This window comes from Sorangium sp. So ce1335, from assembly GCF_051521615.1.
GTDB lineage: Bacteria > Myxococcota_A > Polyangia > Polyangiales > Polyangiaceae > Sorangium.
Genome location: NZ_CP150363.1, coordinates 4,751,272 through 4,808,942, shown reverse-complemented (window position 1 = coordinate 4,808,942; position 57,671 = coordinate 4,751,272). Strand labels below are relative to the sequence as shown.

The following is a 57,671-nucleotide window of genomic DNA, read 5'->3' as shown; positions in this document are numbered from 1 at the left end:
TCGCCCGGGTCAGCCGCATCGTGTTCGGCTGCACGATGGCCGAGGTCACGGAGGCGACGGGCGGGGCGCAGCGCGAGCTTGCCGTCCCGGCGCAATGGATGAACGAGAAGTCCGGCGCGCCCCTCGAGCTCGTCGGCGGCGTCCTCGACGATCAGTGCCTCGCGCTGTTCGCGCGGGCGTAGAACAAGGATCACGTTGATCGAGCGAGAAATGAACCGCCAAGACGCCAAGAAGAAGAGAGCAAGACGATGTCTTGGCGTCTTGGCGGTTCGAAGTTCTGCTCGTTTCAGGCGGGTTCAACCCGTTTGTCGCTCTGGATGCCGCCGCCGCGCCGGCCGGCCCTCGCCCGGTGGCGCCGTCGCTGCCGGAGCCCTGACGCCGACGGACTGCTGCTGAGGAAGCAGCGGCGCTGCGGCGCTGCTCGGATCCGAGCAATGCGCGGCGGCGGGCGCTGAGCGGCGCCGGGCAGGGCGCCGAGCCAGAGCGCCGGAGGGGCGCTGAAATCGAGCGGCAGAGACGGAGCCGGGGGCCGCCGCGCCGGGGCACGCGCGTTGCAGCGTGCTGCGCGCCAGCACGGCCAACGATCTTGCGCCGGCGACATCGGCGCGCCCCTACCCTTTCCGGAGTCTTGCATGTCCGACCGTATCGCTCGTCTCAAGGCCTCGCCCTCCGTGGCGGTCAAGGAAAAGCTCGATTACCCCGTCATCGACACGGACATCCACACCAACGATTACACGCCGGCCCTCGAGGACTTCGTCGCCACGTACGGCGGCGCCAAGCTCGTCGACGATCTGCGCAAGGCGCTCAGCTCCCGGCGCCGCAACGCCGAGAACAGCAGCGGCAAGGACTGGTACACGCAGACGCCGGAGGAGCGGCAGCACCACCGCACGGTCAGGTCGCCGTGGTGGGCGCGGGTGACGCGCAACACGCTCGACGTCGCGACGTACCACATCCCCGCGCTGCTCGCCGAGCGCCTGGAGGAGCAGGGGTCCGATTACTCGGTGCTGTTCCCGAACAACACCCTCGCGCCGCTCGCCGTGAAGGACCCGGGCCAGCGGCAGGCGCTCCAGCGCGCGATCAACCACTACCACGCGGACCTGTTCCGCAAGTACAGCGACCGCCTCACCCCCGTCGCCGGCATCCCGCTGAACACGCCGCAGGAGGGCATCGAGGAGCTCGAGTTCGCCGTCAAGAAGCTCGGGCTCAAGGCGATCAACATCGCCGGCGGCGTGCGCCGCCCGATCAAGGCGATCGCGGAGAAGTACCCCGCGGACCAGCACCCGGAGATCGCCAGGTACGCGACGTACATCGACTTCTACGGCATCGACAGCGAGCACGACTACGATCCTTTCTGGGCGAAGGTGGTCGAGCTCGGCGTGCCGGTGCTCACCCATTACGGGAGCCAGGGCTGGACGGGGCGCTCGTCGATCAGCAACTACATGAACAACCACATCGGCCATTTCGCCGACGGCTCGGAGGCGTTCGCCAAGGCGCTGTTCTTCGGGGGCGTCACGCGCCGCTTCCCAGGGCTGCGCATCGGCATGCTCGAGGGCGGGGCGGACTGGGGCGCGCGGGTGTACATCCACCTCGTCGACAGGTTCCAGAAGCGCGGCCCCGAGGGCCTGAAGCACTATGATCCCGCGGCGACCGACCGCGCGCTGCTCACCGAGCTGTTCCGGCGCCACGGCGGGGATCTCGTGAAGGGCCGCTCGATCGAGGGCGAGCAGCTCATCGCGGACACGCTCGGCGCGAGCTACACGAGCGACGCGCGCCAGCCGGCGCCGGAATACCGCAACGATTTCGCGGCGGCGGGCATCGAGAAGATCGAGGACATCCGCGACCGCTGGGTGAACAACTTCTTCTTCGGGTCCGAGTCCGACGACCGCACCATCGCCTCCGCGTTCAACACGAAGGCGAACCCCCTCGGCGCGAAGATCAACGCCATCTACTCCTCCGATGTCGGCCACTGGGACGTCCCCGACCTCACCGAGGCGCTGGCGGAGAGCTGGAACCTCGTCGAGGAGGGCGTTCTCAGCGCCGAGGACTTCAAGGCCTACGTGTTCGAGAACCCGTACAGGCTCTACACCGAGGCCAACGCGAGCTTCTTCAAGGGCACGCGCGTCGAGGAGAAGCTGAAGCGGCAGGCGACGGCGCAGGGCGACGATCGGCGCGCCCCGCAGCCGCAGAAGGGCGACGGGTCACCCGCCAAGCCGCGCGAGATACGCGCGTAGCGCCGCCGCGTCGAGCCCGGCGCCCAGCGCGAACATCAGCGCGAGCCGCGCCTTGGGCCCCGAGAGCGCGCCCGCGGAGATCACCCCGAGATCCCGCAGCCGCCGCCCGCCGCCGGGCGCGCCGTACGTCGGCGTGACCCGGCCGCCGGGGCAGCGCGAGCTCAGCACGACCGGCGTGCCGGCCGCCACGAGCTCCCGGATCACGCCCTCCCAGCTCCCGCTGACGTTGCCGGCGCCCGAGCCCTCGATCACCACGCCGCGCACCTTCGCGTCGAGGAGCGCGCGGAGGAGGAGGTCGTCCATCCCGGCCGCCATCTTGACGAGGTAGACGCGCGGCTCGGGGTCGACGAGCGGCAAGGTCGGTGTCCTCGCGGGGCGCGCGTGGACGCGCACGCCCTCGCCGTCGACCGAGCCGAGCGGCCCCGCGCCCGGCGAGGCGAACGTGCCCATCGCCGTCGTGTGCGTCTTCATCACGCACCGGGCGGCGTGGATCTCGTCGTTCAGCGCGACGAGCACGCCGAGCCCGCGCGCCGCCGGATCGACGGCGATCCGCGCCGCGGACACGAGGTTGCGCGGGCCGTCGGTGCCCGCCGTGCTCGCGTCGCGCATCGCGCCGGTGAGCACCACCGGGGTGTCCCCGTCGAGCAGCAGGTCCAGCGCGAACGCCGTCTCCTCGAGGGTGTCGGTGCCGTGGGTGACGATGACGCCGGTCAGCGCGGGATCGGCCGTCAGCCCGCGCACGACGCGCGCGAGCGCCGCGACCCTGTCCGGGCCGAGGTTCCAGCTGCTCTCCAGGCAGAACTCGGTGACCGCGATATCGGCGATGCGGCCGAGCGCGGGGACGTCCGCGACGAGCTCCTCCGCGCGGACGGCGGGCACGGCGGCCCCGGTCTTCGGGTCGACGCGGCTCGCGATGGTGCCGCCGGTCGTGACGAGGTGAACGCGGGGCATGGGATCACCGCATGTGCGCGAGCGGGAGCCCCGCGACGGGCGCGCGGAACGAGAGGAGGTGCGGCATCGCCAGAGACCCCATGATACAGGTGCGGAGATCCGGGCCGCCGAACGCGATGCTCGTCGGGAGCTGCACGGTGTTCCCCGCGCAGGCGCCGAGATCGGCCGGCTCGAGCGTCCCGTTCCTCAGCTTCACGGTCATCGCCTCGAGGGTCGCGGGGCGCGGGTCCTCGAAGACGGTCTGATGGCTGCCGTCGGGGAAGATCACGACGAGCCCGTTGCGGCAGACGGCCGCCACCCAGATGTTGCCCTCGGCGTCGAAGGCGAATCCATCCATGAGCCCGCCGATACCGAGGCTGTCCGGCCCGAACTGCTCGCGCTCGCCGAGGCTGCCGTCGTCGCGCACGGGGAAGCGGATGAGGCGGCCGGGGACGGTCTCGACCGCGTAAAGGAACCGCTCGTCGGCGTCGAGGCGCACCTCGTTCGTCAAGCTGATGTTGTCGGCCACGATGCGGGGGCCCTTCTCGTCGACGAGCACGATGTACCCGTCGCGCACGTTGCCCACGACCGCGTTCCACCACGGGAGCTGCCGGGTCAGGACGGAGATCCAGAGGCGATCCCGCGAGTCGACGAAGCAGAAGTTCACGGCGCCGAGCGGCTTGCCGTCGATGGAGTCGAGGAGGACCTCGGACCGGCCGTCGCGGTGGAGCTTGTGGACCTTGCCGCCGGAGAGGGCGGCGACGATGAGGTTGCCCTGGCGATCCATCGCCATGCCGTTCGGCTCGCCCACCTCGGGGCCGAGCGTCGCCTGCCGCCCGTCGGGATCGATGCGCGTCGCGATGCCGCGGGCGTCCGAGGCCCAGAGCGTGCCGTCGGGCTCGGCGATCACGCACTCGGGCCGGACGAGCCCCTGCCCCACAACGTCGATTCGCGACAGATCGAGGGTGAACCCCCTGACGGATGACATCGAATGACCTCCCGGCCCGGCACCGCGCCGCGCCCGCTCGACGCGGGCGAGCCTAACACCCCCCTCGAGGCGGCGATATCGGGAGCCGCCGATACGTCCGGGACCGGCCCGACCCGAACTGCCCCTGCGCACGACGAGGTCCGCGCCAGCGCGGCGGGCAAAAATTTCGGTAACACCACAAAGTACCAACCATGGCGGAATCCGACACTCACGCCGTCGTGCTACACGCAGCGTCCGTCCGTTCTGACGGAGGCGATCGGCGCTCTCGTTCTCCACGCATGCTTCCAGCCTCGGCGGGGCGCGCCCTCAGGGCGCCGCCGCAGGCGGGACCCACGACGGATGGTGACGTCCTCCCGTTCGTCCACGGATCGTTCATCCACCTGGGCGAGACGGCGCAGGCGCTCCGCGCGGGCGGCGCCGCCAGAGCGGATCCTGGGTCCAACCTGATCCATGTCGAGGTGCGGCTGTAGTACCAAGCAAGGCTTTGCGTTCCTCGATCGGGACTCTGCCTTGTTGAGCAAACCTTTGCTCTCCTCCGCGGGGCCCGGCGAGCGAACGGGTCACTGCGGCGCCCGTCCCCTCCGCCCCGTACCGCTCATGCGACGTCGACCGGTAAGCTCAGCGATCCAGGCCGTTTCCGGCCGATTCAGCGCCACCGCCGCCCTGCGTGAGCCACCGAGCAGAGCGGCACCTTCGCGGCTCTGCTCGGTCGCCTGAGTCGCCGATCGCTGGAGCGGCACGGCGCTTGATTACACCCCTGGGCGAACGGAGAGGCGGTGGGGCCGAAGCGGCGGAACTCACTCCGCACGAGGCGCCTGCCGACCTGTCCCTGACCGAGGCAGACCAACCTGCCTCGGAGGAAAGAGGAGAAACAGATGAGCACTGACCAGAGCGGATTCGATGTCGAGATGATCACCCCCGAGGAGCACACCGAACTGGAGGTGAGGGAAGTCTCGAAACACTGCTGCGGCTGCGGCTGCGGCTACGTGAAGGACGAGTAACATGACCGGCAGGGGGGCGCGCGCCCCCCTGCCGCCGGCGCCCAGGCAGCACCCTCTGCGCTGCCTGGGCGCTCCTCTTACCCACGCCCAGGGAGCTGCTCATGTGTGTGAAGCCGAGATTTGATCTGCCGCGCATCGGCGTTGGAATCGCCCACCGGCCCTCGTTCGCCCGCGCCATCGAACAGCACCGCGAACGTATCGGCTGCATCGAGATCTGCGCGGATCATTACATTTCCCGGACGGAGGGGCGGCTCGCGCGCGCCGTCGAGCTGAGCGAGCGTCTGCCCATAACGCCCCATGGTCTCGAGCTATCCATAGGCACCGACGCGCCGCTCGACATGAAATACTGCCGTGATGTCGCGCGCGTCGCGAAGGCGGTCCGCGCCCCCTGGTACAGCGATCACCTCTGCTTCACGCAGATCTCCCAGATCGAGCTCGGCCAGCTCACTCCGATCGCGTTCACCGAAGCCGCCGCGACGCGCTGCGCGGCCAAAGCCCGGCAGTTCCAGGACATGCTGGAGATGCCGCTGCTCCTCGAGAACATCACCTATTACATGGCCATCCCCGGGGGCACCATGACAGAGGCGGAGTTCTTGAGCAAGGTCGTGAACGACGCTGACTGCGGCATCTTGCTCGATCTCACGAACCTGTACATCAACTCCCAGAACCTCCACTACGATCCGTATGAGTTCATCGACAACATCCCGCTCGAGCGCGTCGTGCAAGTCCACCTGGCCGGCGGGCTCTACGAAGACGAGGTGTGGATCGACACGCACAGCCAGCCGGTCGACACACATCCCGAGGTCTGGGACCTCCTCAACCATCTCTGTCGGCGAGCGCCCGTGCGCAGCGTCCTCATCGAGCGGGACGCGAACCTGCCGGACGACTTCGGAGAGATGCTGGCAGAGGTCGAGCACGCGAGCGCTGTCTGGGCGTAAGGCATCGCTCGCGCAGCCACAGGGTGGACGATGAAACGTGTCATGGATCGTGCAGCGGCAGTGGAGGGGCAAACCATGGATCGCATCGCGGGGCGTCCGACGACGGGCACGGATACGTCAGCGTTTCAGACGGCGTTCGCGCGGGTGCTCACCGATCCTCGGGCGCTCGTGTGTCTCCACGACGATCCGGCGCGCTTCGCTGAAGAGAACGCGCTGAGCGCCGCGCAGATGTACGCGCTCCAGTCCTTCGACGAGAAGCGGCTGCGCTGGCTCTCGGCCTCGATGGCCGTCAAGCGCTTCTACCTCGTCGGGACGTACTTCCCCGCCACGTTCGCGCTGCTGCGGCGGCACCGGGCGTTGTCGAAGGTGGAGCGGAGCCTCACCGCCACCTACCTCCCCATCAAGTCCGAAACCCTGATCCGCTCGTTTCGCGACGCCCTCTGGGTCGCCGAGCTCGTCGAGCGGCACGTCGCCCAGGGGGAGCTCGACATCCCTTGCCTCCTCGACGTGGTGCGCTGCGAGCGCGCGGAGTTCATCTTGTGGTCCGACGCCGGGTGCGTCGAGAGCGCGGAGGATTTCAAGCTGCGGAACGCGTCGAGGCCGAGCGTCACCGAGGAGGAGCTGCTCGACGGCGCCGTGCGCGCGGGCCGGCACGTCGCGCTGCACGAGTTCTCGTGCGACGTCCTGTCGTACGTCCAGGCGCTCACCGACGGCCAGGCGCCGCCCGAGCCGGAGCCCGCGCCGACGCTGCTCCTGTTCGGCAGGATCGCGGTGAGCGATCGCGTCCAGAAGGCCCGCGTGGGGCGGATGATGAGCTCGTTTCTCAGCCACGCTGACGGCCGGAAGCCTACCCGGGAGATCCTCGGGGAGATCCTCGGACCAGCGGCCGATCGCGCAGCGCGTGACGCCGCCGAGCGAAATTGCTGTCGCATGCTGCAGAAGCTCTACGCGCTGAACCTCGTGACGATCGAGCAGAGCGTCGGGCCGAGCGCGCGCGGCGGGGACGACGGCGCCGGGCCGCGGAGCGCGTCATGAGGGCGGCCGTGCGACGTTCCGATGACTCACCTGCGCCGGTCTCCCCTCCCTCGAGGGACCCGGTGAGCGGGGCATCTCCGTCCTCCGTCCGGATCCGCTCGGCCTACGAGCACCTCGCGGCGGTGCTGGGCGATGACGCCGTCCTCGGCCCGGGCTCGGATCTCTCGGCGTACGAGGACCCCTATGCGTCCGCCGGCGCCGCGGACTTCCGGTGCTCAGGAGCGGTGCTGCCGAGGTCGGTGGAGGAGGTGCAGGCTGTCCTGGCCGTCGCCAATCAGCACGGCATTCCGCTCTGGACCGTGTCCACCGGGCGGAACCTCGGGTACGGGGGCGCGGCGCCGCGGGTGAACGGGGCCATCGTGCTGGACATGCAGCGGATGAACCGGATCCTGGAGGTCGACGAGGAGCACGGGTACGCGCTGGTCGAGCCCGGGGTGAGGTTCGTGGACCTCTACGGGTATCTCCGCGAGCATCGGCTGAAGCTGTGGATGTCCGCGCCATCGCTGGGTTGGGGCAGCGTCCTCGGCAATGCCCTGGAGCGGGGCATCGGCTACACCCCTTACGGGGACCACGCCGCCCAGATCTGCGGGCTGGAGGTGGTCCTGGCGACCGGCGACGTCGTGCGCACCGGCATGGGCGCGCTGCCCGGCGCCAACACCTGGCAGATGTACAAGGGCGGGTATGGCCCGTCGCTGGACGGGCTCTTTCTGCAGTCCAACTTCGGGATCGTGACCAAGATGGGGCTCTGGTTGATGCCTCAACCGGCCGGGCTGATGTCATGCGTGGCGCGCTTTCAGAGGGAGTCCGACCTGGAGGCGGCCATCGACGTGCTCGCCTCGCTGCGCCGCCGGGAGATCATCCAGAGCAATGCGCAGATCGGCAACGTCGTGCGCGAGGTGGCGCACCGGCACCCGCGCTCGCGCTGGTACGACGGCCCCGACGCCATGCCCGACGAGGTGATCGAGAAGATGCGCCGGGATCTGGGGATCGGGTGGTGGTGGATGCTGCGCTTCGGCCTCTACGGCGACGAGGAGCTGCTGGATGCTCGGTTCAGGATCGTCCAGCGAGCCTTTTCGAGCATCCCCGGCGCCGAGATCACGGGCGACAAGCACCTCGCCTCGGGCCCGGACGGCCTCCATGCCTGCGAGGTCGAGGGGCCGTCCCGCCGCCTGGCGGGCGTCCCGGGATTCTTCGCGTTGAGTGCGCTCAAGTTCCGCGGCGACGACTGTGGGCACCTCGACTTTTCGCCCATCGTGGCGCCCAGCGGTCGCGAGGCGATGAGGGTCTACGAGCTCGTCAAGGCGCGGGCCCGCGAGCATGGGATCGACTATCTGGCCGGCTTCACCGCCAGCGAGCGCCACCTGACCCACGTCTTCCCGATCCTCTACGAGAAGCACGACGCGGAGCAGACGAGCCACGCAGCGGCGCTGCTCGACACCTTGATCAGGGAGCTCGGGGAGCAGGGGATCGGCGAGTACCGGGCGCACCTGGCCTTCATGGACCTGATCGGCGATCAGTACAGCTTCAACAAGCACGCGCTCCGCCGCTTGAACGAGACGCTGAAGGATGCGCTCGACCCGAACGGCATCCTGTCGCCGGGCAAGCAGGGCATCTGGCCCGCGGCGTCGCGGAGGCAGCGCGCAGGGACGCGGTGATCCTGGGCGGCCCAGCCCCCGCCCCCCTCGCTCCCCGAGGGCGTCGCTCCGGCCGGAGACGACCGGCCCGAGCCGTGAGGGGCCAGCGCCACGGCGGAGGACTGCCGTCAGAGCAACCACGCACGCTCCACGCATTGCGTTGAGCAACGCTGATTTTCCGAGGCCTGGCTCCGAGTCCGTCACACACCAGGGTTTCCCAAATTGACCGGCAAATCGACGGTTGGATTCGTAAAGGGCCACAGCGCGTTGCGCGAGCGGGTGCGCTCCTGTCCGGCCCATCGTTATTTTCTACATCACGACGAGCGAAGCCCCTTTTCCCCTCCGTCGGTTGTGCCATGAATGGATGCGCCGATGCCGCTCGTCTTTCTGCCCGACGATCTCCGGTTCTTCTTCTGGGGCGACACCGGCGCTGACCGGCTCGCGGCCCGGTCGCTCGGCGAGACCACCCCGGCGGAGGCGCCCGTGGTGACCGAGGCGGGCAGGGTCGAGCGGAAGGCGGGAGAGGCCGCCCCGCTGCTCGACGGCGTCGCCGCGCTCGCCAGCATGGCCCAGGACGATGTCGGTCGAGCGCCGCCGTCGGTGGCGGCGTGGAGCCTGGCGAGCAAGCTGGCGCTCGACCTCGTCGTGCGCGAGCGGGTCGTGCCCCGGGTCACGCCCGGCGACGGAGGCGGCGCGGAAGCGCGCTGGGCTGTGTCGCTCGCCGCCACCGAGGACGCCGCGCGCGTCGCGGCGCTCGCCCGCGCGATGCCCGCTGCCGCGCACGCGGTACCCGCGGCCGCCCACACCGAGCCGGCCGCCGCGAGGACCGGGCGCCGGCGCCGCCCGCCCTCCGCCCCGGAGGTCTGGTCCGCCGAGGCCCTGCTGCGCGCCTTCCTGGACGCCGTGGCCGACGCGCTCGCGCGCGGCAGCGCGACGAACCACCCGAAGCCGCCGTCGCGGCCGGCGCACGCGCCGTGGGAGCACCGGCTTGTGCTCGCCCTGACGGGCGAACGGCGCGCCTTCGCCACGGAGGGGCTCGCCGAGCGCGCGCTCGTGGCCGACCTGGACGCCTGGGTCCGGCCGGCGCTCGGCGCCTGCGACGCGCTGCGGGCCTGCTTCCGGCTGGAGCTGCCGGAGGGCGACCGCGGCTTCGCGCTCGGCTTCCTGCTGCAGGCGACCGACGATCCGAGCCTGATCGTGCCCGCCGCCGACGTGTGGAAGGCCCGGGGGCGCACGCTGAAGGCGCTCGGGCGCGCGTTCTCCGACCCGCAGGAGGCGCTCCTCGGCGCGCTCGGCGCCGCGGCGCGGCTGTTCTCGCCGATCGGGCGCGCCCTCGGCGAGGCGAGGCCCGAGCGCGTGGCCCTCGATCCCGCGGAGGCGTGGGTGTTCCTCGCGAAGGCCGCCCCGGCGCTTGGCGAGGCCGGCTTCGGCGTGATCGTTCCGGGCGAGCTCCTCGCCTCGGGGCAGCGCCGGCTTCGCCTCCGCATGCGCGTCGGCGCGACGAGCCGCACCGCGGGCGTCGTCGCGGGCAGCGCCGGGCTCGGCCTCGACGAGGCGCTCGACTTCAGGTGGGAGGCCGCGCTCGGCGACGAGGCGCTCTCGGCGCGCGAGCTCGCCGCGCTCGCGCGGCAGAAGTCGCCGCTCGTCCGGCACCGCGGGGCGTGGATCGTCGTGGTCCCCGAGGAGCTCGCCGAGATCCAGCGGCGCCTGGAGGCGGGCGGCGGGCGCGTCCCGGCGCGCGAGGCGCTGGAGGTCGCGCTCGCGGGCGAGGCCCACGTCGACGGCGTGGCGGTCTCCGTCGTCGCCGAGGGGGCGCTCGCCGAGGCGATCGCGCGGCTGCGATCGGGGGCGGAGCGCGCCGCCGCGCCGCCGGAGGGGTTCGCGGGGACGCTGCGGCCGTACCAGGCGCGCGGCGTCGCGTGGTTGCAGACGATGGCCGGCCTCGGCCTGGGCGCGTGCCTTGCCGACGACATGGGCCTCGGCAAGACCGTGCAGCTCCTCGCCTTTCTCGTCGGCCGGCGGGCGGCAGAGCCCGGCGACGCGCGCCCGACGCTGCTCGTCGCGCCGACGTCGGTGGTGGGCAACTGGGAGCGGGAAGCGGCGCGCTTCGCCCCTGCCCTGCCCCTCGTGCGCCACCACGGCGAGGGGCGCGCCCGCTCCGCCGAGGAGCTCGCGGCGCGCGCGGGCGGCGCGAACGGCGACGACGCGGTGAACCACGCGATGAACGACGGGGGCGATGACGGCGGCGAGATGCACGACGGCAGCGCCGCGAACGGCGACGGCACGACGAACGACGGCGGCGCCGCGAACGACAATGGTCGCCCGGACGACAATGGCCGCCCGAACGACGACGGCCGCCCGGACGGCGCAGGCCGCCCGGATGGCGCCCGCGCCGCGCACGGCGCAGGCCGCCCGGATGGCGCCCGCGCCGCGCACGGCGCGCTCGTCATCACCACGTACGGCCTCCTGCGCCGCGACGCCGCGATGCTCGCCGAGGTGGACTGGGCGGCTGTCGTGCTGGACGAGGCGCAGAACATGAAGAACGCCGCGTCGCGCACCGCCGCCGCCGCGCGCGCGCTCCGCGCACCGCACCGCTTCGCGCTCACCGGCACGCCCGTCGAGAACCGCCTCGCCGAGCTCTGGTCGATCCTCGAGTTCGCGAACCCCGGCCTGCTCGGCCCGCTCGAGGCGTTCCGGCGCGCCTACGCCGTGCCGATCGAGCGGTACGGCAACCGCGAGGCGGCCGAGCGGCTCCGGCGCGTCGTCGGGCCGTTCCTGCTGCGGCGCGTGAAGACCGACCCCGCCGTGGCCGGCGACCTGCCGCCGAAGAACGAGGCCCGCGTCTACTGCACGCTCACGCGCGAGCAGGTGACGCTCTACAAGGCGGCCCTCGACGAGGCGATGCGCCGCATCGAGGAGGCCGAGGGCATGTCCCGGCGCGGGCTCGTCCTCGCGCTGCTGACGCTGCTCAAGCAGATCTGCAACCACCCCGCGCAGTGCCTCGGGGAGGCGGGCCCGCTCGCGGGCCGGTCGGGCAAGCTCGCGCGCCTCACCGAGATGCTCGAGGAGGCGCTCGCGGCCGGCGATCGCGCGCTCGTGTTCACGCAGTTCCGTGAGATGGGCGACCGGCTCGTCCGGCACCTCTCCTCGGCGCTCGACACCGAGGTCCTCTTCCTCCACGGCGGCACGCCGCGGCTCGCGCGCGACGAGATGGTGCGGCGGTTCCAGGACGATCCGCGGGGGCCGCGCGTGTTCGTCCTCTCGGTCAAGGCCGGCGGCACGGGCCTCAACCTGACGGCGGCGAGCCACGTGTTCCACTTCGATCGCTGGTGGAACCCCGCTGTCGAGGACCAGGCGACCGACAGGGCGCACCGGATCGGGCAGCGGCGGGCGGTGCAGGTCCACAAGCTCGTGTCCGTGGGCACCGTGGAGGAGAAGGTCGACCGGATGCTGGAGCAGAAGCGCGACCTGGCGGCGCAGGTCGTCGGCCAGGGCGAGGCGTGGATCACCGAGCTCGACGACGCGGCGCTGCGCGAGCTGCTCTCGCTGTCGCGGGACGCCGTGGCCCTCGCGGGCGAGCTGGACGACCGCGACGAGCCGGAGGGCGAAGGCGAGCGCGATGGCGGCGCGGCGGAGGGCGAAGGCGAGCGCGGGGAGCCGCGCGACGGCGGCGCGGCGGAGGGCGCGCGGGGCGACGCCGACCGCGGGCGGAAGGCGCGGCACGCGGGGAGCCGGCGGGGCGCCGGGCGCGCGCGCGGGGAGGCGCGGACATGAGCTCGCCGGCGCGCTGGGCGCCGTTCCGCCGCGAGGCCGGGCCGAAGCCGCCGCCGCCGGCGCGGGGCATCCGGATGAAGCGGGCCGGCACGACGTGGTGGGGCAAGCGCTGGATCGAGGCGCTGGAGCGCATGGCGCCGGACGACGCGGGCCGCCTCGCGCGCGGGCGCACGTACGCGCGCGCCGGGCGGACGCACGACCTCACGGTGAAGCCGGGCCTCGTCGTCGCGCGCGTGACCGGCTCGCAGCCGAAGCCGTACAAGGTGATCCTCACGCTCGCGCGGCTCGACGACGCCACGTGGGCGCAGGCGATCGCCGCGATGGCGAAGCGGGCGAGGTTCGCGGCGGAGCTCCTCGCGGGCCGGATGCCCGAGGACATCGACGAGGCGTTCCGGAGCGCCGGGACGAGCCTGTTCCCGGCGAAGCCCGAGGACCTCACGACGGCGTGCTCGTGCCCCGACTGGGTGAACCCGTGCAAGCACGTCGCGGCGACCCATTACGTGCTCGGCGAGGCGCTCGACAAGGACCCATTCCTCCTGTTCGAGCTCCGCGGGCGCACCCGGGAGCAGGTGATCGAGGCGCTGCGCGCCGCGCGCAGCGGCACGGCGCCCGGCAGGCCTGCCAGGCGCGCAGGCGCCGGAAAGGCGGCCCCCTGCGACAAGGAGGCGCCGCCGATCGCGACCGTGACGCTCGGCAAGATGGCGGCGAGCGACTTCGACGCCTGGCGCGAGCCGCCGCCGGCGCTCGACGTGGCGCTGGCGCCGCCCGCGGCCCACGCGGCGCTCCTGACGCAGCTCGGCGAGCCGCCGGGCTGGAGCGAGGAGCGATCGCCCGCGGAGCTGCTCGGCCCGCTGATCCGGGCGGCCTCCGAGCGGGCGCGGGAGATCGCGATGGCGGAGGGTGCCGGCGCCCCGCAGCGCCCAGGCCGCGGCTAGTCGGCAGCGCGCACGGCCTTGTCCGAGCAGGCGGCGCGACGTATAGCCGCCCCTGGCCGCCTGCCCGAGCGACCCCATCGAACCGTGCCGCCGTCCCCGCAGAGCCCCGACCGCGAGCGCGTCCTCGAGTTGCTCCGGCGCCATGGCTGGAACGCGACCTCGTTTCAGACCCTCGAGTCGGACTTTCGCTACTGGTTCCACGGCGACGACGCTTGCGTGGCGTACGTGGACACCGGCGCCGCGTGGGTCGCCGCCGGCGCGCCGCTCGCGGCGCCCGAGCGCCTGGCGGACGTCGCGGGAGCGTTCGTGGAGGCCGCCTCGGCGAGCGGGCGGCGGGCGTGCTTCTTCGGCACGGAGACGCGGTTCTGCAGCCAGGTGCCGTGGGCTGCGATGCTGATCGGCGAGCAGCCGGTGTGGGACCCGTCGCGCTGGGCGGGCGTCCTGCGGTCCAGCCGGAGCCTGCGCGAGCAGCTCCGCCGCGCGCGCGCCAAGGGCGTGATCGCGCGCGCGGTGAGCCCCGCCGAGCTCGAGGACGCGTCGGGACCGCTGCGGCGCGGGGTGGAGCGCCTCGTCGCCCGCTGGGCCTCCACGCGGCCGATGGCGCTCATGGGCTTCCTCGTGCAGCTCGATCTGTTCTCGTTCGCCGGCGAGCGCCGCTATTTCGTGGCCGAGGCGGGAGGCGCCGTGGTCGGCTTCCTCTCGGCGGTGCCCGTGTATGCGCGGCGCGGCCTCTTCCTCGAGGACCTGCTGCGCGACCCGGCCGCGCCGAACGGCACCGCGGAGCTGCTCGTGGACCGGGCGATGCGCACGGCCGCGCCGGAGGGGTGCCTCTATGTCACCCTCGGCCTCGCGCCGCTCGCCGGTCCGGTCGGAGGCGGGCTGCGCGCGGCGCGCCGGCTGGGCGCTCGCCTGTACGATTTCCGAGGGCTCTACGCCTTCAAGGCGAAGCTGCGGCCCGATCGCTGGGAGCCCATTTACCTCGCGTGCCCGCCCGGCGGCCACGGCGTCATGGCCATCCACGACGTGCTCGCCGCGTTTGCGCGCGGGGGCCTCCTCCGCTTCGGTGTCGCGACGCTGCTCCGCGGGCCGGCCGTGGTCTTCGAGCTGCTCGGTTACCTGCTCATCCCATGGACCGCGCTGCTCGCGCTCGCGCCCTCGGCGCGGTGGTTTCCCTCGCCCGCCGTCAAATGGGCCTGGGTCGCGTTCGACGTGTGCCTCTCGCTCGCCATGCTGCGGCTGAGCCGGCGGCTGAGGCCGTCTCTGCTCCTCCTCCTGGCCGCGCTCGTCACCTGCGACGCGGCGCTGACGCTGATCGAGGCCGTGCTGTTCAACCTGCCGCGGGCGCGCGGCGCGCTCGACCTCGCGATCGTCGGCGTGGCGGTCGCGGCGCCCACGGTGGCGGCGATCCTGCTCTGGAGCGCCCGGATGCACGCGCCCGGGCGGCTCGCGCGGGCGGGCAAGCCGTGACGCGTGACGTGAGCCCGAGGGCGCGCGCGCCGCGCGATCGACCTGCGCGACGAGGCGACGACGACGGCATCGGGCGTGCTCTGCGCTCGCCGCTGCAACGCGCCAGAAAACGGCCAGCCGCCCCGGGACGGCCGCACCGCCATGATAATCACGGCGAAGACGGCAAACGGACGATGTCTCCCCTGCTGTCGGCGAGGCTCGTCCCGGCGTCGTGGCAGTCCACGGCGCGACAACCCGTTCCCTCTCGAGGAGGTCTCCCCATGCGCTCGATGGCCCCGATCCTGCTCAGCTCCGCGCTCCTTGCCTGCGGCGAGGTATCCGTCGCTCCGCCCGCCTCCTCCGCCGGCGAGGGCGGCTCCGGGGGCGGCGGCACCGGCGGCGCCGGCGGCGCGACGACATCGAGCTCGGCCAGCTCGGGCGCCGGCGGCGAAGGCGGCGCCGGCGGCTCGGACCCGGACGCCATCGTCCTGTCGTTCGGGACGCCGCAGGATTGCCGCGGCCAGCAGCGCGAGCTGGTCCCCATCGGTCCAGGCCCCACCGAGATCGACGTGATCGCCCTGGGCCGCATCGAGGCGCCGGAGCCGATGCGCGTCGAGGAGTTCCGCTACTGGGTGTGCTCGGGCGCGCCGCACGAGGTGGTCTTCTTCCGCTCCGCCTCCGCGGTGCCCGACGAGGACGCGGAGCTCCGGACCTTCCAGGTGCCCGAGCTCCCCAACCCCGCCGCGCACGACGTCGCCATTCCCATCGACCCGCCGCTCCTGCTCGACGCCGAGCACCCCTACGGCTACTTCGGCGTGCGGATGATGCGCGACGAGGCGGACGACGCCATGTGCGTCGTCTCCTGCAGCGACAGCGCGTATCCCGAGAGCAACTACTGGTCCGACAACGCCGAGGCGCCGTTCGGGTGGAAGCAGCTCTCGCAGTCCCCCACCCCGGACGCGGGCCTCGACGCGGATTACCTCTTCTCGGTGGCCGGACGGCCCGAGTAGCCGCGCGACCCCGCGCGGCCCGCCCCGATCAGCAGTTGCGCGCCGCCGCGCCCGCCCGGGCCGCCGCGGCGCGCACCGCCGCCCGCTCCGACTCGGACAGGACGACGTTCAGCTCCAGCACGTCGCAGTCGCCGCTCCGCTCGACGTTCACGCTCACCTGATCCAGGTCGATCCGCTCGTACTTCGAGATCACCTGGAGCAGCTCCTGCTTGAGGCGAGGCAGGTAGTCGGGCTCGCCCGTCTGGCGCACGCGCTCGCGCGCCACGATGATCTGCAGTCGCTCCTTCGCCACGGCCGCCGACTTCGGCTGCGACCTACGGAAATAATCCATGATCGACATGGCATACCCCCTACGCGGTCGCGGCCTGACCGCCAAAAATCCGGCTGAAGAACCCCTTCTTGGCCGGCTCCAGGAAGCGGTGCGGGAGCTCCTCGCCGAGGAAGCGCTGGACAACGTCGAGGTAGGCCTGCGCCGCGTCGCTCGTCGGATCGAGCACCACCGGCGTGCCGGCGTTCGACGACTGGAGCACCGCCGGCGACTCCGGGATCACCCCAAGCAGCGGGATGCCGAGCAGCTCCAGCACATCCTTGTGCGCCAGCATCTCGCCCTTGGCCACGCGCGCCGGCGCGTACCGCGTGAGCAGGAGGTGCGTCTTCACCGGCTCCTCGCCGCGCTCCGCCCGGCGCGTCTTCGCGTCGAGCAGGCCGAGCACGCGGTCCGAGTCGCGCACCGAGGAGACCTCGGGGTTCGTCACGACGATCGCCTCGTCCGCGAAGTACATCGCCATCTGCGCGCCCCACTCGATGCCCGCCGGCGAGTCGCAGAAGATGTAATCGAAGCCCGCCCCCCGCAGCTCGTCCAGGATGCGGCCCACGCCGTCGATCGTGAGCGCGTCCTTGTCCCGCGTCTGCGACGCGGGGAGCACATAGAGGGTCTCGATCCGCTTGTCCTTGATCACCGCCTGGCGGACCGTCGCCTCGCCGCGGATCGCATTGACGAGATCGTAGACCACGCGGCGCTCGCACCCCATCACGAGGTCGAGGTTGCGCAGCCCCACATCGAAATCGATGGCGATCGTCTTGTAGCCGAGCGCCGCGATGCCGGACGCGAGGTTTGCGGTCGTGGTTGTCTTGCCGACTCCGCCTTTGCCCGAGGTGACGACGACTACCTTTGACACCAGAAACCTCCTTGAATGGTTCGAAAGACGTGGCCTGTCCGACGGCCGAGCCCGCTCGGATGCCCGTCTGCCGGCGTTCAGTCGGCGCCGTCGACGCAATGGGAGCTCGGCGCCCACCCGCTCCCTCGAGGATTCCATCGAGGCCGGGGACGCGCTCGACTGGGTACGTCATCACGAACCGAACGAACAACTTTTTCGCGGCGAATCTTGCAGCGTACCTCGGACCAGGTTTCGGATCCAAGTTCCCTACATGTAGGCAAAGCTCCGCTCCCGCCGGGCTCCCGCGCGCCGCCGCGGGGTTCCTCGCGCGCTACCCCGCGCGCCGCCGCGGATCTCCGTCACGGCAGAGGCAGACCGGCCGCTGGATCGATGGCCCGATCGATGCGATCGCCCCGCGCGCTGGACCGGGGGGCGCGCCGGACCGGTGGCGCTCGCTCCGGTACGCTCGTGCGATACTGTTGCCGGAATGACACCGGGGCAGCGGATCGGACCGCACTACGAGGTGGAGCGGCGGGCGGGTGCAGGCTCGCTCGGGACCGTCTACCTCGCGCGGAACGTCGCGACCGGCGAGCCGGTGGCGGTCAAGCTCCTGCGGGATCCGAGCGACGAGGCGCTCAAGCGGTTTGCCCGCGAGGCGCGCGCGCTCGCCGCGCTGCATCACCCCCACATCGTCCGGTACGTCGACCACGGCGTGATGCCGGACGGCGAGCCCTACCTCGTCATGGAGTGGCTCGACGGGGAGGACCTCGCGGCGCGGCTCTCCCGCGGCCGGCTGGAGCCGACCGCCGCGCTCCGGCTCGCGGCCAGGGTGGCCGAGGGGCTCGCCGTCGCGCACGCGCGGGGCGTCATCCACCGCGACATCAAGCCCCAGAACCTCTTCCTGCCGCGGGGCGAGCTCGACCAGGTCAAGATCGTCGACTTCGGCCTCGTCCACCTCCACGACGCGACGTACGCGCTGACGCGCACCGGCCAGACGCTGGGCACGCCGTCGTTCATGCCGCCCGAGCAGGTCACGGGCGAGCAGGAGATCGACCCGCGCGCGGACCTGTACTCGCTCGGGTGCGTCCTGTTCGCGTGCCTCACCGGCCGGCCGCCGTTCGCCGCCGCGCAGCTCGTGGCCACGCTCGCCAAGGTGGTGTTCGACGAGGCGCCGCTGCCGAGCGCGCTCTGTCCCGGGCTGCCGCCGGCGCTCGACGCCTTCGTGGCGAGGCTGCTCGCCAAGAAGCCCGGCGCGCGGCCCGGCGACGCCGTCGCGGTCGCCGACGCGCTGCGGGCGCTCGAGGCGAAGCTCTCCGGGCCGGCCTCGTCGAGCGCGCCGGCCTCGTCGGCCGCCCTCACCGGCCGCGAGCGGCGCCTCGCCAGCGTGATCCTCGCCGCGGACATCGGCGACCTCGGCGGCGGCCTGCTCGCCGCCGGCCTCCTGCGCGACAGGACGATGCCGCTCGGCGAGGCGCGCGACGGGCGCGCGCTCGACACCGTGGGCCTCACGGCGCAGGCGCTCCGGCAGGTCGTGACGCGGCACGGCGCGCAGATCGAGCTGCTCGGCGACGGCTCGCTCGCGGCGGTGCTCTCGGGCGCCGGCTCGCCCACCGAGCTCGCCACGAGCGCCGCGCGGTGCGCCCTGACGCTGCGCGGGCTCTTGCCCGGCGCGCGCGTTGCCCTCGCGACCGGCTGGGACGAGATCGAGCGGGCGCAGCCCATGGAGCAGGTCATCGACCGCGCGAGCGCGCTGCTCGAGGGCCGCTCTGCCGCGCACATCGAGGGCCGCGCCGCCGCGCAGATCGACGGCCGCGCCGCCGACGCGGCCCATGGCGCCGACGCGGCCCATGGCGCCTACGGGGCCGACGGCGCGGCGCCGATCCTGCTCGACCCGATGACGGCGGCCCTGCTGAGCGACAGGTTCGAGGTCGCGCGGCACCACGACGGGCTCGTCCTCCGCGGCGAGATCGAGGCCGCCGACGAGGCCCGCAAGCTGCTCGGCAAGCCGACGACGTGCGTGGGCCGCGAGCGCGAGCTCTTGCTCCTGCAGGCGACGCTCGAGGAGTGCGCCGCGGAGTCCGGGGCGCGCGCGGTGCTCGTCACGGCGGCCGCCGGCGTCGGCAAGTCGCGCCTTCGCCACGAGCTCGTCCGGCGCCTCGCCGCGCGCGGGGGTCCGGTGGAGATCTGGACGGCGCGCGGCGACTCGATGCGCGTCGGCGCGCCGTTCGGCATGCTCGGCCAGATCGTCCGGCGCGCCGCGCGCCTCCTCGACGGCGAGCCGCTCGAGGCCCGGCGGCAAAAGCTCGCCGCGCGCGTCGCGGCGCACGTGCCGCAAGAGCTCCGGCAGCCGGTCACCGAGTTCCTCGGGGAGATGGTGGGCACGCCCTTCCCGGACGACGACAGCGTGCTGCTCCAGGCCGCGCGGCAGGACGCGAAGCGCATGGGCGACCAGATGCAGTGGGCGTGGGTGGAGCTCGCCCGCGCCGAGTGCGCGGCCAGGCCGCTCCTCCTCGTGCTCGAGGACCTGCACTGGGGCGACCGGCCCACCGTGGAGTACGTCGACGCGGCGCTCCGGCTGCTCGCGGACCAGCCGCTCATGGTGCTGGCGCTCGCGCGGCCCGAGGTGCGCAAGGCGTTCCCGGCCCTGTGGGAGGAGCGGGCGCTCACCGAGCTCCGGCTCAAGGAGCTGTCGCGCAAGGCGTGCGAGCGGCTCGTGCTCGAGGCGCTCGGCCCGGCAACGCCGGCCCCTGTCGTCGAGGAGATCGTGGGGCGCTCGGCCGGCAACGCCTTCTTTCTCGAGGAGCTCGTGCGCGCGGCGATGGAGGGCTGCCCGGGCGGCGTGCCCGAGACCGTGCTCGCGATGACGCAGGCGCGCCTCGCGGGGCTCGTGCCCGAGGCGCGGCGGCTTCTCCGCGCCGGCAGCATCTTCGGCGAGGTGTTCTGGCGCGGCGCGGCCCAGGCGCTCCTCGGCTACCCGGTGGACGAGACCGAGCTCGACGCGTGCCTCGCGGATCTCGAGCAGCGCGAGCTCATCGCGCGCAGGCCGGATGCAAAATTCCACGGTGAGGTGGAATACATTTTCCGCCATGCGCTGCTGCGCGACGCGGCGTACGAGATGCTGACCGACGACGATCGGGCGCTCGGCCACCAGCTCGCGGGCGGGTGGCTCGCGCGGGCGGGCGAGACCGACGCGATGGTGCTGGCGACGCACTTCGAGATCGGCGGGGAGCGCGAGCGCGCGATCAACTGCTACCGGCGCGCGGCGGAGCAGGCGCTCGGGGGGAACGACTACGCGGCGGCGATCGAGCGCGCCGACCGCGCGATCGCGTGCGGGGCGGCGGGCGAGGAGCTCGGGGAGATCGCGACGATCCAGGCCGAGGCGCACCGCTACCGGGGGGATTTCGCGTCGGCGGAGCAGCACGCCGTCGCGGCGATGCGGGCGCTGCCGGAGGGGAGCATCCGCTGGTACCGCGCGGCGAACCTGGTGGCGCTGGCGGCCTGCCCGCTGGGGCACGAGGAGACGGCGACGAGGCTGGCGAGGGCGCTGTGCGAGCGCTGGTCGGAGCGGGCGGCGCGCGGGCCGGAGCTCATCGTGATGGCGCAGGCGGCGAGCGGGCTGCTCGTGCTGCGGGGCGAGTGCGAGGACGCGGCGGCGCTGTGCCGGCGGATCGACGCGGTGGAGGGGCGGTTCGGGGCGGATCCGGCGGTGAGCGCGGCGATCCTGCGGCTCGGGGTGCACCGGGCGATCCTGGCGGGGGATCTCGGGACGGCGCGGGAGCGGTGCGAGGCGGCGGCGCAGCGGTTCACGCAGGCGGGCGACGCGCGGATGGCGTGCAGCTCGCGCAGCAACGCGGGGCACCTCTGCAACGAGCTCGGCGCGTACGCCGAGGCGGCGGCGCTGCTGCGGGCGGCGCTGGCGGACGCGGAGCGGCTGGCGCTGGGGAACACGGTGGCGCACGCGAAGGAGAACCTGGGGCGGGCGCTCCTGCACCTCGGGGCGCTCGACGAGGCGCGGGCGCTGGAGATGGAGGCGCGGCGGCACTTCGTCGCGGCGGGGCAGCGGCGGCTCGAGGGGGGGACGTACATCTACCTGGCCGAGGCGTTCCGGCTGGCGGGGGATCTCGCGGCGGCCGAGGCCGAGGCGCGGCGGGCGTGCGAGCTGCTCGGGGACATGCCGCCGCTGGCGCCGTGCGTGCTGGCGACGCTCGCGAACGTGCTGCTCGCGCAGGGGCGCACGGCGGAGGCGCTGGAGCTCGCGGGGCGGGCGGCGGAGCTGGCGGCGGCGGTCGTGACGTCGCTGGGGCACCTGGAGACGGGGGAGTCGCTCGTCTACCTCGTTCACGCGGAGGCGCTGGCGGCGTCGGGCGACGCGCGGCGGGCGCGCGCGGCGATCGCGCTGGGGCGCGACCGGCTGCTGGAGCGGGCGGGGAAGATCGCGAACCAGGCGTGGCGGGCGTGCTTTCTGGAGAACGTGCCGGAGAACGCGCGAACGCTGGCGCTGGCGCGCGCATGGCTGGGGTAGCAGGCGAAGGAGAAGAGGTGGTGCCGAGCCGCACGGCCGCAGGGAGGGTGTTCGTCGCGCGAGGTGGGGCCCCGCCGGACTCGCCTGGGTCCCGTCTCCTCAGATTTTGCTCATGCGCACAGGCGAATTTCAGCGTCGTGAGTTCGAGTACATCCCACACGGAGCGGTGAAACTCGTGGTCGTGCTCGTCGTTCACATGGCCCCAATGCGCGGCTGGTGCCTCCAGCAAAACGACGGCGAGCATCTTCGCGCCGTCCTACCGAAGTACTTCACGAGCATCGGCACGCGACTACCTGGTCCTGGACGCCCCCGAACTGCGTCGCTGGGCGGCTCAACATGCTCCACGACCATGTTGAAAAATTCATTATACAGTCTGCTAGGCGCCTGCGGCCTTGGCGGAGCCGTGAGAACGCGGGGCAGGTCGGGGACGGCGACCTCATGCCGGCGGCAGGCTCTTCGACCACTTATACCCACAAACGTCGCTGCTGAGCGTAGGGCGGTGCTCGCATCGCTTTCGCGCCAGGAGCAGCCGATCTACCCTAAGGTTGGAATATGAGCAGTGCTGATCAGGCTTTAGCTCGGGTGCAGCGATCTAGTGGGATGACGCCGCTTGGCGTGATCGCCACCTTCGTCATGCTGTCGGAAGTAGTTACCGGGGTCGCTGCCACTCAGACCTCGGGCATGGTCCAAGCTGCGTTCTGCGCTTTCGCGATTGCTTTTCCCCTGTTAGTAGCCACGGCGTTTTTCATGGTCTTGTGGCGCCGTCCATACGTCTTGTATCCACCGCAGGAGTTCGGCGCCCAAGTTGACGTCAAGCACTACGTCGAGGCGATGCGAGCTCAGGCTCTGGGGACTCAGGAAGTGATCACCCTGGTGCGCACATCGATCACGGAGGCCCTGGAATCTCGCGAGGCGAGAGACGCTCTGCTTCGATCGTCTGCGACAGCGAGCTCGACGGCTTCTGCGACGGCGCTCCACGAGGCATCCGACGCACTCGTCAGAAGAGCAGTACAGAACATTCAATCGGCCACCGTCAGCATCGATTTATCCGAGTTCGGCGGAACAGGTGAACTAATCTTGCCGTATGAACAATCCCAAGACTCCTTCATATTTCTGAGCTCCATCTACTTCCAGATTAGCGATCAAGTGCCACCTTACACATACGGACAGAGTTGGGGACTACAAGACTGCGAGTCCGGCGCAATCCTCCCGACCGGGCTGGACTGGAAAAGCAATTGCGTCGGCAATATCGGAATCAAAGCGGGAATGCGCTATCGGGCTGTCGCCCTCGCGATCGACCCGAGTACCAAAAAGTTACGAGCGAGCAGAACAAGCTTCACACGTCAGGCGTCTTGACGCAGATCACCGGCCCCGACGCCGCCTCTTGAGCACAGCGGCCGCGCGATTCCGTCCCGACGAAGTTGAACCTGGCGAGCAGGCTGCTCTCGGCGACGATCGCCTCCAGCGAGATCGTGACCGGCGGCGACCCGTCGGCGATCCCCCCGCGTCAGGCCGCCGTCTCCAGCACGGTGACGGGGCTGACCGGGAAGACGAGCTCGCGGCGGCCGTCGAAGCGCACGCGGACGACGTTGCCGGCCGAGAGCTTCCGGAGCGACGCCTCGCCGACGAAGAGGGTCTCCTGGTCGATGAACGCCGGGCTGCCGTCGCCGGGGACGACCTCGAAGAGGACCACGACGAAGAAGCCATCTTGCTTCGGGAACTGCCGCACAACCGAGCAGCGGAGGACGCGCGCCCGGCCGAGCGCGCCGAACGACGCGACCCAGGTGGAGGCGAGGTGCCGCAGGAACCGCGCGAGCTGCAGGATAGCGAAGAGCCCCGCCGCCGCGACGAGGACCAGGTACGCCGGCGCCTCGACAGCCTGTCTCCCGGCCCAGGCGGCGAGCCCGACGCCCCCGACGATGAAGACCGCGTAGAGCAAGAAGCCGAAGCCGTTGATCGGCATGTGTCGGACGAGCGTCCAGTAGGCCGAGAGGAACACGTTGTCCACGGCCCGTGCGCCCTCGTCTCTGGACACCGACGCCGCCCGCGCGTAGTGGTCGATGGCCTCGTCGCGCTTGCCGTCGACGAGCAGCTGCTTGACGCGCTCGATGTCATCTTTCGAGGCGGTCCGAGCCCTGACCTGCGCGACGGCAGCGCCGGTGGCGGGGCGCTCGACGAAGAGACTCGTGTTGCAGAAGATGCAGATGGCGTGGCGCTGCTCCGACCCGACGGAGAGCGGCGCCCCGCAGTTGGGGCAAGAGATCATCGAGGCCACAAGGCTCATGGGTGGGTGAGCTTACCTCAGGCCTCGCCTGAGCTCGAGCGTGTCGCGCGGCGGGGCTGCGCCGAAACACTGCGCGACAAGCACCGCCAGGCCATCGATGCTCCTTCGCGGGCCGGTCAGCTCGGCCGCGACGCAGACGCGCACCGAGCCTCGCGCCGATGTCGGACGCCGGGCGCGGGCCGCGGGCGCAGGAGCGGAGATGCCTCTGGCCGGCGCGGGATTTCGTGAGGAGAGCGGCGTCGGGTATAAGATCAGCCCATGGCCACCATCCGCTTCTACCGCGCCGGCGACGCCCACGGGTGCTTCTCCAACTTCTCGCCCCACCCGGTCACGCTGAAAGGCAAGGTGTGGCCCACGAGCGAGCACTACTTCCAGGCCCAGAAGTTCCCCGGCACCCGCCACGAGGAGGAGATCCGCAACGCCCCCGGCCCGGGCGAGGCGGCCCGCATGGGCCGACAGCGGAGCCGGCCGCTGCGCCCGGACTGGGAGCAGGTGAAGGACGACATCATGCGCGAGGTGGTGCTGGCGAAGTTCACCCAGCACGAGGATATCAGGCGCACGCTGCTCGAGACAGGAGACGCCGAGCTCGTCGAGCACACGAAAAACGACGCCTACTGGGCCGACGGCGGCGACGGGACCGGAAAGAACATGCTGGGAAAGATCCTGATGGAGGTCCGCGAGGCGCTGCGTCGCTGACGGCCGACAGGGCCCCTCTCCTCGGCAGCCCCGCGTCTCCCGCGGCGAGGACGACGCCGAAGGCGCGCCTGCTTCAGGAGCGCAAGCCATGCAGGCGGAGCGCGCGCCCACCGGGACAGCGCGGCGCCCCGTGGAGCAAGTGCTTTGACGGAGACGCGGGGGCTTGTCGGGTGTACCAGGACGCCCGCCCATGAGGAGAGCATCCATGTCAAGGCGCCTGTCCTTTCCCAGACTTCTCGCCGCGGCCGGGCTGGTCGCGCTCGCGTCCTGCGGAGGCACCACCGCGGCGACGCCGCCGTCGCAGTCGGCCGCGACCCCGGCGCCGGCGGCCACCGCGCCGCCGAACGCCCCCGCGGCGCCGCGACGCGTGGAGTCGCTCGTCGACCTCGTCCCGGGCGACGCGGTGCTGGTCGCGAGCCTCCCGCAGGCCGGCGCGATCCTCGAGAGCGCGCCGGTGGTCCGGGAGGCGCTCCTCGAGGAGATCGCGGCGGCCCTGGCGCGCCAGCCCGGCGTGAGCCCCGACCTCGCCCGCGACGTCACGGCGTCGCTCGACGGCGCCATCGTGTTCGTCGGCGGCGAGGCGCCCCAGGGCGGCGCGGTGTGGGCGCTCCTCGGGCACGGATGCGCGGCGGCGCAATTCCACGACGGGGCGCCGGTCGAGCGGCTGCTGAAGGAGCTGCCGCGGGAGAACGGCAAGGACGGCACATTCGCGCTCCGGGACGACAGCGACAGGGCGATCGCCCACGGCGCGTGGCTCGCCGAGGCGCGGGTCGCCCTCCTCTGCGCCCGGCCAGAGCCGCTCGCGAGGGCCCTGCGCGTCGCGGAGCGGCGCGAACCGTCGTTCAGGAGCTCCGCGCTCTTCCAGGCCGAGCGCGCGAAGGATCCGTGGCTCGCGCTCGACCTCCACCGGCTGAGCAGAGGCGGCGCCAGCGCGCCCGAGCCCGGCTCACGGCTCTTCATGGCGCTGCCGCTGAGCAAGGACACACCCGACCTCCACGTGGAGCTCGCGGCGCTCGGGCCGGAGTATCCCCGCCTCGGCACGGTGCTCGCGGCGACGGACCATGGAGCCATGGCGAAGCTGCCCTCGGGTGCCCTCATGACGCTCGGGCTCTCCCTCCAGCGGTCGCCCGGGAAGACCGTGCGCGACGTCCTCGCCACCTTCGACCGGCTCGCCGGCGGGCCCGTTCCGGCCGCGGCCGCGGGCGCGCTCGCCGAGGTCGGGCTCGAGCTCGGCGACGTGGACAGGGCGCTCGGCGGCGAGGCCGCGGTCGGGATCTACCGGGATCCGAAGCACAAGCTCGCCCTCGCGGGCGGCGGGCGCGACGAGGCGCTCCGGCACAGCGCCGTGCTGATCGCGATCGCGACCGCGGACGCGGCGGCGCAGAAGAAGGTGTTCGACGCGGTCGCCGCGCACATGAAGCGGACATCGAAGAAGGTCAAGACCAGGCCGGGATGGGTGGCGGACGATCTCGACGCCCACAACGAGCTGAGGGCCGAATCCAGGCCAGGCTTCGTGCTGATCGGCGCCGGCGACCGCAAGTTCCTCGCTCAGGTCACCGCGCGCTTCGGGAAGGAGAAAGAATCGCTGGGCGCGAGCCCGTCGTTCGCCGAGGCGCGGGCGCGCGCGAAGGCGCCCTCGCACCTGGAGGTCCACGTGGATCGGCAGACCTTCGCGGGCCTGGTCAACGGCGCCGCGGCGGCGAGCCTCAGCGCGCTCGGCGCCTCGCCGACGCTGCTCTCGCTGACGCTCGCGCCGAGCGACCGCGGGCTCGAGCTCACGCTCGGCGGTCAGGGCGGCGTCGAGCTCCTCGGAACCGGCGCAGCGCTCGCCGTCTACGGGGTCCGGCGTTACATCGCCTCCGCGAAGGCCGCGGAGGCGAGGAACAAGTAAGCAGCGCGCCGCGAAAGCACACCGCGTCGCGCCGCGCTCACCGAGCAGCGGCTGACACGTCGCCTCAGAACTCCGCCACGTTGAACATCTGCGCCGAGACCATCCCGTCCGGTCCGTCGCTCGTGGGGTGGCTCTCCGCGACACCGCTGATCACGCCGTCCACGCCGGTGCTGCTCAGCGTGCCATTCAGGTAGACGAACACCTTCCTGAACTCCGCCGGGTTGACCTCGGTGACCTCGTACGTGCCCTGGAGCGCGTCGAGATCGATCCTGTAGGTGAAGCTCGCCGAGCTGGCCTGAAGGGCCCTGAGCGTGACCGTGAACGTCTCGTCGAACGCGCCGTCCTCCGTCGCGAAGGCCAGCGGGACCTCGATCTGCAGGTGATCGGCGCAGTCGACGGCGAGCGCCAGCTCGGCGCCGCCCGATCCGCTGCTCGGCGGCGTCGTGGACTGGACGAAGCGCGCGGAGATGATCTCGCCCAGCGAGAGGGTCGCGGTCGTGCTGCCGCCCTTCGCCCACGTGAGCGGGGCGGAGCGCTCGCCGGAGAGCGCGGAGACCACGTCCTCGGCCGAGAAGCCCAGCGGGGAGACCGCGTCGGCGGCGATGGCCTCCCCCTCCTCGTGGCACCCCGACGCGATCTCGCCGCCCTCGACTCCGCCGATCTGGCCGCTCTTCGGGCCGCCGCCGGCGACATCGATGCACCCGAAGAGCCCAGCGCTCGTCACCGCCACGAGCCCCAAAGAAAGCCAACGCCGATCGCGCATGTTCCGATCCTCCTGCGGCCTACCTTGCGTTCGCCCGCGGGGCGGCGCCAGCTCAGCTTCGCACATTTCATACCGCAACTGGGCCTATCCATGTGCGAATCTGCGATACATGGATCACGAATCCCTCGCGCAGGAGCTGATCCGGGCCCTCCGCGGCCGGCGCTCGCAGCGCGCCTTCAGCCGGCGGCTCGGGTTCCGCACGAACGTCGTCTACACGTGGGAGTCGGGGCGGCGCTGGCCCACCGCGGCCACGTTCCTCGCGGCGGCGCGGCGCGCTGGTGTCGACGTCGCGGGGGCCGTGGGGCGCTTCTTCCCGTCGCAGCCGGCGTGGCTCGCGCACACCGACCCGGCGTCGGCGGAGGGCGTGGCGGCGCTCCTCGCCGAGATGCGCGGGATGTCGCCCATCGTCGACGTGGCGCGGCGCGCGGGCAGGAGCCGGTACGCCGTCGCGCGCTGGCTCTCGGGCGAGGCCGAGCCGCGGCTGCCGGACTTCCTGCGGATGGTCGAGGCGTGCTCGCTGCGCCTCCTCGACTTCGTGGCCCTCTTCGCGGACCCGGCGGCGCTCCCGGCGGCGAGCGCGGCGTGGCGCACGCTGGAGGCCCAGCGCCGCGCCGTCTACGAGGAGCCGCTGCTCCCCGCCATCCTCCTCGCCCTGGAGATGCCGTCGTACAAGGCGCTGCCGCGCCACGAGCCGGGGTGGATCGCGCGGCGGCTCGGGTTCCCCGTCGAGGACGAGGCGCGCTGCCTGGAGCGGCTCGCCGAGGCCGGGCAGATCCGGAGGAGCCGCGGGCGGTGGAGCGTCGCGCCGATCCGGACCGTGGACACCCGCCCCGACCCGGACGCCGAGCACCGGCTCAAGTGCTTCTGGGCCGGCGTCGGGCTGGAGCGCCTCTCGCGCAAGGCAGAGGGGCGCTTCTCGTTCAACGTCTTCACCGTCTCCGAGGCCGACCTCGCGAAGCTGTCCGAGCTCCACGTGAGCTATTACCAGAACATGCGCGCGGTGATCGCCGAGTCACGGCCGCCCGAGCGCGTCGTCGTCGCCAACCTGCAGCTCTTCCCGCTCGACGGGGACTGAGCCGCTCACGACGGCGCGACGATCCCGCCGTGCCGCGATCGGCGCAGGGATCCACGATGCACACGTTCCACGCTTCCACGCTTCCACGCGACGCGCGCGGTTCACACGAATCACACCATTTCCACGAAGGTTCCCACGAATCGCGCGCTCACGCGCGGCTCACACGATCGCGAACGCGCGGACCGGGAAGGTGCCGAAGGCGCGGACCTTGACCGGGACGGCGAAGAGACGGGCGCCGGCGGCGGGGAGCTCGTCGAGCGCCGTCATGTGCTCGCAGATCGGGATGTCCGCGCCGAGCAGGATCGAGTGGACCGGCCGCGTGGGGTCCGCCGTGTCGTCGATGTTGTAGGTATCGACGCCGACGAACGCGACGCCCGCGCCGGCCAGGAGCCGCGCCGCGTCGCGCGTGAGGAACGGGTGGCCCTCGAAATAGCGATCGGTTCGCCAGTGCTCGCTCCAGCCCGTGCGCACGAGGACGGCCTTGCCCGCGAGGTCGAGCCCGGCGAACGCGTCCGCGTCGATCGCGCGCGCGGGCCGGTCCCGCGCCTCGACGACGACGCTCTCCAGATCGGCGAGCGACTCGAGCCGCAGGTCGGCGATATCCCTGCCGCCCGCATAGCGATGGAACGGGCTGTCCACGTAGGTGCCCGTGTTCGCGACCATGTCGATGCGGCCGATGTGGAATTCGACGCCTTCCGCGTACACCGCGCGCGACTGCTCGCGCGAGAGGAAATCGCAGATCACGGGGGCCGGCACACCCCGGTACGTCGTCATCCCGTGCTCGACGGTGTGGCTGAGATCGACGAGGCGTCGTGATAGGGAGGTCGTCACTGTCGCTCCTTGGGGGGCCTCGACACCATCGCGGCGCGACGGAGCCTCCGTCGCCCGGTCAGGTCGCTGGCCGCCGGCAGCTTCGCCGGCAAGGCGCGAGGACGTCCAGAAATCGGGCAAGTTGACATGGTCGCACACAGGCCGATAGAGTGTGATTCGGGGATGAAGCCCCCGGCCCGAGGCACCTCGGGGCGGGCGCCTTCGGTGTCGCCTCGGCGGGCGCTGGGCCGGAGAGCATTGCGATCGAAATGGATCATCGCAGGGGGATCGGAATCGCCCGTGTGGAGAACCTTATGCCTGGGATGAAACGAGCTGTTCCGCGTCGCGCTTTCATCCTGTCGGCGCTTTTCCTTTCCGCCGGCGCCGCGGCGGGCTGCTCCAAGGAGAGGGCGGAGGCCACCCCGGTCGCACCGGACGCCCTCGACCGGGGGACGGCGGCGCCCCCCACGCCACCGTCGCCGCTGCCCGCGGCGAAGCCCTCGCAGGGCGGCGCGGTGGTCACGATCGCCAGGGAGCAGCAGGCCACCTGGGTGCGCAACTTCAACCCCCTGCTCCCCGAGGGGAATTCGCGCTTCCCGACCGTCGCCGGCATCCACGAGCCGCTGCTCATCTACAACACGATGAGGCACGAGTACACGCCGTGGCTCGCGACGAGATACGCGTGGAGCGAGGGCAACAAGAAGCTCACGTTCACGATCCGCTCCGGGGTCAAGTGGTCGGACGGTCATCCGTTCACGGCGAGGGACGTGTCGTTCACGTTCGCGCTCCTCAGGAAGCACCCCGCGCTCGATCTCGCGGGGATATGGAAGTTCCTCGGCGGCGTCGCGGCCGAGAGCGAGAACGTCGTCGAGTTCACGCTGAAGCGGCCCTATGTCCCCGGGCTCAGCTACATCGGCCACCAGCCGATCGTGCCGGAGCACGTCTGGAAGAACGTCGCCGATCCGGTCACGTTCCCGAACGAGAACCCCGTGGCGACCGGGCCCTTCACCGAGGTGAAGACGTTCCAGAACCAGGTGTACGAGCTCGGCAAGAACCCGCATTACTGGCAGGAGGGCAAGCCGGCGGTCGACGGGCTGCGCTTTCCGGCGTACCCCGGCAACGATCAGGTCACGCTGGCGCTCGTGAACGGCGAGATCGACTGGGCGGGCGCCTTCGTGCCCGACATCGAGCGGGTCTTCGTCGCGAAGGATCCGGCGCACCATCATTACTGGTTCCCGCTCGTGGGCGGCACGGCCACGCTGTACCCGAACGCCACGAGGAAGCCGTTCGACGACGTGCGCGTGCGCAAGGCGATCAGCATGGCGATCGACAGGGACCAGATCGTCAAGGTCGCGGCCGACAACTACACGCACGGCGCGGACGCGACCGGGCTCGACGACTCCTACGAGCAGTTCCGCAACATGAAGGCGGTGGAGGCGGGCGACTGGGTGAAGCTCGACGTGCAGCGGGCGAACCAGATCCTCGACGAGGCGGGGTATCCGCGGGCCACGGACGGGATCCGGACGAGGCACGGAAAGCCGCTGCGCTTCGAGATCAACGTGGTGAGCGGCTGGTCGGACTGGGTCCGCGCTGTCCAGATCATCACGCAGAACCTGCAGAGCATCGGCATCGACGCGTCGATGAGGACGTACGACTTCAGCGCTTTCTACGAGGCGCTGCAGAAGGGCATGTTCGAGCTGGCGATGGGCTGGACCACCGTGGAGCCGACGCCGTACAACTTCTACCGCGATCTGATGAGCGCGGAGCTCGTGAAGCCGGTCGGCGATATGGCCGCGCGCAACTGGCACCGGTTCGGCGCGAGGGAGGCCGACACGCTGTTCCACGCGTTCGAGCGGGCGACGGACCCGGCCGAGCAGCGGCGCATCCTGGACGCGCTTCAGATGATCTTCGTGGAGACGGCGCCGGTGATCCCGCTCTTCAAGAACCCGTCCTGGGGCGAGTACAGCACGCAGCGGTTCACCGGGTTCCCCACCCTGGAGAACCCGTACGCGAAGCTGACGCCGAACAGCGCGCCGGAGTACCTGCTCGTCCTCGTCGAGCTCCGGCCGAGGTGACGGCGCCGGCCGAGCGGGGGCCGCAGCTCAGTTCGTGTCCTCGGAGACAGGTCTCGGCGTCACGTCCAGGTTCGCGGCCGTGACGCCGCCCTCGTCGACGCTGACCGCCTGGCCCACCGCGGTGCCCGTGGCGCTGATCACGTAGTTGCCCGCGGCGAGGGAGGGCACCCGGAAGGCGCCGTCCTGGTCCGTCACCGGCATGTGACGCTCGAAGCCTCGCGCGCGGCCGCGGTTGGTGGCGATGATGAGCTGTATCCCGGCGAGGGGCCTGTCTCCGGCGGTGACGCGCCCGCGGAGCTCGCCGGTGCCCGCTCCGAAGAGGGAAATATCGCGCTTCACCGACTCACCCTGCTTGAGGTTCACGGACACCATGGTCGCCCGGGTCCCTTCACGGAGCTCGATGCGCGTCATGCCGTCAGGGAGGTCGTCGACGTGAAAGCGCCCCTCGGCGTCGGTCATGGCGCTCACGAAGCCGATGGACCGGGCCAGGAGCGTGAGCTTCGCGCCGGGGATCGGCGAGCCGTCCTCGCGGCGCGCCACGCCGCTGATGCTGCCGCCGGGAGACATGACGACCTTGACCGGCTCCACCTTGCCACAGTCGGAGATCGCCATGGCCAGCGTGGTCACCGCGTGGCTCCCGTCGTAAGCGCGCACGCGGACGTCGCCCGTGGGCACATGATCGAGCTGGAAGGTGCCGTCTTCCCCGGTCTGCGTTTGCTGCACGTCGGCCGAGGATTTCATGGCCAGCTCGCTCAGGGAGCTCGTGCCGAGGCGCGCCTCGGCGTCGACGAACACGCCGGGCAGCGGGGTGCCCTCCTGGTCCTCCACCCTGCCCGAGAGGGGGCACCCGCGGGAGAGCGAGAGCTCCACCGTCGCCGTGTCGCCGGCCTCGACGTAGAGCGAATCGGAGAACGTCGGGGCGTGCTCCTCGGCCGTCACCTTGAGGATCACGTCCCAGAGCGGGATCTGGTCGATGCGGAACGACCCATCGGGGCTGTCGAACGTGCTCGAGTACATCGGCGGCGGCGCCGGCACGTCGTCGGGAATGTCGGAGAGCACATCGATGGTGAAGCGGCGCACCGGCGCCCTGCGCTCGTCGAGGACGCGCCCGGTGATGACGCCGCTCCGCGAGAGCACGAGGCTCACGGTGTCGCCGCCGTGCGCGACCGCGTTCGTGGGGCCGTAGCCGGCCAGGTCGGCCTTGAGCTGGTACGTGCCGTCCGGCAAGCTGAGCTCGAAGCGCCCCCGCTCATCGCTCTTCACGGAGCCCGCGGCCGAGGGGATGTTGCCGGCGATCTCGAAGGTCGTGGCGATGACGGTCGCGCCCGCGAGCGCGTTGCCGTCTGTGTCGTAAACGCCCCCGACGATCCGCGGGCGCTCGGGATCGCGAGGCCCCGGCGGCGCGGCCGGCCTCAGGACGGCCCGGTTCCGGTAGGTGGAGGCCTTCTTCGGTGTCTCGCCTTCGGCCTCGATGCTCGCGGAGAGGGTCCCTTCGGCGCCGGGACGGGCCAGCAGCAGCACCGCGGCCGCGCTCGCGAGCAGTACGAGCAGGAGGAGCCTGGCAAAGTACCGATGAAGGATGCTTGTCGGTGAGCTGTGCTGTTGCATCGTCGAGTCTCCAGGTGGCGTACCCGGGCGATCGCGCGGTCGTGCGGCGGACGCCTCGCACAAAAAGGGAGAGCCGCCGGCGCCCGCCGGCGGCTCCCTGCCCGATGCAGACCGGATCGCGCGCTGCGGCCGTCACCGGAGCTCCCGGACGCGTCCCGGGAGCTCCAGCCGGCGGCCGCCGCCCTGCGGCGCTCCGGGGCGCGCGTCGAGGATCAGGGCTCGGTGGCCTACTCCTCGCCCTCCTCCTCCTCTTCCGGCTCCTCCGGCTCCTCCGCCTCCCCGTCTGCGATGTGGATGCCGTAGTTCGTGTAGCCGAGCCCGCGGAAGCTGACCGTGCCGTAGATGTCGCCCGCGCCCGTCGCGGCCGCCGAGAGCGCCCTGATCGTCTTCTTCTGGTTGTTGTAGTCGAAGCCCTTGCTCACCTGGTTTGGACTGTTGATCACGTAGGTGGCGATTGACTCCTTGGAGTTCTCCCGGCAGTCGTAGTGGCCGGACTTCTGCTTCTCCCAGAGATAGAGGTTGGCGGTCAGCGGCAGCTCGGCGGCGTTCTTCCACTTGCAAATGTACTCGCACCACTCCGTCGGATAGCCGAGGATCTCGCCTTCCTCGTCCGCCCTGTACTGCGGCGGATCACACCGCAGCGTGCCTACCTCGACGTCCTCACGATCGTACTCGATCACCACCGTCTTCTTCACGCTGATGTCCAGCGCCATGGCGCTGGTGGAGAACGACGCGGCGACGATGACGATCGAAGAAACAAGCAACTTCTGCATGGAACCCTCCCATCACGACCACAGAGGAACGATCCAGCGCCGGGGCAGCTCTCCCGGCGCACGGCTCCACATCGGCAGGTGCGCTCCAGCGACGTTCATCGCCTGCTCACCGGCCTCCGCGGGCCCAAGAGCGGTCGCGCGCTCGACTGAGCTCTGCGCGACAGCGAGCGGTAAGCTATTCCACGACTGCGCCGGTGCAAGAGCTATTTCGAGCCTTGGATTTGTTTCGGGTTCGTCGCGCTGGACAAAAAGGCTGCTTGTCCAAACTCGCCATCTTGCTGGCGTACAGGGATCGTCCTCGCCCCAATGTCCTCGTCGCGTTCTGTCGCGCGTGCGCCGACGGCAGTCCGGACGCCAGGTGTCGGCCGGCTCGAACCCGGCGGAGGGCGTTCGAGCCGAACGAACGTCGCGGCGCGCGAGCCGCGACGTGACGGCGAACGCTGCCGGGACGAGCGCGCGCTCGTCCGGGGCGTGCGCCTCACGCGCAGCGCAGCTCGGGGAGCCCAGGCGCCGCCGGCTCACGGCCGGGCGGGGCTCAGCCGGAGATCAAGGCCGCGTGACGACGAGGCCGTCGTTCTGCACCGAGATCAGAGCCGCGTGACGACGAGGCCGTCGTTCTGCACCGAGATGCGGGCGGGCTTGCCGCGGTGCTCGTCGGGGATCTCGTCGGCCATGAGGTAGCGGCCGGCGATGGAGACGAACTCCGCCTCGAGGCTCATGCAGAAGATGCTCGCGTCGGCGTTGTTGTGGGCGCCCGCCATGGCGCGGCCGCGGAGCGGCGCGTAGACGTGGATGTTGTCGTTGGCGATGAGCTCCGCGCCCGAGCTGACAGGCGAGAGGACAACGAGGTCGCCGTGGGGCACATAGATGACCTGCCCGCTGCGCACCGGGTGCCGGACGGTGAGCCCGGCCGGCGGCGGCTCGGCCGCGTCGGGCGGCGGCGCGGCCTCGCGCTGGCGGCGGGCGGGCCCGGCCGCGCCGCGATCCGCCGTCGCGCCGGCGCCGCGGTCCGCTGCCGCGGGCCCCACCGCCACGGGCGCGGGCGTCGGCGTGTTCCCCTCGGCCGGCGCCTGGCGCGGCGCGCGCGAGAGCGGCGTCCGCAGCACGCCGAGGCCGGCGGCGACGGCGCGCTCGCGCTGGGCGTCGGTCGGGTTGCGCACCGCGATGGGAACGAGGTTGTGCTTCCGCAGGAGGTGCGCGAGGGCGCCGAGATCGACGTGCTCGTCCCCGAGCGCCTCGAGGTCGAGGAGGATCGGCAGGTGCAGGAAGAAGTGCGGCATCTGCGAGATGTGGTGGGCGAGCTGACGCTCGACGGCCGAGACGTCCGCCGTCTTCAGGCAGAGCATCGTGATGGCGGGCATCGTGCCCTTGAGCGCAAACGCCTGCTGCTCCTGCCGCTTCTCCCCTCGCCTGCCCGACACCATCGCTGTCCTCGCTCGCAAAAAGGTGCTTCCGCGGCGGCACTGTACCCCGGATCCGGCAGCGCGCGCGGGAAAAACCGGACGGCGCTCCCGACCGGATCCGCCGGCGCGCGCGGGAAAGACCGCCTGGCGCCGCGGGCGTCGCGCGGGCGGGGACGTCGACGCGCGCTCGCGTCCACGTCCCCGCCCGCGCCCGGCGACGCGCGCCCCGCGGCCGCGCGTCGCCGGTTGGCTGGCCCCCTCGGGGGGTGCTAACGGTGGTTTGGCCATGCCTGCCGAGCGCCGCGCCTCCGTACTGCGGCTCGATTCCCTCCTCCGCCCGTCGCCCTCGCCGTCCGCTTCCTCCCCGTGCGCGGGCTCCCCGCCGATCGACGCGCTCGATCGCCACTTCGCCCTCGAGATACCGCGTGTCTTCTCCGAGCCGGAGCGCGCCGCGCTGATCGCCGGGGTCCGCGCCGCCCGCGCCGAGTGGACCGCCGACTTCGGAGGCGAGCAGTTCTCGCTGGGACGCGCCTTCTACACGCACCTGGAGACCGGGCGCTCGCGTCTCTACTTCGCCGACGCGGCCGCCTCGGACGCGCGCGTCGAGCGCCACCTCCCCGGCCTCCAGCGCCGGATGCGCGAGCTCGTCGCGGCGCTCACCGGCGGCCTCGCGCAGCCCCGGCGCGGCTTCTGCGGGCCCGGCGTGCACATCTTCCCCGCCGGGGAGAAGGTCGCGCGCGAGGGCGGCGTCGTCCACTTCGACACGGAGGGGCTCTCCGACTACCACCTTGCCCGGCGGCTCCGCGCCATCACCGCTGTCGTGATGCTCGATCTGCCGGAGGCGGACGGCGGGCTCAAGCTGTGGGACGTCCTCTACGACGGGCGGGACGACGCGACCGACGAGGCGCGCGCCGCCCGGAGCCTCGTCGCGCGCTACAGCCCCGGCGGCGCGCTCGTCATCGACAGCTACCGCCTGCACCAGATACAGCCCTTCCCAGGCGACCGCGACCGAATCTCCGCCACCGTGCACGCCGCGGAGATCGACCGTGGGCGCTGGGAGACGTGGTTCTAGACTTGACGAGCCGGATTTCGAGCCGCCAAGCGCGCCAGGGACGCCAAGAAGAGACAGAGTCTTGACGTCCCTGGCGCCCTTGACGGTGCATTTCTCGGCTGATCAGCCCAATCGGCGCTCTGGCCAGTTACAGTCAACGGCACGAGACGCTGGCGCAGGAGGCTAAAGGCTGCTCACCAACATCCCACGGCAGATGGACCCAGGTAAATGGCCGCACGGGCGTCACGTCGACCCGTCCACACGAGGCTGTACGATGGGGTGCGGCCACGCGAAGCTCTTTCGGATAGCGCCTGGAATTCGTTGGCTCGCGAGGACGCTGCGACCAGGCAAGGCTGGCCGGAAAGGAGTTCATCATGCGGTGATTCATGAAGTATCGAAGGTCCACGATTTCATTCGAGGAACCAGGTGTGCGAGCCGCCGGGGAGGATCTTGAAGGGCCGCATGATGCCCCCGATTCTGTTGCACCGCTCAGCGTCGTCGCTGCGGAAGATCGGGTTGGTGTAACCACCGCGATCCGAAACGCAGAAGTTGCTGCTCGGCGAGTCAGACCAGATTCGTCCGCCGCCGAGCTGCTCGCAGTAAGCAAATTCAGCGTCGCCTGATACATTATCTCTCTCTCCGTTCTTGATGACCCTCCAGTGGTGCGTCGTCCAGACTCCCTCCGCGAAGCTCACCGTCGCACACGCGACGGTTATTTGCGTGTGGTTAACAATCGTGAGGTTTGTCGGGGTGGCCAGCGCGTCCGAGGGGATGAATGCGCCGATAGCCGAAGCACCGACAGCGATGGAGGCGGACACGATCGAGCGTTTCATGCATGAGTCTCCCGATGTTGCGTGTGAGCACATATGCTCGGCACGTAGACACCCGGAGCAACATTCGCGCCCGCAGATCGCCCGGCCGGGTTTGCCGTTCGGATAGCGTTTGGACGTCCTAGACGATCTGCCGCAGGTAGTGGAACTTCGGATCCTTCAGATCCTCGGCCGTGAGCGCCCACCCCTCGTCCCGGGGGATCAGGTACATGACGTCGGACTTGACGCTGGCGAAGCTCACGTGTCCGAGGTTCTGGAGGATGTGGCCGAACACGTCGCGACGCCAGAGGCGGTTTTGCGGGACGTCGCAGACCGCGCGCAGCATGCGATCCGTCGGCGAGCCCTGGACGAGCAGGAACGCCATCGTGAAGGTCAGGTAGCGCGGCTGGCCGCGGTAGGCGTCGGGCGTGCCGGACGGGCCCTTGCGCGCGCCCTCCTCGGTGATCATGCCGCGGGACCACATGCCGTAATCGTTGAGCGCGCGGGAGTTGTCGTCGAAGTAATCCCAGCACCCCTTCTCGAGGACGTGCAGGTTCGAGAGGAGCGCCACCTGCGCGCGGCGGTACTGGTGCCACTTCTGGTTCAGGCTCAACGTCCTGTATTGAGTCAGGATCGACCCGTGCAGGGTGCGCTGCAGCTGGCTCCCGGGGTCCATGCGCGCGCACACCTCCATCGCGAAGATCGAGTGCTCCACGTTCAGCCTCCGTACCCGCCCGAGGCGCGGTTCCACGAGCCGCTCCGGCTGAGCGCCGCGCCGAGGATCGCGCCGGTGCCGAGCGCAACGACGACAGGCACCGTCCCGAAGGTCTCCGGGACCGGCTGCGCCCCGCCCAGCGAGGTGCCCGAGAACGGCGTCGCGCGCGACGTCGGCACGTAGTGCTTGCCCGGCCGCCGCACGGCCGGCTCGACGGGCACCGGCGCGGGCGGCGGGCCCCACGGATAGTCCACCCAGAACCAGCCGTGCGTCGCGGCGCGACCGCCATAGTAGTATGGAGGCCACTCGTCCGTGGCGCCCGCCGGCGTCGGCTCCCCGGCGTCCGCGGAGAAGACGCTGGCCGCGATCATGCCCACGTCGATCTGGCGCATCCGGTAGGCCACGAGGTCGTCGTTGAGGTCGTCGGACTCGACGGCATCCATCTCCGTTGGCACCACGTACAGCACGTGACGGACCCCGCGGGCCCAGAGCGCATCGGCGGCCGGCAGCCTCGCGACATACCGGTTGTCGAACTGCGTCGCGTCGTCGGAGTACGCCGAGAGCCGCTGCCGATCGAGGACGAGCATCGTCGCGCGGGGGCCCGATGGCGGGCGGGCGAAGAGCGGCTGGTAGTACGCCGCCGCGGCGAGCGTCAGGTGCGCCTTGACCACGCCGCGCGGGTGCGGCCAGTTGTCGAACGTGAACACCGGCTCGAACGCCTCGGCCGCGCCGGCGGCGAAGGCGACCGACTCGGGGCCGTCCAGGTCCACGAGGACAGCGATGTCGCGCCGGAGGCCGCTCGGCGTCCGGGCGGCGAGGAGCAGGGACGCGAGCGCCTTGCCGCTCCGGTACGCCCGGTCCATGGCCGGCGTGAAGATCGGCCGGAGCACCGTGCCGAGCGGCGTCACGGGCGCCGGATCGCCCTCGGGGACGAGCGTGGGCGCCGCGTAGGGCGACTCGAACAGCGAGGGCACGTAGTAGGCGCGCAGGGACTCGTCGGCCGGCCGGAGGTCCGTGGACATCCTCGCGAGCGCCCCCTTGTCGAACGGCTTCTTCGACTCGCCGTCGAACGTCACGCTCTCCTGCGCGGCGCCGAAGCTCCAGCCGAAGCTCCGCTGCATGTCGAGCGCGCGCTTCCTCTGGACCTCGGTGTCGTCACCCGAGCACCCGTCCGCCACGACGGCGAGCGCTGCCGCCACCCCGGAGAGCCCGACGACGCCGAGCGCGACCATGATCGCGCTCCGCCGCGACGCGTCCTTCGGCGCGTCCACGAGGCCCTTGTGCCACCAGCGGGAGCCCACGATCCCGGGCGAGTCGACGACCTCGGCCCGCTCGAACGGCTCCTCCAGCTTGCTCACGCGGCGGCCTCCTCGGCGTCGCGAGGCGCGCGCGCGGTCGACGGTGGCGGCGACGGTGGCGGCGCGGGCCGGACGGCATGGTCGCGCCGGAGCGCCTCGATGAGCTCCGGCGCGAAGGTGCCGTCGATGCGCAGCGAGTACCTGAAGAAGGGGTCTGCCTCGACGCCGTGGTAGTCGTGATCGTTGAACCAGTATGCCCGGCCGGCGACAGGCACCTTCCGCTGCGCCTGCTCGTCCCAAAGGAACAGGCGTTTGTTGCCCGCCGGACAGAGCGTGATGAAATGGTCGGGCTCGCGCTGCCCCCCCTCGCCACCGTCCCCCCGCGTCCCCTCCCCGTCCCTGTGCACCGTGCCGTGGTCGTTCGCCTCGAGCCCCATGATGTTGCAGCGCCCTACCGACGAGAAGGGCAGTCGCTTCACGAGCGCTATCGTCCTCGGGAAGAACGACCGCGCGAGGCGGGTGAAGTCCTTCCCCTCGCTCCGGCTCTTGTCGCTCCAGGTGCGGTTCGGGATCAGCTCGACATAGACCTTCCAGGGGAAATAGACCCCGTGGCGGAACTTGAGCCAGAGCATCTGCCGCCGCGAGAGCGGGATCTCGCGCTCCTCGCCGAACTCGAGCCTGTCGCGCGCGGAGGGGTCGATCGCGCTGGGGTCGTCCGAGAGGCGCTGGAAGGTGCGGAAGTCGTCGTCGCTCAGGGCGCGGATCACCTCGCCGTAGTCGGCGAGCGCCTCGCCGAGGCGCGACGGGGGCATGATGCCCATCGCGCGGTGGCTGCCGCCCGTGTAGTCGATCGGCACCTGCGTGAGCCCGAGGCAGATCTCCTCGTGGATCTCGTCGAGCGCGGAGAGATCGAGGTACGGCTCGAGGTCGATGTAGGGGCGCGCGTAGATGCCCTGAATGCCCTGAGTGCCCTCGATGGCTGCGTCGTGAGGAGGTTCGACCATGGGTGCGCCGCGGGAGCCGGGCCGCACGTGCCCGGAGAGCCTACCCATATCACAAAGGTCGGTCCGCCCCGCAAACCCGCCTACTCGGCCCCGGGGCGACGGGACAGCAGGCGCCGCAGTCCCTCCTGCAGGGTGCCGAAGGTCGGGACCCCCTCGAAATCGAGCCCGCACTCGACGAGCAGCCGCGCCGTGTGGCCCGAGATCCCGACGATCATGCACCGTGCGCCGAGGAGCTCGGCGGCGCGCACCGTGTCGCGCAGGTACCTCGCCGCCTGCGCGTCGATCTGCGGCACCCCGGTGACGTCGATGATGACGTGCTCCGCGCTGGTGGCCACGATGCTCTGCAGGAGCACCTCGAGGACACGCGCGGCGCGGTCCGGATCGATGTGGCCGATCAGCGGCACGGCGAGGATACCGCTCCAGACGCGGAGCACGGGCGTTGACAGCGCGGCGATGGCGCGCTGCTGCTCCTCGCGGACCTGGAGCTGCTCCGCCAGCTCGGCCGTCCGCTCGGCGACCGCCGCCTCCAGCTGCTGTTTCTGGGCTCGCAGCTCCTCCTCCGAGTGCTTGAGCTCTCCGACGTCCATGTGGAGCTGGATCACCTCGCGCGGCCCCGCAGGCCCGTTGACCGGGAGGAGCGCCGACGCCACCCAGCGGACTTCGCCGTACCCGGTCAGCGCGACGGCATCGTACCGGATCGTCGGCAGCCTGACGGCCTCCCCGTCGTGAAAGGCCCGCTCGACCAGGGGCAGGAACCCGCCCGCAGCGACCTGCGCGTCCTCCAGGAGGGAATACTTGCCGTGGACGTCCTCAGGACGGAGCCCCCAGAGCCTGTCCCAGCAGGGGTTTCCCTCCGCGCTGTAGCCGTCGCGGTAGATCTGGACGCTGACGACACCCCCGTCGTAGAGCGCCTGGAAGCGGCGCGCGGGGACCTCGAGCTCGGCGACGCGCCGCCGGAGACTCTCGTTCTCCCGGCGGAGCTCCTCGATCGTCTGCGCTTCGTGAGGGGCTCCGGGAGGGTCGGTGTGTACCATGCTCGTGCGTGCGGTCCAGAGGCGTTGGTCTCGCGTGATCCGCTGCGCAGCAGCGACCCCTGGCCCCGGAGGGATGGATAGAGGAGCCACGCGCGCACCGCAAGAAAGGCAGCGCACAGGCGCGGAGGCCGCGGACCGGGCGAGCGCTGCGGATGCGCCCGGGCTGCCCTCGGCGCGGCGCGGGGGGTAGCGCCGGGCTTGTGACGGTGCGGCGCGTTCTGTAGCGTGCGGCCCATGGCACTGTCCTACGTCATGGGGTTCGGGCTGGGCACCACGCTCGCTCTGCTCGCCCTCCTGCGCATCGGGCAGCGCATCTTCTCGCCGGCGCACACCGTCGCGCGCGATCTCACCGAGAGCAACGCGGCGCGGCGGCTGCTCACGGTGGGCCAGGTCCTCGCCGTGTTCCTCGTCGCCGCGAACGCCGTCAAGAACTGCCTCGACGGGTCGAGCTTCGCGCGCGACCTGCTCTGGGTGAGCGCGTTCGCGGTCGTCGGTCTGCTCCTCGTCATCGCGACCGGCCACCTCGGGATAAGGCTCCTTCTCAGGGCGCGGCTGCCGGCCGAGATCGAGCGGGGGAACGCGGCGGCGGGCCTCGCGGCCGGCGCGCACTACGTGGCGACCGGGCTCATCACGTCGCGCGCCATCGCGGGGCAGGACCTCGGCGATCTCGCGATCGCCCTCGGCTTCTTCGTGCTCGCGCAGGTCACGCTCCACGTGTTCATCTCGCTCTTCCGGGCGCTCACCACGTACGACGACGCCGAGCAGATCCAGGGCGAGAACCTCGCCGCCGCCCTGAGCTACGCGGGCGCCTCCATCGCGGTGGCGATCCTCATCGCGAGGGCGCTCGAGGGCGACTTCGAGGGGCTCTTCGTCTCGCTGAAGGGCTATGGCGGCGTGCTCCTCTACCTTCTCGCCCTCTACCCCGTCCGGCAGCTCCTCGTGCAGAGCCTGCTGCTCGGCGCGCCGCTCTCGCTGCGCGGCGGCCGGCTGGACGCCGGCATCGCGGCCGAGCGCAACGAGGGCATGGGCGCCCTCGAGGCGGCGACCTACCTCGCGACCTCGATCGCCATCGCGCGCCTCCTGTGAGCGACGCCCTCCGCGCCTACGACGCGTTCGCCGCGAAGATCGTCGAGACGGGCCTGATCACGGACCCGTGGGTGGACGGCGCGCCGCGCTTCCGCGAAGAGCCCGTGTTCGTCACGGCGGCGGAGCAGCGCGCGCTCTACCGGGCGGCCGAGGAGGTCGCGGCCGTCTACAACGAGCTTTGCCTGATCGTCGCGGACGAGCCGGCGCTGCTCGACGACTTCTTCTGTATGACGCCGTGCCAGAAGGCGATGTGGCTCTCGTCGCAGCCGCTGTGGCACGGCATCGCGCGCGCGGACGTCTTCCTGACCGACGAGGGCCCGGCGATCGCCGAGCTGAACTGCGACACGCCGACCGGCGAGGCGGAGGCGGTCGTGCTGAGCGCGCTCGCCGCGCCGGACCACCCCGGCGCGCGCGACCCGAACCTTGAGCTCGGCGACAGGTTCTGCGCGATGGTGGACGAGGTCGCGCGCGCGCTGCTCGGCGAGGCCGCGACGCGGCGCCTCGGCTTCGTGTACCCGACGGAGTTCACCGAGGATCTGTCGGTGATCCGCCTTTACCGGCGCTGGCTCGAGGAGCGCGGCTACGCGGTGATCCTCGGCTCGCCGTACAACCTCGGCCACGACGATCGCGGCCTGTCGCTCTTCGACATGCCGTTCTCCGTGCTGCTCCGCCACTACAAGACGGACTGGTGGGGAGAGCGATCGAGCGTGTGGACCGACGAGCAGATCCCCGACCCGGAGCCGCTCGTCGGCCCGCTCGGCGCCGTGCTCACCGCCGCGGCCGACGGGCGGGTCGCGATCCTGAACCCGCTCGGCGCCGTGCTGCCGCAGAACAAGCGGTCGATGGCGTTCATGTGGGAGCACATCCACCGCTTCTCGCCGCGCGCGCAGTCGGTGATAGAGCGGTATGTCCCGGTGACGTCGCGGCTCGAGACGGTGCACCCGGAGCTGCTCCTCGCGCAGCGCGAGGAGTGGGTCCTGAAGAGCGATTACGGCGCCGAGGGAGAAGAGGTGATCCTGGGGCGCCACACGCCGGACGACGTCTGGCGCGCCGCCCTGGCCAAGGCGCGCGAGGGGCGGTGGATCGCGCAGCGGTACTTCGCCGCGCTGGAGGACGAGCGGCGGGAGTCGGTCAACTACGGCGTCTACCTCGTCGCCGGCGAGGCGTGCGGCCTCTACGCGCGCGTCCAGGCGGGGATGACCGACGCGAGCGCGCTGAGCGCGCCGGCCCTCGTGCGGTAGGGTACATTGTACAAGACGGCGTACGGCCGGGGCGCCCCGCCGAGCAGGCGGGCCGTCGCGCGGCGCGCGCTCAGAGCCCGAAGAGCTCCTGGAGGAACACGCCGCCCTTGCCGGCGCCCGCGTGCGTGAAGAACAGGCGCCCCTTGCGGAGGTCGCCCCCCTCCGCGACCCACTCGGCGGCGTGCGCGCGGAGGCGGGCGATGGGGCGCGGCGGGAACGCGAACGGCGAGCGCGAGCGGTGGACGAACGTGGCGTCGTTGTCGACGGGATAGCTCGTGAACGACAGGTAAAACCACCCCTCGCGCTCGAACACGAACGGCGACTCGGTGTGTCCGCTGTTGGGCATCGCCGTCTCCGGCGCGAGCGTGAGCGCCATGGCCGGCGGGCTCCAGCGCACGAGATCCGGCGACGTGCGGTAGGCGACGCCGCTCCGCGGCGACTCCCGCGAGGCGCAGCGCGTGTAATAGATCACCCACAGATCGCCGAGCCGGACGAGCATCGGGTCGCGCGCGACGCAGACGTCCTCGAAGAGCGTCCCTCCCTGGCGGGTCCAGGTGATGCCGTCGCGCGAGCGCGCCATGCGGAAGCCGGATCGGTCGGGGTCGGGCGTGCCCACGTGAAAGACCATGACGAGGCTGCCGTCGCGGTCCTTGACCACGTGCGGCGCCCAGATCCAGCGCTCGTCGGCGAGGGCGCGCACGGCGATGGGCTCGGGCGCCAGCGAGAAGCTCGGCGAGGCGGCCTCGATCCAGCGCGCCGGCCCGGGGCCGGGCGCCGTGGCGAGCACGAACTCGCGCTCGAGCTCCGGCCGATACGGCTCGTTGTGGAAGATGCCTGTGAGGATCCACCGGCCGTCCGGGCGCTGGACGATCGAATGATCGTTCACGTAGAACGGGCCCCCGGGGAGACCGGCGGCGTCGAAGATCTTCACCGCGGGGCCCTGCGTGAGCTCGGGCGCGGGAGGCCCGGAGAAGAACCGCAGCGTGTAGCCGATCTCGCTCCACGGCGCGGGGGAGCCCGTCGCGTCGATCTCGAGGACCGGGCGCCGGTCTCCGCCGCGTTCGCCGGGGAGCAGGTCGATCCAGAGCGCGTCCTCGGCGAGCGGGCGGACGGGGTTCGCCAGCATCTCGTGGAGCACGCCGACCTCCCGCCCGTCGAGCCGCACGCGCGCCGTCTGCGGGGCCCTCGCCGCGGAGTACGCGCGCAGGAGCAGGAGACCGCGCGCGTCGTGCGGGCACTCGACCTCGATCCGGGTGATGCCGCGGCCCTCGCGGTGCCGGAAGCGCCGCCGGGGCGCCGTGCGCTCGGCGTCGATGGCCGAGAGCGCGCCGCGCCGCCGTCCGCGCGGGCGGACCTTCTGCTCGCCGATCACCCGGTGATCCGAGAAGGCATAGGAGAGGCCCAGCGAGCGAACCCGCAGCGGCGCGTAGGCGCCGGTCGGCCCGGCCTCCATGCCGAAGCGCATGCCGGAGCGGCTCACGACGGGGTCGGCCACGTGCAGGCGGTACAGGGAGTGCTCGAACCGGGCGTCTCTCCAGCTGTCCTCGGGATCGTGGACGATGAAGCGGAGCTGGCCGCTGAAAGGATTGCTGTGCGCGCCGATGAAATAGAAGCCGCCGTTGAAGTAGTCCTCGGTGCCTGTCCCGATCTGGAGGGGATACGACATCCTGTCGGTCCGGATCATCTCGTCCCCTTCGAGGTACAGCCGGTCGCCGAGGCGGCCGCCGCTGAGGTGCTCGAACAGGGCGACGAACTGGAGCGGCGCGTCGCTCTCCTCGAAGAGGGTCATCGTCGTCTCGCGTCCAGGGGCCGCCTGATCGCGGTACTGTGTGAGCAGCCGCGCGCCCGCGCGGGCGGGCGCGAGGGCGACGGCCGCCTCGATGTCCGGGATCGCCGCGCCGCCCGCGGCCTCGAGGGAGAGCGCCTCTCCGTCGGCCAGCGGGATGGGCAGGCGCGTCGCGAGCCGGCCGGCGCCCGCGGCGTCGGGCGCCCAGGCGGCGTGCAACGCGCTCCGGAAGGTGGTCCAGCCGCCGTCGTCCTCGGTGCCCATGCTGGCGAGGCCGAAGAAGAACGACGCGGGCACGGGCGGCTGCTCACCGATCCTCACCGCGAGGTCCTTCAGGCTCCCCCCGGGGATCCGGAGGTCGAGGCCCGCCACCGTCGCGGGGCCGGTCGCGAGGACGAGCGGCGCGCCGGGGCCCGGGCCCTGCCGCTGCGACCGCCTGGGAAGGGCGGCTGTCCAGTCCTCGACCATGAAGCGCGCGAGCTCCTCGGGCGTCGGGCCCGACGCGGCGCCGGGGCCCTCGCGGTAGGTGACCTGGTAGTAGATGGGAACGCCCCGGAATCGGATCTTCGCCTCGCGGGACCACGCGAACGGGACATAGCTGGTGAACGCGCCCGAGCTCGCGTCGACGCCGAGCGCGAGGGGCGATCTCCAGCTGTCCCGGCCCTCGAAGAAATCGTGGGGTGACCCGCGGAAGACCGTGTGTCCGTCGATCTCGATCCAGAGCTCCTGGTCCGGCTTGTCGAGCTCCGGGCGCATGGCCGTCATCCAGATCCGCGTGATCCTCCCCTCGCCGCGGGCATGGAAGAGGACCCTGTGGTCCCCCTCGAGCGCGACTCCGGCGCGATACCCATCATCGTTTCCGCCCGCAGGGTCGTGCGTCGTCACGCTCCGCGTGATCCACCCGGGGTGAAAGGTGAGGAGATCCTCCAGCACCGGGTCGATCGACGCGGGGTCCGACGCGACGGCGAGCGGCGCGTCGAGGAGATCGCCGGCCGCGCGAGGAATGGAGAGGTCCATGCGCGCGCCGGTGGCGGCGCCGTTGAGAACGCGTGCGCTCATGATCACAACCTAAGGGGGGACCGGGCGCCGGGTAGCCGGGACGTACAGGGCACCTCGCTTGCACCACCCCGACGCGAGATCAGGCGCGACGCTCCGGGCGCGCATTCGACGAGCAACCCATGCGCACGCGCGACGATCGACGACTTGCCGGAGGGACCTCCCGTATCGGGGCTGCCGCGCGCTGGACTGGCCTCTTCCTCGCGGTCCTCTCGGGTTCTCCGCCCGCGGGCGCGGGCGGCGCGCCGGGCCGCGCGTCCGAGCATCGCGTGGAGCAGCGGGACCCGCCGGGAATTTCCTCCACGCCGCGGATGCAGCGCGATCGCGCGGCGTACGCGGAGCGGCTCCGCGCGCTGTGGGTGGGCGCGTGCATCGCCAACTGGACGGGGCTGCGGACCGAGGGCGTCCGCGTCGAGCGGCCGTTCTTCACCGACGCCGACTGGGGAAAGCCCCTGGGCCGCGACGGGGCGCGGATCGACTTCGTGCTCCTCGACCCCTGCCCGGCCGACGACGACACGGACATCGAGTATGTCTATCTGCACCTCATGACGGAGGCGGGGACGCTCTTCCTCTCTCCCGAGCAGATCCGGGACGGGTGGCGCGCGCACATCAACGACTTCATCTGGGTCTCCAACCGGCGGGCGCGCGATCTGATGGAGCGAGGCGTGCTGCCGCCCGCCACGAGCGATCCGGCGCTCAACCCGGAGTCGCTCCACATCGACGCGCAGCTCACAACGGAGATCTTCGGCGCCCTCGCGCCGGGCGTGCCGGAGCTCGCGCTAAAGATCGCCGACCTCCCTATCCGCACGACGGCCTCAGGGCACGCCGCGCACGCCGCGCAGTTCCATGTCCTCCTGTTCTCGCTCGCGGCGACCGTCGATCCGGAGCGGCCGCGAGGCGAGGAGATCGTGCGCATCGTGCGCGAGGCCAGGCGCCACCTGCCGGACGCGTCGAAGGCCGCCGATGTCATCGATTTCGTGCTGTCTGCCTATCTCGCGAGCGAGGATCGCGACGACTGGGAGAGCGTCCGAGACGCCATTGCGCGTCGCTACCAGGAGCAGGCAAGGACGCACGGCTTCGTTTATCGAGGGTTCACGGAGTCCGCGATCAACCTGGCGACCGGGACGATGGCCCTCCTGTTCGGCGAGGGGAGCTTCCGGCGCACCGTGCAGATCGGCACGCTGTCCGGGTGGGACTCCGACAACGGCACGGCGACCATGGGCGCGCTCGTGGCGCTCCTCGGCGGGATGGACGAGCTGCGCAGGGCCTTCCCGGAGGCGCGTCTGCCCGAGCGCTACCGCGTCCACCGCACGCGGCCGACCCTGCCGGACCGGCTGCCGGAGGACGGCGAGGCCGAGGACACCTTCACGGACATCGCGCGGAGGATCGTCGCGCTCAGCGCGCGGCCGCGCGGGCGCCGCGCGCGCGCCGCGCCCGATCGACGGCGACGGCGGCGACGATGATGGCGCCCGTCGCGATCTCCTGCACCCAGCTCGGCAGCCCGAGGTGGACGCCGCCGGTGCGGATGGTCGTGATGAGCAGCGCGCCGACAAGGCTCCCCGCGACGCTCCCCTCGCCGCCCGAGAGCGCCGCGCCGCCGATGACCACCGCGGCGATGACCTCGAGCTCGAGGCCGACCGAGTCCGTCGGGTCGCCCACCGTCAGCGTCGCGAACTCCATCACGCCCGCGACGCCGGCGAGCAGGCTCGACAAGGTGTAGACGGCGATCTTCACGCGCCCCGTGTCGATGCCGCACAGCCGCGCGGCGGCCTCGTTGCTGCCGACGGCGAACACGTGGCGCCCGAAGCGCATGAAGGCGAGGACCGCGAAGACGAGGAGCGCGAGCAGCACGGTGATCCAGAGCCCGGGCGCGGTGAGGTCGGCCGAGACGAGCGCGTCGAGGCCGCGCGGATCGGCGTCGATCTTCTGCTCGGACGCGAGCCCCTTCGCCGCGCCGCGAAGCGCGCTCATCGTGCCCAGCGTGACGACGAAGGGCATCATCCGCGCGCGCCCCACGAGCGTCCCGGTGACGACGCCCGCGAGGCCCGCCGCCGCCGTGGCGGCGAGCGCCGCCGGGAGCGGCGGCACCTCCGCGCGCAGGAGCTTCGCGAGGACGACCGTCGTGAACGCGACGAGCGAGCCCGTGGAGAGATCGATCCCGCCCGTCGCGATGACGAGGGTCATGCCGATGGCGCAGATGCCGACGACCACCGTCTGACGCGCCATCGTGAGCAGGTTCTCGCTGCGAAGGAACGTGTCGGGCGTGAGCGCCGCGAAGAGCGCGTAGACGAGCACCAGGGCCACGAGCGGACCGACCCACGGGGGACGCTTCTTCACGAGGATGCCTCCAGGAGGAGCGACGCCTCCGTCCACGACGACGCGGGCCGCGGCGGATCGAGGACCCCGCGGCGGAGGATCGCGATGCGGTCGCACGTCGTCACGAGCTCGTCGAGCTGGCTCGACACGAGCACGATCGCCTTGCCACGGGCCGCGAGAGCACGGAGCAGCGAGAGCACCTGCGCCTTGCTCGCAACATCGATGCCGCGCGTCGGCTCGTCGACGAGGAGCACGTCGAAGTCCTCGCGGAGCAGCCGCGCGAGCTGGACCTTTTGCTGGTTGCCGCCCGAGAGCTCACCGGCGCGCTGGTCCGGGCCCGCGGCGCGGATCGCGAGCTTCTCGATCCAGCGCGCCGCCTCGGCGAGGAGCGAGCCCGGCGCGGCGAAGCGCGGCGCGCGCGGCGAGAGCCAGACGTTCTCGGCGATCGAGCGGCCGAGCATCAGCCCTTCCCCGCCGCGATCCTCGCTGAGGAGGCCGACGCCGCGGCGAGCGCGCAGCGCGACCGTGCCGCTGCGCTTCGGATCGAGCCCCGCGAGAATGCGGAGGAGCTCCGTCCGCCCCGAGCCAACGAGGCCGGCGATGCCGAGGATCTCTCCCCGGCGCAGCGAGAGCGACGCGCGCTGCGGCCGCTTCACGCCGGCGACGTCCCTGGCTTCGAGCACCACCTCGCCGTCGTCCGGAGGCGCTGTATCGGCCGCGTCGGCCGCCTGGATTGCGCGCGTGTCGTCGAGCGCGCGGCCGAGCATCTCGCGGACGATCCGGGCCGGCTCGACCTCGCGCGGATCGCCCTCGCCGGCGACGCGGCCGTCGCGGAGCACCGTGTACCGGTCCGCGTGCGCGCGCACGTCCGAGAGGAAGTGCGTCACGAGGAGCACCGCGAGGCCGGCGTCTCGCAGGGCCCGGACGCGATCGAAGAGGCGCGCGGCGTCGTCGCGGCCAAGGCTCGAGGTCGGCTCGTCGAGCACGAGGAGCCGCGCCGCGAGCCGCCCATCCTCGCGGAGGCCGCCCTGCGCGAGCGCCCGCGCGATCTCGACGAGCTGCTGATCGGCGACGCCGAGCGCGCCGGCCGGCGCGTCGAGCGGCACGCGGGACGGGCCACCGGCGACGAGCGCGATCGCCCGCCGCGCGACGGCGCGCGCGCTCTCGCGGTCGCGGAGGCCGAGCCCCGCGCGCGCGGCCGGCTCGATCCCGAGCATCACGTTGTCGGCGACCGTGAGGTGGGCGCAGAGCGTCCGCTCCTGCGGGACGAGGACGACGCCCGCGCGGCGCGCGCTCTCGGCCGACGCGGGCGCGTAGGGCGCTCCCCCGAGCAGCATCGCCCCGGCGTCCGCCCGCTCCATGCCGAGGAGGATGCGCGTCAGCGTGCTCTTGCCCGCGCCGTTCTCGCCGAGCAGCGCGTGGACGCTCCCGGGCGCGATCCGCAGCGAGACGCCCTGGAGCACCGCGTTCCGGCCGAACGCCTTCGCGAGGCCCGTCACCTCGAGGAGGGGCGCGCGCGCTCCGGCCACGGCCCGCTCACTCCCCGAGCCACCGCGCGAGGTCGGGGCTCACGATCTCCTTCACCGCCGGGTCGTCGAGGTCCTGCTTCGTGACGACGCGCGAGCCCGTGTCGATGCGCCGCTCGACCGCCTCGCCGCGGAGGTGCGCCACCATCGTCTTGACGGCGATGTACCCCATGGTGAACGGCTGCTGGACGACGAGCGCCTCGATGTCGCCCTCGCGCAGCGCGCCGAGCAGCTTCTCCGACGCGTCGAAGCCGACGAACTTCACCTTCCTCGCGACGTTGGCCTTTCGAAGCGCCTGCAGCATCCCGAAGGTCGTCGACTCGTTCGGGGTGAAGACCCCCGCGATCGTGCCCTCCGCCGCCTTGAGCGCGAGGAGCAGGCTCTCGCTCCGCTTGAACGCCGTCTCCGTCGTGGCGCCGCCGTACTGGTTGTCGCTCGCGATCGTGATGCCTGGCACGGCGCGCACCGCGTCGAGGAAGCCCCTCTCGCGGTCCTGCGTGCTCGCGGAGCCCTCCTGGTAGCGGAGCACGACGACGCTGCCCTTCCCGCCGATCGCCCTGGCGAGGTGCTCTCCCGCGAGCTTGCCGGCCGCCTGGTTGTCGGTCGCGACGAAGCTCACGTGCGCGTCGCCGGCGAGGTCGGAATCGAAGACGACGACAGGGATCTTCGCCTGCGCCGCGGCGCGCACCGGCGCCCTGAGCGCCGCGGCGTTGAGCGGCGCGAGCACGATGCCGGACACCCCCTGGGCGACGAAGCTCGACACGACGTCGATCTGCGCCTTGAGATCGTCTTCCCTGAGCGGCCCCTTCCACACGATGTCGACGTCGAGCTCGCGGGAGGCCTTCACCGCGCCCGCGTGCACGCTCTTCCAGAACTCGTGCGTCGTCCCCTTCGGCACGACGGCGATGCGGAGGCGCGCGCCGCCCCTCGCGGCCGTGCCTGCGTCCGTCGACGCCGTATCCGACGGCGCCCTCGAGCACGCAGCGAGGAAGGTGACCGCGAGAGCGCACGCGAGGACACTGGCGTTCATCGGCTCGCGGAAGATAGCCGACGCGTCGCGAGCGCGCTCGCACGAGCACACGAATCATGAAGATCGGTTGAGCGCGGTAAGCGTCGTGTCCGCGCAGGAGCTGCGCAAGCGGAACGACGGGCGTCGGCAAGGGTTCTGTCGCGACAGGAACGGTCATCGGCGTACGCCATCGACGCGAGATCTCATCGGTGCACACCGTCTACACGAATGCCCAAGCAGAGGAGTTCGTCTGGGGCCCCTCTCCAGGGCGAAGCTCGACGGGCTCCCGCGATCCTCCCGGCGCTCCACGGCGACGGTCGGGACGCGGGCAGGCGTCGCTCGAGGCGCTCGTTCGGCCGGGGCATCGGGGTCGGCCCCCACTTCGATCCCACGCGCGCTGCCTCGATCTGGTAAGGGGCTCACGAGGCGAACCGCGGGACAGGAGGATGGCAGCGTGAAGCGTGGGCGTGCCTTTCAGGTGGGCGATGTGTCGGCGTGCGAGCGTCGATTCACGGACGAGGACGTGCTCGAGTTCCAGCGCATCTCCGGGGACGCGGGGCGGCATCACGCCCGGCCGGACGCGCAGGGCAGGCGCGTCGTTCACGGGCTGCTCACGGCGTCGATCCCCACCCGGCTCGGCGGCGAGATCGATTTCCTCGCGCGGGAGATGCAGTTCGAGTTCCTGCGCCCGGTGTTCACGGGAGACACGATCCGGTGCGAGGCGACGATCACCGAGGTCGTGCCGGAGGCGGGGCGCGTGCGCCTCGCGATGAGCGGCGGCTGCTGGAATCAGGACGGGAAAGAGGTGCTGCGCTTCCAGACGCGGGGTGTGGTGCTGGACGAGGGGGCGTGAGCGCCGTGCCGCGATCGCGCTCGGTTCACTGGCTCGACCACGCGGCCGCCATCCAGACGCGCCGGCGCCGGCTGTTCGCGGGCGGCTGGGGGGACGAGGGGGTGCTCGAGCGGGTGCCGGCGGTCGCGCGGTTCGCGGAGCCGGCGCGCGCGGCGGCGGTCACGTGGGGGCGGGCGCGGCGGGAGGGGCCCGTCGAGGTGACGGACGGCTGGTTCGCGTCGGCGTGCCCGGGGCTGCCGCCCTGCGCGAGCACGGCGTTCGTGCGCCGCATCGCGCCGGCGGCGCCGGAGAGGGGCCGCCGGCGGCCGGTCTACGTGGCGCTGGCGGCGTCCGGCGAGGAGGGGTTCGCGAGCCGGACGCGGCTGTGGCGGCCGCTCGCCGCGCGCGAGGGCATCGAGGTGATCCTGCTGGAGAACGCGATGTACGGGCTGCGCCGGCCCGAGGGGCAGCGCGCCACGGCGATCCGCACGGTGGCCGAGCACCTGCTGATGAACCTCGCGACGGTGGAGGAGACACGGGCGCTCGTGGAGCACCTCGCCGGCGAGGGGTACGAGCGCATCGGCGTCGTCGGCTTCAGCATGGGAGGGACGGCGGCGGCGCTGGCGGCGGCGGCGACGGCGCGGCCGCTCGCGGTGGCGATCATCGGGGCGGGGCGCAGCGTGGTGCCGGTGTTCACCGAGGGGATGCTGTCGATCAGCGTCGAGTTCGAGGCGCTCGGCGGGGCGGCGGCGCGGGCGCGGCTGGGCGCGCTGTTCGGCGCGGCGGATCTCGACCGCCACCCGACGCCGCGGCGGCCCGATGCGGCGGTCATCGTGGGCGCGCGCCGCGACGGGTACGTGTTCGCCGAGCAGGTCGAGGAGCTCCACGCGCTCTGGCGGGCGAGCGAGCTCCGGTGGCTCGACACGGGGCACGCGGGGGCTGTCGTCTACAAGCGGGAGGCGCTCCGGCGCGCGGCGGTCGACGCGATGGCTCGGCTGGGGACCGACACGACCCAGGTTGGCCGCAAGCCGGCTCAGGTTGGCAGCTGCCCGGCACAAGTCGACGCACCCCGACCCGGGTTGGGTGGCTAGCAAGCATCCCCAGGCATCAAGCATCCGCAACCTGGGTCATTGTCCCAACCCGGGTTGGCTCACGGCCGGCTCAACCTGGGTCGGTTGCCTTCACCCCAACCCGGGTCGGGTTGACCCGGGTCGGGTTGACCTTGACCTCGGTTGGGTTCGGTTTCCCCAACCTGGGTCGGGTTGGCTCCGGGTTTCCCCAACCTGGGTCAGGTTGGCTCAACCTGGGTCGGGTTCCCCCCACCCTCGGGTTCCCCCCACCCTGGGTCGGTCGGGTGCCCCCAACCTGGGTCGGTCGGGTGGCTGCCAACCTGGGTCGGGTATGGCCAACGTGGGTCGGATATTGGCCAACCTGGGTCGGGTATCGGCTGGATCGGGTCAGCTCACCCCGAGGGCCCATCCACCCCGCGCAGCGTCTCGACGATCACCCTCCGCAGGCACGCCGCGGCGGGATCCTTGTGCGTCCGCTCGTGCCACGCGAGCCACATCTCGTGCCCGAGGTCCTCCACGGGCAGCTCCACGATCCGGACCGGGAGGTGCGCCCCGAGCGCCCGGGCCACACGGCGGGGCATGCACGCCACCAGGTCGCTTTCGGCCGCCGCCATCGCCGCCGCCGCGAACCCGGGGACCACGAGGGCCATCCGGCGGACCAGACCCTGCACGCGGAACGCCTCCTCGACGAGGGCGTGCCCCCGCCCCGGCCGGCCGAGCGGGATGTGCACGTCGATGAACCCGAGCCGCGGGAACGCGCCCCTCGCCAGACGTCTGCCGGTGACGACGGGGTGATCGCGCCGGACCATCCCCACCGCCGGATCCCTGTACAGCGCCACAGCGCGCAGCCCAGGATCGCGCCTCTGCAGCACGATCGCCGCGTCGACCCCGCCTCCCGACAACCCCCCCGAGGCGACGAGGTAATCGATGCTCACAACGCGGAGCCGGGCGAGCGGCATCTCCCGCGCCAGCGCCGCGGCCACGGGCGGCACGTCCGCGATCTGCGAGTTGTCCGCGCAGGCCAGCGTCAGCTCCCGGGTCGACGATCGCGGATCGAACGCCCGCCGATGCTCGATCACCGACCGGAGCTGCCCCATCGCCGCCGCGAGCTCCGGCAGCAGCTCCTCGGCCGCCGGCGTCGGCGTCAGGCCGCGGCCGTCGCGGACGAGCAACGGATCGCCGAGGAGCTCGCGCGCCCTCGCGAGCGCGTTCGAGACCGCCGACTGCGTGACGCCGAGCCGCCGCGCGGCGCGCGTCGCGCTCCGCTCCTCGAGCGTCACCGCGAGGACGTGGAGCAGGTTGAGATCGACGCTCGAAAGATTCACCACGATGATGCTTTCTATCACGAATCATCACTGGATGTGGCGCATCGCGTCTGTCTGGATAAGGCCATGTCCAGCCGAGAGAGAGGCCCGACTCCTCCTCGATTCACCCTCCTCTGCATCGCCGTAGCCGGCCTCGTTGCCGCCGGTTGCGAGGATTTCCGTCATTGCGACGCGCCCGATCCGACGCATCAGGCCGCGCTGCCAGCCGCGCTGTCGCAGACCGGCCTGTACGCCGACATCGCCGCGGGCACGGTGGCGAGCGACGTTGTGGCCTACGAGCCCGGATTCGAGCTGTGGAGCGACGGCGCGGAGAAGCGCCGGTTCATCCGGCTGCCGCCCGGAGCGCAGATCGACACAAGCGATCAGGACGCATGGCAGTTCCCCGAAGGGACGCGTCTCTGGAAGGAGTTCCGCCGGGACGGCGTGCTCGTGGAGACCCGCGTGCTCGCCAGGGTGAGCTCCGCCCCCGACGACTGGGCCGCCCTCGCCTACATCTGGAGCGCCGACGGCACGGACGCGCTCGCGACGCCCGGCGGCGCCGTGGACGCGCGCGGAACACCGCACGACGTGCCGGCGGCGGCCGAGTGCATGGGTTGCCACGGCGGGACGGAGAGCCGCGTGCTCGGGTTCTCCGCGATCCAGCTCGCCTCGAGCCCGGGCGACGTCGACCTCGACGAGGTCGTTGCCCGCGGGATGCTGTCGGATCCTCCGCGCGGGCCCGTCGAGCTGCCCGGCGACGCCGTGGCGCGCGCCGCCCTCGGGTGGCTGCACGCGAACTGCAGCCACTGCCACAACAAGCGCCGTCCGGAGGGCGACGGCGCGCGCTGTTACGACCCGCTGCGCAGCTTCGATTTCACACTCCGCGTCGACGATCTCGCGTCGGTCGAGGCGACGGCCACGTACCGCACCGCCGTGGGCAAGGTGATCGACCCGGGCGATCCCGAGGAGAGCGACGTGGTGGAGCGCGCCCGGAGGCGCGATCCCGACTGGCCTTCGATGCCGCCCCTCGGGACCGAGGTGGTCGACGAGGCCGGGCTCGCGGCGCTGCGCGCCTGGATCCGCCGTCTCTAGGCGTCGTCCTTGCCGCGCGATCTGCCCGGCCGCCCGACCGCAAGGGCGGCGTTTTCGCCACACTGCGACACTCCGCGACGTCCGCGCGAGCCGCCGCTCCGGGGTCGATCGTCGAGCTCCGGGCTGGACCGCCGTCCCGCAAGAGGCCGGCCGCGAGGCATGAAGCTCCTCGGCGACGTCGACACGGCCCCGTTTGACTGGCACATCGCTTGCCAGTTTCGCCAGACCACGCGGCCAGACCCGCTCCCCTCGAGATCATCCAACCACCATGCCCACCCGCTTCGACAGCCTGAGCGCGCGCCTGAGCAGCGCATGGAAACCGGTCAAACAACCCACCGCACCGCGCGCCTACCGGTGCCAGTGCGGCAGGCCGGTGTTCTTCCGCAACAGCGAATGCCTGGCCTGCAAGACGCCGCTCGGCTACGAGACCGAGCGCGCCAAGGTGCTGCCGCTGAAGCCCGGCGCGACCGAGGGGACATGGCAGCTCTGGGACGACACGGCGGCCCCTCCGCGGCAGTACCGGCGCTGCGGCAACTTCGACTCGGCGTCGGGCTGCAACTGGCTGGTCCCGATCGATGCCGGCGAGGCGCCCGCGTTCTGCACGGCGTGCCGGCTCAACCGCACCATCCCGGACCCGAGCAACGCGGAGCACCAGGCGCTGTGGCGCCGCATCGAGACGGCCAAGCGTCGGCTCGTGTCCCAGCTCCTGGCGCTGAACCTGCCGGTGAAATCCAAGATCGGCGGGGACCCGGAGCGCGGCCTCTGCTTCGACTTCCTCGCCTCGCCGCCCGACGGTCCGCGGGTGATGACTGGCCACGCCGACGGCGTGATCACCCTGAACATCGAGGAGGCCGACGACGCCACGCGCGAGCGCATCCGGGCGGCGATGCGCGAGCCCTACCGCACGCTGCTCGGGCACTTCCGGCACGAGGTCGGCCACTACTACTGGGACCGGCTCGTGCGCGACACCGGCTGGCTGGCGCCGTTCCGGGAGCTGTTCGGCGACGAACAGCAGGACTACGCCGCCGCGCTGAAGGCCAACTACGAGCAGGGACCGCCGGCCGACTGGCCGCAGCGCTTCGTCAGCGCCTACGCGAGCATGCACCCGTGGGAAGACTGGGCCGAGACCTGGGCCCACTACCTCCACATGGTGGACACGGTGGACACGGCGCTCAGCTTCGGCATCGACGCCGACGAGGTGGAGCTCGACGTCGAGCCCTGGGGCACCGACGCGCTGTGGCGGCCCGACGATCCGGGGGCCAGGAGCTTCCTTGGTTTCGTCAACGCCTGGGTGGAGCTGACCGCCGTGCTCAACGAGATGTCGCGCAGCATGGGCCAGCACGACTTCTACCCGTTCGTGCTACCGCGCATCGCGGTGGCGAAGCTGCAGTTCATCCACCTCGTCGTGAGCGGAGCCCCTGCTCCGGCGCAGGCCTTCGCCCCGCCCGACGCGGCCCCACCCGCCGCAGCCCCGCCTGCTGCGGCCCCGCCCGCTATCCCAGCGCCTTCGGCCACGTGAACGCGAAGGCCGCGCCGCGCCCGACGTCAGAGTCGAGCGCGATCACGCCTCCGCTGCTCTCCACGATCTTCTTCACGAGCGCGAGCCCGACCCCCGTGCCGCCCGACCTCTCGCGCGGCTCCAGCGTCTGGAAGATGACGAACACCTTCTCGTGATAGCGCGGCGCGATGCCGGGGCCGTCGTCCGCCACCGTGAAGCGCCAGTGCGAGCCGGCGTCCGCGACGGAGATGATGACGCGGCCCCTGGGCCTGTCGTGGTGGTGCTTTATGGCGTTGCCGACGAGGTTCATGAAGACCTGCTGGAGCAGCGCCCGCTCCGCCACGACGCTGGGCAGGGGTCCGTCCACCTCGACGCGGAAGCCCTCCGGCGGCGACAGGAGGTCCACGACCTCCTCGACGAGCGGCCCCACCGCGACGACCTCGGTGGGCACCCGGACGCGCCCGATGCGCGAGTACGCGAGGATCGCGTCGATGAGCGCGTCCATGCGCTGCACGCGGCTGCGCAGGAGCTCGAGGTTCCGCTTCGACTCGTCGTTGAGCAGCTCGCCCGCGTCGTCCTCGATCCACTGCGACAGGTTCGCGATGCCCCGCAGCGGCGCCTTGAGGTCGTGCGACGTGATGTAGGCAAACTGGTCGAGCTCGCGGTTCGTGCGCTGCAGCGCCTCCGTGAGCCTGGCGAGCTCGTCCGCGCGCTGGCGGAGCGCGACCTCCGCGTTCATTCGCTCCGTGACGTCGGTGCACGCGCCGGTCATGTAGAGCAGCTTGCCCTCGGCGTCGCGCAGCATGCGGCCTCGATCGAGGAGCCAGTGGACGCTGCCGTCAGGCCACACGACGCGGAACTCGAGGTCGAAGTCGGCGCCCTCGCGCACGCAGCGATCGAGCGCGGCGAGGACGCGCTCCCGGTCCTCGGGGTGGACGAGGCTCGTGAACTGGTCGATGTGGCGC

Annotated in this window: 46 protein-coding genes (2 of these 46 only partly in view); 25 read left to right on the top strand and 21 right to left on the bottom strand. The window is 71.9% G+C overall.

Annotation, left to right across the window (positions count from 1 at the left end; genetic code table 11):
* Together WMF24_RS17630 and WMF24_RS17625 are read left to right on the top strand one after the other, a co-directional pair.
* Window positions 1–182, top strand: the final stretch of a protein-coding gene (locus WMF24_RS17630) for a nucleoside deaminase (protein WP_437737583.1). Its footprint begins 274 nt before the window's first position; the window shows 182 of its 456 coding nt (coding positions 275–456); its start codon lies beyond the left edge, outside the window; the stop codon is at window positions 180–182.
* A gap of 450 nt (window positions 183–632) precedes the next feature.
* Window positions 633–2,231: an amidohydrolase family protein gene (locus tag WMF24_RS17625; RefSeq protein WP_437737582.1), complete on the top strand. Its 1,599-nt coding sequence runs from the start codon at window positions 633–635 to the stop codon at window positions 2,229–2,231.
* On the opposite strand, the gene WMF24_RS17620 is transcribed toward WMF24_RS17625, so the two are convergent.
* Together WMF24_RS17620 and WMF24_RS17615 are read right to left on the bottom strand one after the other, a co-directional pair.
* On the bottom strand, window positions 2,199–3,182 hold the full coding sequence (locus tag WMF24_RS17620) for an asparaginase (RefSeq protein WP_437737581.1): 984 nt from the start codon (window positions 3,180–3,182) through the stop codon (window positions 2,199–2,201). The genes WMF24_RS17625 and WMF24_RS17620 overlap by 33 nt on opposite strands.
* Before the next feature lie 4 nt (window positions 3,183–3,186).
* Window positions 3,187–4,149 carry an SMP-30/gluconolactonase/LRE family protein gene (locus WMF24_RS17615; protein ID WP_437737580.1) on the bottom strand — a complete coding sequence of 321 codons (963 nt, stop codon included), beginning with the start codon at window positions 4,147–4,149 and terminating at the stop codon, window positions 3,187–3,189.
* Between the two features lie 278 nt (window positions 4,150–4,427).
* Here WMF24_RS17615 and WMF24_RS17610 point away from each other — a divergent pair, with 278 nt between their 5' ends.
* The 9 genes from WMF24_RS17610 to WMF24_RS17570 all read left to right on the top strand — a co-directional run bounded on the left by WMF24_RS17610 (window position 4,428) and on the right by WMF24_RS17570 (window position 15,922).
* On the top strand, window positions 4,428–4,619 hold the full coding sequence (locus WMF24_RS17610) for a hypothetical protein (protein WP_437737579.1): 192 nt from the start codon (window positions 4,428–4,430) through the stop codon (window positions 4,617–4,619).
* A 405-nt stretch (window positions 4,620–5,024) separates the two neighbouring features.
* Complete coding sequence (locus tag WMF24_RS17605; RefSeq protein WP_437737578.1) at window positions 5,025–5,150, top strand: hypothetical protein; 126 nt, start codon at window positions 5,025–5,027, stop codon at window positions 5,148–5,150.
* A gap of 107 nt (window positions 5,151–5,257) precedes the next feature.
* Window positions 5,258–6,088: a DUF692 domain-containing protein gene (locus WMF24_RS17600; RefSeq protein ID WP_437737577.1), complete on the top strand. Its 831-nt coding sequence runs from the start codon at window positions 5,258–5,260 to the stop codon at window positions 6,086–6,088.
* 75 nt (window positions 6,089–6,163) lie between these two features.
* Window positions 6,164–7,123 (top strand): hypothetical protein, encoded by a 960-nt coding sequence (locus tag WMF24_RS17595; RefSeq protein ID WP_437737576.1) that lies wholly within the window; start codon window positions 6,164–6,166, stop codon window positions 7,121–7,123.
* Window positions 7,124–7,185: 62 nt separating this feature from the next.
* On the top strand, window positions 7,186–8,778 hold the full coding sequence (locus WMF24_RS17590; protein ID WP_437737575.1) for an FAD-binding oxidoreductase: 1,593 nt from the start codon (window positions 7,186–7,188) through the stop codon (window positions 8,776–8,778).
* 351 nt (window positions 8,779–9,129) lie between these two features.
* Window positions 9,130–12,531, top strand: a complete 3,402-nt coding sequence (locus tag WMF24_RS17585) for an SNF2-related protein (RefSeq protein ID WP_437737574.1) — start codon at window positions 9,130–9,132, stop codon at window positions 12,529–12,531.
* A complete protein-coding gene (locus WMF24_RS17580; protein WP_437737573.1) occupies window positions 12,528–13,466 on the top strand; it encodes an SWIM zinc finger family protein in 939 nt (312 codons plus the stop codon). The genes WMF24_RS17585 and WMF24_RS17580 overlap by 4 nt, the downstream gene beginning before the upstream one ends.
* Window positions 13,467–13,550: 84 nt before the next feature.
* Window positions 13,551–14,933, top strand: coding sequence for a phosphatidylglycerol lysyltransferase domain-containing protein (locus WMF24_RS17575; protein ID WP_437737572.1), 1,383 nt, complete (start codon window positions 13,551–13,553; stop codon window positions 14,931–14,933).
* A 260-nt stretch (window positions 14,934–15,193) separates the two neighbouring features.
* Window positions 15,194–15,922, top strand: coding sequence for a hypothetical protein (locus tag WMF24_RS17570; protein WP_437737571.1), 729 nt, complete (start codon window positions 15,194–15,196; stop codon window positions 15,920–15,922).
* Window positions 15,923–15,950: 28 nt separating this feature from the next.
* Here the strand turns inward: WMF24_RS17570 and minE are convergent, their stop codons facing one another.
* Window positions 15,951–16,262, bottom strand: a complete 312-nt coding sequence (minE, locus tag WMF24_RS17565; protein ID WP_437737570.1) for a cell division topological specificity factor MinE — start codon at window positions 16,260–16,262, stop codon at window positions 15,951–15,953.
* A gap of 10 nt (window positions 16,263–16,272) precedes the next feature.
* Window positions 16,273–17,100, bottom strand: a complete 828-nt coding sequence (gene minD / locus WMF24_RS17560) for a septum site-determining protein MinD (RefSeq protein WP_437737569.1) — start codon at window positions 17,098–17,100, stop codon at window positions 16,273–16,275.
* Window positions 17,101–17,566: 466 nt separating this feature from the next.
* Between minD and WMF24_RS17555 the strand changes: the two genes are divergently transcribed.
* Window positions 17,567–21,601 carry a protein kinase domain-containing protein gene (locus WMF24_RS17555; RefSeq protein ID WP_437737568.1) on the top strand — a complete coding sequence of 1,345 codons (4,035 nt, stop codon included), beginning with the start codon at window positions 17,567–17,569 and terminating at the stop codon, window positions 21,599–21,601.
* A 552-nt stretch (window positions 21,602–22,153) separates the two neighbouring features.
* The gene (locus tag WMF24_RS17550) at window positions 22,154–22,957 is read left to right on the top strand and encodes a hypothetical protein (RefSeq protein WP_437737567.1); all 804 of its coding nucleotides are present in this window, start codon (window positions 22,154–22,156) and stop codon (window positions 22,955–22,957) included.
* A gap of 151 nt (window positions 22,958–23,108) precedes the next feature.
* Here WMF24_RS17550 and WMF24_RS17545 read toward each other — a convergent pair whose 3' ends face one another.
* Window positions 23,109–23,885 carry a hypothetical protein gene (locus WMF24_RS17545; protein ID WP_437737566.1) on the bottom strand — a complete coding sequence of 259 codons (777 nt, stop codon included), beginning with the start codon at window positions 23,883–23,885 and terminating at the stop codon, window positions 23,109–23,111.
* A gap of 258 nt (window positions 23,886–24,143) precedes the next feature.
* On the opposite strand from WMF24_RS17545, the gene WMF24_RS17540 reads away from it, so the two are divergent.
* Both WMF24_RS17540 and WMF24_RS17535 read left to right on the top strand, forming a co-directional pair.
* Window positions 24,144–24,581, top strand: coding sequence for an NADAR family protein (locus tag WMF24_RS17540; protein WP_437737565.1), 438 nt, complete (start codon window positions 24,144–24,146; stop codon window positions 24,579–24,581).
* Window positions 24,582–24,786: 205 nt separating this feature from the next.
* A complete protein-coding gene (locus WMF24_RS17535) occupies window positions 24,787–26,472 on the top strand; it encodes a hypothetical protein (protein WP_437737564.1) in 1,686 nt (561 codons plus the stop codon).
* 64 nt (window positions 26,473–26,536) lie between these two features.
* Here the strand turns inward: WMF24_RS17535 and WMF24_RS17530 are convergent, their stop codons facing one another.
* The gene (locus WMF24_RS17530; protein ID WP_437737563.1) at window positions 26,537–27,235 is read right to left on the bottom strand and encodes a hypothetical protein; all 699 of its coding nucleotides are present in this window, start codon (window positions 27,233–27,235) and stop codon (window positions 26,537–26,539) included.
* 109 nt (window positions 27,236–27,344) lie between these two features.
* Between WMF24_RS17530 and WMF24_RS17525 the strand changes: the two genes are divergently transcribed.
* Window positions 27,345–28,310 (top strand): DUF4423 domain-containing protein, encoded by a 966-nt coding sequence (locus WMF24_RS17525; RefSeq protein WP_437737562.1) that lies wholly within the window; start codon window positions 27,345–27,347, stop codon window positions 28,308–28,310.
* Between the two features lie 159 nt (window positions 28,311–28,469).
* Here WMF24_RS17525 and WMF24_RS17520 read toward each other — a convergent pair whose 3' ends face one another.
* The gene (locus WMF24_RS17520; protein ID WP_437737561.1) at window positions 28,470–29,141 is read right to left on the bottom strand and encodes a cyclase family protein; all 672 of its coding nucleotides are present in this window, start codon (window positions 29,139–29,141) and stop codon (window positions 28,470–28,472) included.
* A gap of 302 nt (window positions 29,142–29,443) precedes the next feature.
* On the opposite strand from WMF24_RS17520, the gene WMF24_RS17515 reads away from it, so the two are divergent.
* Window positions 29,444–31,195, top strand: coding sequence for an ABC transporter substrate-binding protein (locus WMF24_RS17515; RefSeq protein WP_437737560.1), 1,752 nt, complete (start codon window positions 29,444–29,446; stop codon window positions 31,193–31,195).
* Window positions 31,196–31,222: 27 nt separating this feature from the next.
* Here WMF24_RS17515 and WMF24_RS17510 read toward each other — a convergent pair whose 3' ends face one another.
* From WMF24_RS17510 to minC, 3 genes are all read right to left on the bottom strand, one after another.
* On the bottom strand, window positions 31,223–32,803 hold the full coding sequence (locus WMF24_RS17510) for an MSCRAMM family protein (RefSeq protein WP_437737559.1): 1,581 nt from the start codon (window positions 32,801–32,803) through the stop codon (window positions 31,223–31,225).
* A gap of 227 nt (window positions 32,804–33,030) precedes the next feature.
* Complete coding sequence (locus WMF24_RS17505) at window positions 33,031–33,576, bottom strand: hypothetical protein (RefSeq protein ID WP_437737558.1); 546 nt, start codon at window positions 33,574–33,576, stop codon at window positions 33,031–33,033.
* Between the two features lie 587 nt (window positions 33,577–34,163).
* The gene (minC, locus tag WMF24_RS17500) at window positions 34,164–35,000 is read right to left on the bottom strand and encodes a septum site-determining protein MinC (RefSeq protein ID WP_437737557.1); all 837 of its coding nucleotides are present in this window, start codon (window positions 34,998–35,000) and stop codon (window positions 34,164–34,166) included.
* A gap of 265 nt (window positions 35,001–35,265) precedes the next feature.
* Here minC and WMF24_RS17495 point away from each other — a divergent pair, with 265 nt between their 5' ends.
* Window positions 35,266–36,051 carry a hypothetical protein gene (locus tag WMF24_RS17495; RefSeq protein WP_437737556.1) on the top strand — a complete coding sequence of 262 codons (786 nt, stop codon included), beginning with the start codon at window positions 35,266–35,268 and terminating at the stop codon, window positions 36,049–36,051.
* A 389-nt stretch (window positions 36,052–36,440) separates the two neighbouring features.
* Here the strand turns inward: WMF24_RS17495 and WMF24_RS17490 are convergent, their stop codons facing one another.
* From WMF24_RS17490 to WMF24_RS17470, 5 genes are all read right to left on the bottom strand, one after another.
* Window positions 36,441–36,863 (bottom strand): hypothetical protein, encoded by a 423-nt coding sequence (locus WMF24_RS17490; protein WP_437737555.1) that lies wholly within the window; start codon window positions 36,861–36,863, stop codon window positions 36,441–36,443.
* Between the two features lie 118 nt (window positions 36,864–36,981).
* Window positions 36,982–37,554: a hypothetical protein gene (locus WMF24_RS17485; RefSeq protein WP_437737554.1), complete on the bottom strand. Its 573-nt coding sequence runs from the start codon at window positions 37,552–37,554 to the stop codon at window positions 36,982–36,984.
* A gap of 2 nt (window positions 37,555–37,556) precedes the next feature.
* Complete coding sequence (locus tag WMF24_RS17480; protein ID WP_437737553.1) at window positions 37,557–38,912, bottom strand: hypothetical protein; 1,356 nt, start codon at window positions 38,910–38,912, stop codon at window positions 37,557–37,559.
* On the bottom strand, window positions 38,909–39,856 hold the full coding sequence (locus WMF24_RS17475) for a hypothetical protein (RefSeq protein WP_437737552.1): 948 nt from the start codon (window positions 39,854–39,856) through the stop codon (window positions 38,909–38,911). Before WMF24_RS17475 ends, WMF24_RS17480 begins: the two co-directional genes overlap by 4 nt.
* 80 nt (window positions 39,857–39,936) lie before the next feature.
* Entirely contained in the window at window positions 39,937–40,890 is a 954-nt protein-coding gene (locus WMF24_RS17470; protein WP_437737551.1) for an STAS domain-containing protein, read from the bottom strand.
* 234 nt (window positions 40,891–41,124) lie between these two features.
* Here WMF24_RS17470 and WMF24_RS17465 point away from each other — a divergent pair, with 234 nt between their 5' ends.
* Window positions 41,125–41,976 (top strand): DUF350 domain-containing protein, encoded by an 852-nt coding sequence (locus WMF24_RS17465; protein WP_437737550.1) that lies wholly within the window; start codon window positions 41,125–41,127, stop codon window positions 41,974–41,976.
* On the top strand, window positions 41,973–43,217 hold the full coding sequence (locus tag WMF24_RS17460; RefSeq protein ID WP_437737549.1) for a glutathionylspermidine synthase family protein: 1,245 nt from the start codon (window positions 41,973–41,975) through the stop codon (window positions 43,215–43,217). Before WMF24_RS17465 ends, WMF24_RS17460 begins: the two co-directional genes overlap by 4 nt.
* A gap of 70 nt (window positions 43,218–43,287) precedes the next feature.
* Here the strand turns inward: WMF24_RS17460 and WMF24_RS17455 are convergent, their stop codons facing one another.
* Entirely contained in the window at window positions 43,288–46,062 is a 2,775-nt protein-coding gene (locus WMF24_RS17455) for a DUF2961 domain-containing protein (protein WP_437737548.1), read from the bottom strand.
* Between the two features lie 119 nt (window positions 46,063–46,181).
* On the opposite strand from WMF24_RS17455, the gene WMF24_RS17450 reads away from it, so the two are divergent.
* Entirely contained in the window at window positions 46,182–47,522 is a 1,341-nt protein-coding gene (locus WMF24_RS17450) for an ADP-ribosylglycohydrolase family protein (RefSeq protein ID WP_437737547.1), read from the top strand.
* On the opposite strand, the gene WMF24_RS17445 is transcribed toward WMF24_RS17450, so the two are convergent.
* The 3 genes from WMF24_RS17445 to WMF24_RS17435 are packed head-to-tail and all read right to left on the bottom strand — an operon-like array spanning window position 47,455 to window position 50,931.
* On the bottom strand, window positions 47,455–48,396 hold the full coding sequence (locus tag WMF24_RS17445) for an ABC transporter permease (RefSeq protein ID WP_437737546.1): 942 nt from the start codon (window positions 48,394–48,396) through the stop codon (window positions 47,455–47,457). The genes WMF24_RS17450 and WMF24_RS17445 overlap by 68 nt on opposite strands.
* Window positions 48,393–49,904, bottom strand: coding sequence for a sugar ABC transporter ATP-binding protein (locus WMF24_RS17440; protein WP_437737545.1), 1,512 nt, complete (start codon window positions 49,902–49,904; stop codon window positions 48,393–48,395). Before WMF24_RS17440 ends, WMF24_RS17445 begins: the two co-directional genes overlap by 4 nt.
* A gap of 7 nt (window positions 49,905–49,911) precedes the next feature.
* Window positions 49,912–50,931 carry an ABC transporter substrate-binding protein gene (locus tag WMF24_RS17435; protein WP_437737544.1) on the bottom strand — a complete coding sequence of 340 codons (1,020 nt, stop codon included), beginning with the start codon at window positions 50,929–50,931 and terminating at the stop codon, window positions 49,912–49,914.
* A gap of 433 nt (window positions 50,932–51,364) precedes the next feature.
* Between WMF24_RS17435 and WMF24_RS17430 the strand changes: the two genes are divergently transcribed.
* Both WMF24_RS17430 and WMF24_RS17425 read left to right on the top strand, forming a co-directional pair.
* Window positions 51,365–51,763, top strand: a complete 399-nt coding sequence (locus WMF24_RS17430; RefSeq protein ID WP_437737543.1) for a hotdog domain-containing protein — start codon at window positions 51,365–51,367, stop codon at window positions 51,761–51,763.
* On the top strand, window positions 51,760–52,833 hold the full coding sequence (locus WMF24_RS17425) for an alpha/beta hydrolase family protein (RefSeq protein WP_437737542.1): 1,074 nt from the start codon (window positions 51,760–51,762) through the stop codon (window positions 52,831–52,833). Before WMF24_RS17430 ends, WMF24_RS17425 begins: the two co-directional genes overlap by 4 nt.
* 371 nt (window positions 52,834–53,204) lie before the next feature.
* Here the strand turns inward: WMF24_RS17425 and WMF24_RS17420 are convergent, their stop codons facing one another.
* The gene (locus WMF24_RS17420) at window positions 53,205–54,137 is read right to left on the bottom strand and encodes a LysR family transcriptional regulator (RefSeq protein ID WP_437737541.1); all 933 of its coding nucleotides are present in this window, start codon (window positions 54,135–54,137) and stop codon (window positions 53,205–53,207) included.
* 66 nt (window positions 54,138–54,203) lie between these two features.
* Between WMF24_RS17420 and WMF24_RS17415 the strand changes: the two genes are divergently transcribed.
* Window positions 54,204–55,208: a hypothetical protein gene (locus WMF24_RS17415; RefSeq protein ID WP_437737540.1), complete on the top strand. Its 1,005-nt coding sequence runs from the start codon at window positions 54,204–54,206 to the stop codon at window positions 55,206–55,208.
* Between the two features lie 268 nt (window positions 55,209–55,476).
* Complete coding sequence (locus tag WMF24_RS17410) at window positions 55,477–56,727, top strand: zinc-binding metallopeptidase family protein (protein ID WP_437737539.1); 1,251 nt, start codon at window positions 55,477–55,479, stop codon at window positions 56,725–56,727.
* Here WMF24_RS17410 and WMF24_RS17405 read toward each other — a convergent pair.
* Window positions 56,702–57,671: the final stretch of a PAS domain-containing sensor histidine kinase gene (locus tag WMF24_RS17405; protein WP_437737538.1), read on the bottom strand. 1,478 nt of this gene lie beyond the right edge of the window; the window shows 970 of its 2,448 coding nt (coding positions 1,479–2,448); its start codon lies off the right edge, out of view; its stop codon occupies window positions 56,702–56,704. The genes WMF24_RS17410 and WMF24_RS17405 overlap by 26 nt on opposite strands.

What these genes read in the sequence shown, in the direction of transcription:
- WMF24_RS17620 (WP_437737581.1), bottom strand. Translation starts at nt 3,182, where the DNA reads ATGCCCCGCGTTCACCTCGTCACGACCGGCGGCACCATCGCGAGCCGC.
- WMF24_RS17540 (WP_437737565.1), top strand. Translation starts at nt 24,144, where the DNA reads ATGGCCACCATCCGCTTCTACCGCGCCGGCGACGCCCACGGGTGCTTC.
- WMF24_RS17415 (WP_437737540.1), top strand. Translation starts at nt 54,204, where the DNA reads ATGTCCAGCCGAGAGAGAGGCCCGACTCCTCCTCGATTCACCCTCCTC.
- WMF24_RS17610 (WP_437737579.1), top strand. Translation starts at nt 4,428, where the DNA reads ATGCTTCCAGCCTCGGCGGGGCGCGCCCTCAGGGCGCCGCCGCAGGCG.
- WMF24_RS17585 (WP_437737574.1), top strand. Translation starts at nt 9,130, where the DNA reads ATGCCGCTCGTCTTTCTGCCCGACGATCTCCGGTTCTTCTTCTGGGGC.
- WMF24_RS17470 (WP_437737551.1), bottom strand. Translation starts at nt 40,890, where the DNA reads ATGGTACACACCGACCCTCCCGGAGCCCCTCACGAAGCGCAGACGATC.
- WMF24_RS17525 (WP_437737562.1), top strand. Translation starts at nt 27,345, where the DNA reads ATGGATCACGAATCCCTCGCGCAGGAGCTGATCCGGGCCCTCCGCGGC.
- WMF24_RS17465 (WP_437737550.1), top strand. Translation starts at nt 41,125, where the DNA reads ATGGCACTGTCCTACGTCATGGGGTTCGGGCTGGGCACCACGCTCGCT.
- WMF24_RS17505 (WP_437737558.1), bottom strand. Translation starts at nt 33,576, where the DNA reads ATGCAGAAGTTGCTTGTTTCTTCGATCGTCATCGTCGCCGCGTCGTTC.
- WMF24_RS17530 (WP_437737563.1), bottom strand. Translation starts at nt 27,235, where the DNA reads ATGCGCGATCGGCGTTGGCTTTCTTTGGGGCTCGTGGCGGTGACGAGC.
- WMF24_RS17625 (WP_437737582.1), top strand. Translation starts at nt 633, where the DNA reads ATGTCCGACCGTATCGCTCGTCTCAAGGCCTCGCCCTCCGTGGCGGTC.
- WMF24_RS17615 (WP_437737580.1), bottom strand. Translation starts at nt 4,149, where the DNA reads ATGTCATCCGTCAGGGGGTTCACCCTCGATCTGTCGCGAATCGACGTT.
- WMF24_RS17495 (WP_437737556.1), top strand. Translation starts at nt 35,266, where the DNA reads ATGCCTGCCGAGCGCCGCGCCTCCGTACTGCGGCTCGATTCCCTCCTC.
- WMF24_RS17410 (WP_437737539.1), top strand. Translation starts at nt 55,477, where the DNA reads ATGCCCACCCGCTTCGACAGCCTGAGCGCGCGCCTGAGCAGCGCATGG.
- WMF24_RS17570 (WP_437737571.1), top strand. Translation starts at nt 15,194, where the DNA reads ATGCGCTCGATGGCCCCGATCCTGCTCAGCTCCGCGCTCCTTGCCTGC.
- WMF24_RS17510 (WP_437737559.1), bottom strand. Translation starts at nt 32,803, where the DNA reads ATGCAACAGCACAGCTCACCGACAAGCATCCTTCATCGGTACTTTGCC.
- WMF24_RS17515 (WP_437737560.1), top strand. Translation starts at nt 29,444, where the DNA reads ATGAAACGAGCTGTTCCGCGTCGCGCTTTCATCCTGTCGGCGCTTTTC.
- WMF24_RS17535 (WP_437737564.1), top strand. Translation starts at nt 24,787, where the DNA reads ATGTCAAGGCGCCTGTCCTTTCCCAGACTTCTCGCCGCGGCCGGGCTG.
- WMF24_RS17545 (WP_437737566.1), bottom strand. Translation starts at nt 23,885, where the DNA reads ATGAGCCTTGTGGCCTCGATGATCTCTTGCCCCAACTGCGGGGCGCCG.
- WMF24_RS17450 (WP_437737547.1), top strand. Translation starts at nt 46,182, where the DNA reads ATGCGCACGCGCGACGATCGACGACTTGCCGGAGGGACCTCCCGTATC.
- minE (WP_437737570.1), bottom strand. Translation starts at nt 16,262, where the DNA reads ATGTCGATCATGGATTATTTCCGTAGGTCGCAGCCGAAGTCGGCGGCC.
- WMF24_RS17455 (WP_437737548.1), bottom strand. Translation starts at nt 46,062, where the DNA reads ATGAGCGCACGCGTTCTCAACGGCGCCGCCACCGGCGCGCGCATGGAC.
- WMF24_RS17435 (WP_437737544.1), bottom strand. Translation starts at nt 50,931, where the DNA reads ATGAACGCCAGTGTCCTCGCGTGCGCTCTCGCGGTCACCTTCCTCGCT.
- WMF24_RS17475 (WP_437737552.1), bottom strand. Translation starts at nt 39,856, where the DNA reads ATGGTCGAACCTCCTCACGACGCAGCCATCGAGGGCACTCAGGGCATT.
- WMF24_RS17490 (WP_437737555.1), bottom strand. Translation starts at nt 36,863, where the DNA reads ATGAAACGCTCGATCGTGTCCGCCTCCATCGCTGTCGGTGCTTCGGCT.
- WMF24_RS17605 (WP_437737578.1), top strand. Translation starts at nt 5,025, where the DNA reads ATGAGCACTGACCAGAGCGGATTCGATGTCGAGATGATCACCCCCGAG.
- WMF24_RS17580 (WP_437737573.1), top strand. Translation starts at nt 12,528, where the DNA reads ATGAGCTCGCCGGCGCGCTGGGCGCCGTTCCGCCGCGAGGCCGGGCCG.
- WMF24_RS17555 (WP_437737568.1), top strand. Translation starts at nt 17,567, where the DNA reads ATGACACCGGGGCAGCGGATCGGACCGCACTACGAGGTGGAGCGGCGG.
- WMF24_RS17595 (WP_437737576.1), top strand. Translation starts at nt 6,164, where the DNA reads ATGGATCGCATCGCGGGGCGTCCGACGACGGGCACGGATACGTCAGCG.
- WMF24_RS17550 (WP_437737567.1), top strand. Translation starts at nt 22,154, where the DNA reads ATGAGCAGTGCTGATCAGGCTTTAGCTCGGGTGCAGCGATCTAGTGGG.
- minC (WP_437737557.1), bottom strand. Translation starts at nt 35,000, where the DNA reads ATGGTGTCGGGCAGGCGAGGGGAGAAGCGGCAGGAGCAGCAGGCGTTT.